Below are 57305 nucleotides of genomic sequence, written 5' to 3'. Positions count from 1 at the left end.
TGCGCGAAGTGATCTCGGGCGAACGCGGCGCCGTGATGAATGCGGTGAAGGAAAAGGTCGTGGCCGAAGCCAAGGAGATCGGCGTGGGCGTGGTGGACGTGCGGCTCAAGCGCGTCGACTACATCGAGCAGATCAACAACTCGGTGTACGAGCGCATGAAGGCCGAGCGCGTGCGCGTGGCCAACGAGCTGCGCTCCACCGGCGCCGCCGAATCCGAGCAGATCCGCGCCGACGCCGACCGCCAGCGCACCGTGATCATCGCCGAAGCCTTCCGCGAGGCCGAGAAGATCAAGGGCGACGGCGATGCCAAGGCATCGGTGATCTACGCCGACGCGTTCGGCAAGAATCCGGAGTTCGCCAAGTTCTACCGTTCGCTGGAAGCCTACCGCGCGACCTTCAAGAACCGCGGGGACGTGATGGTGGTGGATCCGAATTCGGAGTTCTTCAAGTACTTCAAGCAGCCTGGTTCGAAGTAGATCGTAGGGTGGGCTGGGAAAACAGTCCAGTGGACTGGTTTCCCGCCCACGCGGTCAATTGCGCTAATGTCACCCGCGCGGCAATTCAGATCGTCACCATCACCGCGTGGGCGGCAGAGCCGCCCACCCTACATTATCCGTCTATACAAGCGTTGCAACATGGCACCATGGCAATCCGCCAACGCTGTCAAACCAACATCCCCCGCCTACTGCTTACCATTTTCGGGTAAAATTGCCGATTCGGCGCTCGCACCGTGCGCCGGCACGCCTGTGCCTACCGCCGTGCCAAAAGCATTGCTCTTCAAAACAACCCGTTAGCTGTCTGCCCATGCCGAATTGGCTATTGCCTGAAAATATTGCCGATGTCCTGCCGTCCGAGGCGCGCAAGATCGAGGATCTGCGCCGCAAGATGCTCGACACCTTCCGCCTGTACGGCTACGAGCTGGTCATGCCGCCGCTGCTCGAGTACGTCGAGTCGCTGCTGGCCGGGGCAGGGCAGGACACCGAACTGCGCACCTTCAAGGTGGTCGACCAGCTGTCGGGCCGCCTGCTTGGCCTGCGCGCCGACATGACCACCCAGGTGGCGCGCATCGACGCCCATCTGCTCAATCGCGAATCGGTTACGCGCCTGTGCTACGCCGGCAGCGTCCTCCATACCCGCCCGTCGGGCCTGCACGCCACCCGCGAGCCGATCCAGATCGGCGCCGAGATCTACGGCCACGCCGGCCTGGAAGCCGATGCCGAGATCCAGGAGCTGGCACTGGGTTCGCTGGCGCTGGCCGGCTTCACGGACGTCCGCCTCGACCTGTGCCATGTCGGCATCCTGCGCGCCCTGCTGGCCGAAGACCCGGCCGCGCGCCGCGATGAAGCCCAGCTGACCTGCCTGCTGCGCGCCAAGGATGCGCCCGGCCTGGACGAGTTCACGCAACATTACGCCCCGAGCACCCGCAAGGCACTCCTGGCCTTGCCGAACCTGTACGGCGATGTCGAGGTGCTGGCGCGTGCAAAAGAAGTCTTGCCGGCCCTGCCGGGGATCACCCGTGCGCTGGCCGAGCTGGCTGCCCTGTCCGCGCACGCCATCGGCCGCGCGCGAGTGGCGATCGACCTGGCCGACCTGCGCGGCTACCAGTACGAAAGCGGCGCCATGTTCGCGCTCTACGTGCCGGGCCTGCCGAATGCGGTGGCGCGCGGCGGCCGCTACGACCATGTGGGCGAGGCTTTCGGGCGCGCGCGTCCGGCGACCGGCTTCTCGCTCGACCTGCGCGAACTGGCGCGGCTGCTGCCGACGGCCGAGCGCAAGCACTCGATCAGGGCGCCGTGGGGCAATGCTCCCGAGCTCAAGGAAAAAATCGCTGACCTGCGCAAGGCAGGCGAAGTCGTGATCCAGTCCATGCCGGGTCACGACAATGTTCAGGACGAGTTCGAGTGCGACCGCGTGCTCGTCCTCGAAAACGGAAATTGGATTCTCAAAAACTTAGGTTAAGTGATGTCAAATACTAACGTGGCAAAGAACGTCGTTGTCATCGGCACCCAGTGGGGCGATGAAGGCAAGGGTAAGATCGTCGACTGGCTGACCGACCATGCGGCCGGCGTCGTCCGTTTCCAGGGCGGCCATAACGCCGGTCACACCCTGGTCATCAAGGGCCAGAAGACCGCGCTGCAGCTGATCCCGTCGGGCATCATGCGCGAAGGCGTGGCCTGCTACATCGGCAACGGCGTCGTCGTCTCGGTCCCGGACGTCATGCGCGAGATCGACAAGCTGCAGGCCGCCGGCATCGAAGTGGTGTCGCGCCTGAAGATCTCGGAAGCCTGTCCGGTCATCCTGCCTTACCACGTCGCCATCGACAAGGCACGCGAAGCCAAGCGCGGCGAGAACAAGATCGGCACCACCGGCAAGGGCATCGGCCCGGCCTACGAAGACAAGGTCGCCCGCCGCGCGATCCGCATCGCCGACCTGCTCAACGAAGAGCGCTTCGCCGAGAAGCTGCGTGAAAACCTCGAGTACCACAACCACGTGCTGGTGAACTACCTTGGCGCCGAAGCGATCGACTTCCAGCAGACCTACGACGACGCGATGGCACAGGTAGAGCGCCTGCGTCCGATGGTGGGCGACGTCTCCTCGGCCCTGTACGCCGCGCACAAGGCCGGCGGCAGCCTGCTGTTCGAAGGCGCGCAAGGCTCGCTGCTCGACGTCGACCACGGCACCTATCCGTTCGTCACCTCGTCGAACTGCGTGGCGGGTAACGCCGCCGCCGGCGCCGGCGTGGGCCCGGGCATGCTGCACTACATCCTCGGCATCACCAAGGCCTACACGACCCGCGTGGGTTCGGGCCCGTTCCCGGCCGAATTGCCGACCGACGCCGGCGTCGGCGAGCACCTGTCGCGCGTGGGCCACGAGTTCGGCACCGTGACCGGCCGTGCGCGCCGCTGCGGCTGGTTCGACGCCGCGTTGCTGCGCCGCTCGGTGCAGATCAACGGCGTGTCGGGCATGTGCCTGACCAAGCTGGACGTGCTGGACGGTATCGAGTCGCTGAAACTGTGCACCGGCTACAAGATCGACGGCCGCAACGTCGACATCTTCCCGGTCGGCGCCGAAGAAGCCGCGCTGTGCGAACCTGTCTACGAAGAGATGCCTGGCTGGACCGAATCGACCGTCGGCGCCAAGTCGATGGAAGAGCTGCCGGCCAACGCCCGCGCCTACATCAAGCGCATCGAAGAACTGGTGGGCGTGCCGATCGACATGGTGTCGACCGGCCCGGACCGCGTGGAAACCATCGTGCTGCGCCATCCGTTCGCAGCATAAGCACCAACGTATAACAATAGGATTACCTGAAATGAACACCCCTGCATCGACCGACAAGGACCTTTGGGTTTCGTGGGACGAGTACAACCGCCTGGTCGAGCGCCTCGCGCTGCAAGTGTATGAATCGAACTGGAAGTTCGACATGGTCCTGTGCCTGGCGCGCGGCGGCGTGCGTCCCGGCGACGTGATCTCGCGCATCTTCGATGTGCCGCTGGCGATCCTGTCGACCAGCTCCTACCGCGAAGAAGCGGGCACCAAGCAGGGCAACCTGGACATCGCCAAGTACATGACGATGACCAAGGGCCCGCTGGCCGGCCGCATCCTGCTGGTCGATGACCTGGCCGATTCGGGCGTGACCCTGCAGAAGGTGCGCGAGCACCTGCAGAACAACTACCCGGACGTCACCGAAGTGCGCTCGGCCGTCATCTGGGTGAAGGGCACGTCAAGCTTCAAGCCGGACTACCACCTGGAAGACCTGCCGCACAACCCGTGGATCCACCAGCCGTTCGAAGACTACGACGGCCTGCGTCCGCACCAGCTGGCGGCGTGGATGAAGAAGTTCGAGAAGTAATCGCGGCTGCCGGAAGGCGCCGACTCTCAGAAAGCGGGGAAGCGTGGAAACACCTTCCCCGCTTTTGTATTTACCTGATGCATAAGTGATTTCCGCATAGATAGTCCTTGCATGCTGTTTCTCTGTTAAGATTGCAAAATCCTGGCAATCGGGTACGTCAACAATAAGAATCCCATGACCCAAAGCTTCTTCCAGACCTTCATTCTCCTGATCCTCGTCACCGACCCCTTCGGCAACGTTCCCCTGTTCGTCGCAGCCCTCAAGGAAGTCCCGATCGAACGCCGCGCCCGCATCGTGGTGCGCGAATGCGCCATTGCTTTCCTGCTGCTGCTGGTGTTCATGTTCTTCGGCCAGCACTTCCTGGCGGCCCTGCACCTGTCTCCGGTGGCGCTGCGCATCGGCGGGGCGGTCATCCTGCTCATCATCGCGATCCGCATGATCTTCCCGCATCCGGACGGCGTGCTCGGCCGGAATGAGGGCGGCGAACCCTTCATCGTGCCGCTGGCGATTCCCGCGCTGGCGGGGCCTTCGGCGCTGGCCACGGTGCTGCTGTTCAGTGCCGGCAGCATCTCCGAGACCATGGTGCACGTGGCTGCCCTGGCCGCCGTCGGCGTGGTCTGGCTGGCGGTTTTCCTCAGCGCGGAGAAACTGCAGCAGCGCCTCGGGCCGCAGGTCATGACCGCATTCGAGCGCCTGATGGGCCTGATCCTGACGGCCATGTCGGTCGAGATGCTGCTGGGCGGCATCCGTGAATTTGTACAGACACTATGAGGGCAGCCGTGCGGGGTCGAACGCCGCCTTTCTGGCACACTTTTGGCTCGATCACGCGCGCGGCCACATCCGTTTCTACTCAAGCATGAAACCCGAACACGAGACTCCTGCCGAATGGCTGCCCTTCCTCAGCGGGGGCGGGCAGATGGGGGCCATGATGCGGGCGCACGACTGGTCGCATTCTCCGCTCGGCCATCCGCGCACCTGGCCGCAGGCGCTGCGCACCACGGTCGGGCTGATGCTGAATTCGAAGTTCCCGATGTTCGTGGCCTGGGGGCCGGAGCTGGGCTTCCTGTACAACGACTCCTATGTGCCTGTACTGGGTGAAAAACATCCTGCGGCGCTGGGCAAGCGCTTCCATGACGTCTGGCGCGAAATCTGGGACGACTTGCACCCGCTGATCGTACGTGCGCTCAAGGGCGATTCCACCTACATGGACCGCATGCCCCTGCGCATGCACCGGCACGGCTACGACGAGGATACCTGGTTCCGCTTTTCGTATTCGCCGGTGCGCGACGAAGACGGCACGGTGGCGGGCATGTTCTGCGCCTGCGTCGAGACCACCGCCGAAGTGCTCGCCGAGCGCTACCGCAACGAAGAGAACCAGCGCCTGATGACCCTGTTCGAGCAGGCGCCCGGCATCCTGGCCGTGCTGCGCGGCCCGGACCACGTCTTCGAGATTACCAACCAGTCGTACATGCAGCTGATCGGCCAGCGGGGACTGATCGGCAAGCCCGCGCGCGAAGCCCTGCCCGAGGTTGCGAACCAGGGCTTCTTCGAACTGCTCGACCAGGTCTACCAGTCGGGCCAGCCTTTTGTCGGCCACGCGGTGCCGCTGCGCGTGCAGCGCGAGGCCAACGGGCCGCTGGAAGAACGCTTCGTCGACTTCGTCTACCAGCCGATCCGCGGACCCAGGGGCGACGTCGAAGGTATCTTCGTGGAGGGCAGCGACGTCACCATGCGCAAGCGGGTGGAGGACGAGCTGCGCGCCGCCAACCGCCAGAAGGACCAGTTCCTGGCGATGCTGGCCCATGAGCTGCGCAACCCGCTGGCGCCGATCACGACCGCGGCCCAGCTGCTCCAGCGCGGCACGCTCGATCCGCAGCGCGCGCGCCACGCCAGCGACATCATCGTGCGCCAGGCCGAGCATATGACGGACCTCGTGAACGACCTGCTGGACGTCTCGCGCGTGACACGCGGACTGGCCGAGATCGAGAAGGAAGACCTGGATGTCGTCGCGATCGTCCATGGCGCCGTCGAGCAGGTGCGCCCGCTGCTGGACATGAGGCGCCACGAGCTGAAACTGGCGCTGTCGGAGCAAGCGCTGCACGTGTCGGGCGACCGCGCGCGCCTGGTGCAGGTGGTCTCGAATATCCTCAACAATGCGGCCAAGTACACTCCCCCGGGCGGCAGGATCGTCTTGCGCGTGACCAGCGAGGGTGGCGAAGCCGTGGTCGCGGTCTGCGACAACGGGCAGGGGATCGAGCCGCAGATGCTGCCCTATATCTTTGACCTGTTCACCCAGGCTGAGCGCACGCCCGACCGCTCGCAGGGCGGCCTGGGCATCGGCCTGGCGCTGGTGAAGAGCCTCGTGGCCCTCCACGGCGGGCGGGTGGCGGCCCACAGCGCGGGCCCGAACAAAGGCAGCGAATTCGTGGTCCGTCTGCCGCTGCTGTCGGATGCGGCGGCGCACGAGCCGCAGCAACCGGACCATCACGTTGGAGAAGGCGCGGTGCGGGTGCTGGTGGTGGATGACAATGCCGACGCCGCGCAGATGCTGGCCACGCTGCTCGAGGCGCATGGCCATGTGGTGAGCGTCGAATACGACGGCACGGGCGGCCTGGCGCGCGCCCTGCGCGAACGGCCCGAGGTCATGCTGCTCGATATCGGCCTGCCCGACATGGACGGCCACGAGCTTGCGCGCCGCCTGCGCGCGTCGCCCGATACCGCCAATGCGATGCTGATCGCGCTGACCGGCTACGGCCAGAGCGACGACCGCGAACGGGCGCGCCAGGCCGGTTTCGACCGGCACCTGGTCAAGCCGGCAGACCTGTCGGAGCTGCTGCGCATTCTGGCCGAGGTGCGCGGCCAGGTCGACTGACTCTTGCATCCCCATCCGTGCGCAGGCTTCATTGCAAGCCGGTGTATGCTGGTCCCGGGACAATAGGGGGACAAAGGCTCGCATGAGAACCTGGAGAATCGCAGACGAAGACGTGGCCCTGGACCGGAGCTGCGAAGGTGCGCGCAAGAGCGGCGGACATTGGCATGCCGAGGGTTGCCCGGCCCTGTATTCGGCCATGACGGCGGAACTGGCGGTGCTCGAGAAGTTCGTCCACTCTGAAGGCGACGAGGAAGGGCTGGTGCTGGTCGCGGTAGACCTGCCCGACGATCCCGAACTAGGTATGGACGTGAGCCGCGAAGAGTTGCCGGAAGGCTGGGACGACCTCGATGACGGCGGCAGCGCGACCGAATTCGGCACCTCCTTCCTGCAGAAGTGCCACCATCTCTACATGCGCGTGCCCTCGGTCATCGTGGGCGAAGGCGTGAACCTGGTCATCAATCCGGAGCACCCGGCCTACGAGGATGTGACGCTGTCCATCGTACGCACTTTCAGCTTCGACCCGCGCATGATCAAACAGGCGGAATGACTCCAGGGCCGGCATCGTATCGGCGCGCTTCCTGAAGGCGCCAAGCCGGTGCTCGCCACCCGGATAGTCAGTTCCCATAAACTCAGCATTTTCCATTGTGAATCTCTTCGTCGGAAGACTTTACATTTAACAAGGCAGACTGGGATAAATTGCACAAACAATTGAATTGAAACAGCAATTTCCGATTGGCACGCTTAATGCTTTCTTATGGGAATCGCAGTGATCACCATGATCTTGTGAACCATAAAAAATCATAAGGACACAGAATGCCGAATCGGAAAAACTCGCTCAAGAATACGGTCAGCACATTCGTCGCAGCCGCCCTCATGCTGGGAACGGCTTCGTTCGCACATGCCGGCCTGGTCGTGCCAAGCAGTAGTATCTCGCCATTGATCGTTGCCGGCGATCCGAACGGCACGCCGCCGGACAGCCCGGACAAGCGTATCGACCCGAACGTGAGTTCGTCGCGATTTTCCGGCGTGGTCAGCCTGTTCATCCAGTATGACGGCGAGGGCTTCATCTGCTCCGGTGCGCTGGTCGGAAAGCGCCAGGTGGTATCGGCCGGCCACTGTGTCGATACCCAGGGCAATGGAACCTATGTCGACCTGAACAAACCGGGCAGCAGCGTCAGCGTGGTGTTCAACAGCAATGGCGCCTATTACGAGAACACGGGCGAAAAGAAGGTCATCCGGGCCTCGTCCTTCGCGGTCCACCAGGACTACCAGGGTTTCAACATCTGCCCGGACGGCAGCACGGGATGCGCCAATGACGATGTCGCCCTGGTCACGCTGTCCGAGGATGCGCCGGCTTCCGCCAGGATCTACGCGATCGCGAACACCCCGCTGAGCGCCGGCCAGCGCATTATCCTGGCAGGCTACGGCACCTCGGGCGACGGCGTGTCGGGCTATACCGTCGACCCCCTGTTCGATGTGAAGCGCGTCGGCGAGAACTATATCGACGTCTTCGATGGCGACGACGAGCAGGGCTTCCGCGGTCCGGCCGAAGTGTATTACGCCGACTTCGACGGCAACGGCAAGGACTCGAGCTGCCGCTTTTTCGGGGTCTGCACGCCGGTGCTGCCGAACGACGTCGAAACCAATATCGGCGGCGGAGACTCGGGCGGTCCGGCCTTTATCGAGATGTATGGTGAACTGATGCTGGTTGCGAACAATACCTTCGGCATCGACCTGCGCGGCCAGCCGGCAGGTTCGTTCGGTTCCCTCTTCGGCGGCATGGTGCTGAGCACCTACGGGGACTTCCTGCAGAATGCGGCCGGTGGCGTCATCCGCTTCGTGCCTGAGCCGGGCAGCATGGCCCTGCTGGGCCTGGGCAGCCTGCTGATGCTGGGCGCGCGCCGCCGCCGTGCAATGAAGTAATCGGCGTTGACAGAAAAAAGCCGTTCCCACATCCAGAGGGAACGGCTTTGCTTTTTACGGCCTCGCTTACTTGCCCAGCATCGACACCACATTGTCCGCCCCCGGCGCCCCGAAGGCCTGCTGCTTGAGCACATGCAGCTGGTCGCGCACCTGCGCCGCCTTCTCGAACTCGAGGTTCTTGGCGTGGTCGACCATGAGCTTCTCGAGGCGCTTGATCTCCTTGCTGATCTGCTTCTCGCTCATCGACTCGACCTTGGCCGTCGCCGCTTCGTCCTGCACGCCCTCGACCATGGCGCGCTGCGCGGCGTTGCTGTAGACGCCGTCGATCATGTCCTTGATCTTCTTGTTCAAGCCCTTCGGCGTGATGCCGTTGGCCTCGTTGAAGGCGATCTGCTTGGCGCGGCGGCGCTCGGTCTCGTCGATCGCGCGCTTCATGGAGTCGGTCATCTGGTCGGCGTAGAGGATCGCCACGCCGTTCAGGTTACGCGCCGCGCGGCCGATGGTCTGGATCAGCGAACGCTCGGAACGCAGGAAGCCTTCCTTGTCCGCATCCAGCACGGCCACCAGCGAGACCTCCGGCAAGTCCAGGCCCTCGCGCAGCAGGTTGATGCCGACCACCACGTCGAAGGTGCCCAGGCGCAGGTCGCGCAGGATCTCCACGCGTTCCACCGTCTCGATGTCGCTGTGCAGGTAGCGCACCTTGATGCCGTGGTCGCTCAGGTATTCGGTGAGCTGCTCGGCCATGCGCTTGGTCAGCGTGGTCACCAGCACGCGCTCGTCCTTGGCGATGCGGTCGGTGATCTCGCTCATCAGGTCTTCCACCTGCGAGCGCGCCGGCTTGACGATGACCTTCGGGTCGACCAGGCCGGTGGGGCGCACCACCTGCTCGACCACGTTGTCGGCCTTTTCCTTTTCGTACTCGGCCGGCGTCGCGGAGACGAAGACCGTCTGGCGCATCTTGCCTTCGAATTCCTGGAACTTCAGCGGCCGGTTGTCCAGCGCCGAGGGCAGGCGGAAGCCGTAGTCGACCAGGTTGACCTTGCGCGAACGGTCGCCGTTGTACATCGCGTTGAGCTGGCCGATCATCACGTGCGATTCGTCCATGAACATGATCGCGTCCTTCGGCAGGTAGTCGATCAGGGTCGGCGGCGGTTCGCCCGGCATCGAGCCGGACAGGTGGCGCGAGTAGTTCTCGATGCCCTTCGTGAAGCCGATCTCGGCCAGCATCTCGAGGTCGAAACGGGTGCGCTGCTCGAGGCGCTGTTCCTCGATCAGCTTGTTCTCGTTGCGGAAGTACTCGAGGCGGTCGCGCAGCTCGGCCTTGATCGATTCCACCGCGCGCAGCACCGTGCTGCGCGGCGTCACGTAGTGCGAGCCCGGGTAGACGGTAAAGCGCGGGATCTTCTGGCGCACGCGTCCGGTGAGCGGATCGAACAGCTGGAGCGATTCGATCTCGTCGTCGAACATCTCGACGCGGATCGCCAGCTCCGCGTGTTCCGCGGGGAAGATGTCGATGGTGTCGCCGCGTACGCGGAAGCTGCCGCGCGCGAAGTCCATCTCGTTGCGGGTGTACTGCATCTGGATCAGGCGCGCGATGATGTCGCGCTGCGCCACCTTGTCCTTGTGGCGCAGCGTCAGGATCATCTTGTGGTATTCGTTCGGGTTACCGATACCGTAGATGGCCGACACCGTGGCCACGATGACCACGTCGCGCCGTTCCATCAGCGACTTGGTGCACGACAGGCGCATCTGCTCGATGTGCTCGTTGATCGACGAGTCCTTTTCGATGAACAGGTCGCGTTGCGGCACGTAGGCTTCCGGCTGGTAGTAATCGTAGTACGACACGAAATACTCGACCGCGTTCTGCGGAAAGAATTCGCGGAACTCCGCATACAGCTGGGCCGCCAGCGTTTTATTGGGCGCGAAGACGATGGCCGGACGGCCCGCCTGCGCGATCACGTTCGCCATCGTGTAAGTTTTACCGGAGCCGGTCACCCCGAGCAGGGTCTGATACATCAGGCCGTCATTGATGCCTTCCACCAGCCCGGCAATCGCGGTCGGCTGGTCGCCGGCCGGCGGGAAGGGCTGGTGCAGCTTGAAGGGCGATCCGGGGTAGGTGATGACGGTCGGTTCCGGAGCATTTGCGATGGATAAATCTGCCATACTTTCAGACCTTTGCTAGAATGGGAATCCGCTTGCGGCACTGCAGCATGACTATACAAGCAGTGTCGTTCTCTACAACCGCTGCGAACCACCGGCAAACTTACTCAGTTTATTCAGTCTATCACGATGACTTCCACAGCCTCCTCCAGCCTCTTCGGCGCCATCGAAATGGCCCCCCGCGACCCGATCCTGGGCATTACCGAAGCATTCAACGCCGACACCAATCCGGCCAAGATCAACCTGGGGGTGGGCGTCTACTACGACGATAATGGCAAGGTTCCTTTGCTGCAGTGCGTGCAGAAGGCGGAAGCGAAACTGATGGAGCAGCCGGCGCCGCGTACCTACCTGCCGATCGAAGGGCTGGCGAGTTACGACAAGGCCGTGCAAGAGCTGGTATTTGGGGCCGACAGCGCCGTAATTCAAGAGAAGCGTGCGATCACCGTGCAGGCCCTGGGCGGCACCGGCGCGCTCAAGCTGGGCGCCGACTTCCTCAAGCGTTTCTCGCCAGACTCAAGCGTCTACATCAGCGACCCGAGCTGGGAAAACCACCGCGCGCTGTTCGAGAGCGCCGGTTTCGCCGTCAACAATTACGCCTATTATGATCCGGCCACCCACGGCGTGAATTTCGACGGCATGCTGGCCTCCTTGAACGCCATGCCGCGCGGCTCGATCGTCGTGCTGCACGCCTGCTGCCACAACCCGACCGGCGCCGACCTCACCCAGGAGCAGTGGGGCCAGGTGATCGAGGCCGTCGTCAATAACGGCCTGGTCCCGTTCCTCGACATGGCCTACCAGGGCTTCGGCGCCGGCATCGCGGAAGACGGCGCCGTGGTGCGCCGCTTCGCCGAGACCGGGATCCCGCTGCTGGTGTCGAACTCGTTCTCGAAGTCCTTCTCGCTGTACGGCGAGCGCGTCGGCGCGCTGTCGATCGTCGGCACCAGCGCGGAAGAAACCGCGCGGGTACTGTCGCAACTGAAGCGTGTCATCCGCACCAACTACTCGAACCCGCCGACCCATGGCGGCAAGGTGGTCGCCACCGTGCTGGCCACGCCGGAACTGCGCCAGCTGTGGGAAGACGAGCTGGCCGCGATGCGCGTGCGCATCAAGGAAATGCGCAATGTGATGGTCGAGAAGCTGAAAGAGAAAGCTCCTGGCCACGACTTCGAATTCGTGCGCGAGCAGGTCGGCATGTTCTCGTACTCGGGCTTGACGAAAGAGCAGGTGGCCAAGCTGCGCGAGCAGTCGATCTATGCGGTCGACACCGGCCGCATCTGCGTCGCCGCCCTGAACTCGACCAATCTCGACCGCGTCGTTGACGCCGTGGCGAAAGTTCTTTAAAATCTTGGCTCTTCGGACACAGCACATCGTTTCCGAAGAGCAGCAGAAGTGGCTGCGCGACACAAGTCGAATTTGACACGCTGTCACTGCAAACATATAATGCTGTCATCAATTCCCTGATAGCTCAGTCGGTAGAGCGACGGACTGTTAATCCGCAGGTCCCTGGTTCGAGTCCAGGTCGGGGAGCCAGAATTCCAGAAAGCCACATCGCAAGATGTGGCTTTTTTGTTTTTGCCTACGGATGTGTTTTGGTAGTTGCGGGTTCGCATGCAAACTAGGTAAGCTGGCAACACCATCTCATCAGGATCAGACAAGTGAAGCATCTACCATCGAGCAAACGGATTGCGGTCGCGGGACAGGTGCTGCGTTTCTCGCAGTCGGGGCAGGGTAGTCCGACCATCGTCATGCTTGGCGGCACCGGCAGCACGCTCGAAGGCTGGTTCAAGCTGTTTCCGGAGATTGAGCAACTGGGTGCGGTCGTGACCTACGACCGCCCCGGTGTCGGCGGCAGCGCCCGCCCGCGCGAGGCGCAGATGGGCACGACCGTCATCCTGCAGCTGCGCGCATTGTTGCGCGAGATCGGCGCCAGGCCGCCTTTCCTGCTGGTGGGGCATTCCTTCGGCGGGCTCCATGCGAACCTGTTTGCGCGCGTCTATCCAGAGGAGACATGCGGCGTGTTGTTCCTCGAGGCGACCGCGCCTGACGACGTGCTCAACATGAAGCGCTACCGCTCAAGGCTGCAGCGTGCCGTCACCGGACTGCTGGACCGTGTCTCGCCCCCGGATCCAAACGACGAAGTGAGCAACGAGGCGGAGACGGTGGCCGAGATTGCGGAGGCGCCGGAGTTCCCCTTGATTCCCGTCACCGTGCTATCGGGCGGCAAGCGGCTGCCGCGTTGGATGGTGCCCATGGAGGCGCAGCGCGAGCGTGAACGCAACCAGGAGGCGCTGGCGCGCCTGTCGCCGCTGGGCGAGCGTGTGATCGCGAAGAGGAGTGCGCATTTCCCGCAGATGTCGGAGCCGCAGGTGGTGCTGGAGGCGTTGTCGACACTGATCCGGCGGACGCAGCGCTAAGGAAGCTTGCTTTTCGTTAGCGCGGGACTTCGCGAAATCGAAAAGCGCTGCTATAATACGGCCTCTAATCCCTGATAGCTCAGTCGGTAGAGCGACGGACTGTTAATCCGCAGGTCCCTGGTTCGAGTCCAGGTCGGGGAGCCAGAATACGAAGGGCCGCATGCGAATGCGGCCCTTTTTGTTTCTACGGTGGCTGCTCAGGCGCCGCGTGGGTCGGCGCCGTCCAGGCGGCAATCAGCGGATCACAGGCTTCACCCGCGAAGCCGCCTCCAGCGCCCGCTGGCGCGCCGTCTCGACATCCTCCGCCGTCGCCAGCGCCACCCCCATGCGCCGGCGTGCGAACGACTCCGGCTTGCCGAACAGCCGCAGGTCCGCGCCCGGCACGCGCAGCGCCTCGGCCACGCCTTCGAACGCGATGCCCGCAGCCTCATGTTGGCCGTAGATGACGGCCGAGGCGCCCGGCGCCCGCAGCGACACGTCTACCGGCAGGCCCAGCACGGCCTTGGCGTGCAGCTCGAACTCGCTCTGCACCTGGCTGGCCATGGTCACCATGCCGGTGTCGTGCGGGCGCGGGCTCACTTCCGAGAACCACACCATGTCGCCTTTCACGAACAGCTCGACGCCGAACACGCCGCAGCCGCCCAGGTCGGCCGTCACTTTACCCGCGATGTCGCGTGCGCTCGCCAGGGCTGCTGGGCTCATCGGGTGCGGCTGCCAGGATTCGACGTAATCGCCCTGCACCTGCTTGTGTCCGATCGGCTCGCAGAAGCTGGTCTCGACCTGTCCATCGGCGCCCACCGAGCGCACCGTGAGCAGGGCAATCTCGTAGTCGAAGTCGATGAAGCCTTCCGCAATCACGCGGCCTGCGTCGACGCGCCCGCCGCTGGCGGCGACTTCCCAGGCCTTGGCCACGTCTGCGGCGCTGTCGAGCTTTGACTGGCCCTTGCCGGACGAGGACATCACCGGCTTGACCACGCAGGGGAAGCCGACCGCGGCGCAGGCCTGTTCCAGTTCTTCGAGGCTGCTGGCGAAACGGTAGGGCGAGGTCGGCAGGCCGAGTTCCTCGGCGGCCAGGCGGCGGATGCCTTCGCGGTTCATGGTCAGCATCGCGGCGCGCGCGGTCGGGATGCAGGTGATCCTGCCGGCTTCTTCCAGCGCCAGCAGGGTCTCGGTGGCGATGGCCTCGATTTCCGGCACCACCAGGTCGGGCTTTTCCAGCGCGATCAGGGCGGACAGGGCGGCGCCGTCAAGCATGTCGATGACGTGGGCGCGGTGCGCCACCTGGTGGCCGGGCGCGTTCGGGTAGCGGTCGACCGCGATGGTCTCCACGCCCAGGCGCTGCAGGGCGATGATGGTTTCCTTGCCCAGCTCTCCGGAGCCGAGCAGCATGACCTTGGTGGCGGAAGGGGAGAGGGGAGTACCGAATGTGCGTGGGATCGTCATGGGATGGCAAATCTGGAAAGCGAAGGAGCGTGGGACTATAGCAAACGCACGTCCAGCCTGCCGCCCATGACATGTTTTCGCGAAGCACTGGTCAAATCCAGATCGGGCCGCTATAATGCGGCCTCCTTTCCCTGATAGCTCAGTCGGTAGAGCGACGGACTGTTAATCCGCAGGTCCCTGGTTCGAGTCCAGGTCGGGGAGCCAGAATACGAAGGGCCGCATGTGAATGCGGCCCTTTTTGTTTTTTCGGTGGCGCTGCGCCAGGACCGTGAGCCGGTCTCGTCTACTCAGCCCTTGTCGGTCAAGACGCCTGCGCTTTCACGATCTGCTGCAATCAGTTGCGCAAGCCTCTGCTGCAATGCCTTTTGTTCCGCGTCGGCCTGCGGCAGAGGAAACCGGCTCTTGTCTTCGGTGGCGATCGACGTATAGACAGTCGAGAGCTGATCTCTGACGAAGGTGGTCAATTCACCCAGCTTGTCCGCGCATGCCTCCATGCCTTGCAAGAACGAGGCCTTCATTCCTTGTATGAGTTCCGGGCTGCTAAGCTCCTTGATGAGCTTGATGACATAAAAGGCGATTGAACGAACGAGTTCGGTGCCGACTTCGAGGCCCACGCTCAAGCGTGCGACGACGGCGTCCCGCTCCTCTTCGCTCAAGGCTGTCCAGCCATAATAAATGGCGCCGACAGCGGCACAGGTGATGGCAAACGGATTGACCGCCATTGCAGCAGCAGATGCGACCGCCTGCAGAGGATGCCCGAGGATCATTTGACCCAATGCAACAATCACGACCGGTGTCGTGTAACCGATGCCAAAGCCGAGCTTGGCGGATTCGATGACGTGGCCGGTTCGGGCTACGGCTGGGTTGTCGGCCTTCTTCATGTCTGAAACGACCGTATCCAGGTGTTTGCCAATCTGTTCGGTCGTTCCATAAATCGATTGCAATGCAGTGCTGATCGAGTTCACCCTTCCTCCGCGTATTGATTTTTGAAAGTTGTATGGTAGCGCCATGATACTGACGGCGCCGGAAAATCATGCAGCGCTGACCTCGGCTGTCCCGTGTACGGACGAGCCCTCCCGCGTCATTGCCGGCAAGCGACCGAACCACGGCTGCGTCCCCTCCAGCTGATGCGCCAGCTGCAGCAACCGATCCTCCCCCCCCGAACGGCGCCACGAACTGCACTCCCAGCGGCAAGCCATCCGCGGTGTAGTAGAGCGGCACCGACATCGACGGCGTCCCCGTCAGGTTCGACAGCTGTGTGAACGGCACATAACGCAGATTGTCCCGCGCGATTCTCTCCACCGTGCTGTCCAGCAGCCCGAGCCGCGCCAGCAGGCCGAGCATGCCGGTGCGCTGGAGCAAGTCCAGCAGGGCTTGCTGGGCCGCCGGCAGGTCGCCGGCGCCGTGCTTCACGGGCGGGTGCGCCAGCGTCGGCGTGAGCAGCATGTCATAGCGCTGGTGGAAGCGTCCCAGTGCCCGCGCGAAGGTATTCCACTGCGCCAGCTGGGTGCTCAAGGCCGGCGCCTTGATCGCGCTGCCCAGCGTCACCAGCAGGCGCGTCATCAGCTCCGGCTCGCCGCCGCTGGCGCCGAGCGCCTTCATGCGCGCCACCAGCGAAGGCACCTGCCCGAAGTAGATGTGCAGGTAGCTGCTTGCCAGCGCCGCGCCGTCGATCTCGGGCGCCGCTTCGTCCACCTCGTGCCCCAGCCCCCGCAGCAGTTGCGCCGCATGGCGCACCGCTGCCATCGCTTCCGGATGCACTTCGGTGCCGATCGGCGAAACGGCCGTGAAGCCGATGCGCAGCCGGCCGGGATCGCGCCGCATCAGTTCCGCGTAGGGCGCGGCGGGCGGGGCGATGACGAAGGGATCGCCCGGCTCGGCGCCCTGCAGCACGTCGAGCGCCAGCGCGGAATCGCGCACGCTGCGCGAGAGCACGCCTTCGCTCGAGGCGCCGAACCAGACTTCGCCCACATCCGGCCCGGCAGACACGCGCCCGCGCGAGGGCCGCAGGCCGAACAGGCCGCAGCATGCCGCCGGGATGCGGATCGAGCCGCCGCCGTCGTTCCCGGCCGCCATCGGCACGATGCCGCTCGCCACGGCCGCCGCGGCGCCACCGCTCGAGCCGCCCGGCGTGTGCGCCAGGTTCCACGGATTGCTGGTCCGGCCGAACAGTATGGGATCGGTCACGCCCTTGAGCGCGAATTCCGGCAGGTTGGTCTTGCCGAAGACGACCAGGCCGGCCTCCAGGTAGCGCCGCATCACGGCCGCATGTTCCCTCGGCACGTGCGCGCGCATGGCGCGGCTGGCATTGGTGGTGGGCAGGCCGGCATAGTCCTGCAGCGTGTCCTTGAGCAGGAAGGGCACGCCGGCGAACGGTCCGCGCAATGGACCTTGCAGCTGGCGGCGCGCCTCGTCTTCCATCAAGCGAACCACGGCGTTGACGCGGCCATGCACCTGGTGATGGCGTGCCAGCGCCAGGTCCAGCAGTTCGAGCGGACTGAGCTCGCCGCGCGCCACCAGCGAGGCAAGGGAAGTGGCATCGTGGCCGAGGTACTCATGGAATTTCATGGGCAAGCCTGTTGTTGAACCTGCATCGCATGAAATCCGCTGCGCCCGCGCTTGTCAAGCGCTTGTTAAGCAAAGGCGCGCTCAGCGCCGTTTTTCAAGCAGCTCGAATACGGCCATGCCCGCCACCATCGCTCCCACGAACAGCAAGGGTTCGAGGCCGCCCCAGGCCAGCGACACGAAGGCCGGGCCGGGGCAGTAGCCGGCCAGGCCCCAGCCGGCGCCGAACACCAGGCTGCCGAGCACCAGGCGGCGGTCGATGCGTCCCTTTGGCGGAAGGTGAAGCGGGGCACCGTCGAGCGTACGTCCGCGCCGCGCAATCCAGGCAAAGGCCGGCGCCGCCACCAGCAGGGCGCCGCCCATCACGAACAGCAGCGACGGATCCCAGTCGCCGGCCAGGTCGAGGAAGGCGAGCACCTTGGCCGGATTGGCCAGCCCCGACAGCAGCAGGCCGATGCCGAATACAAAGCCGGCGAGGAGGGCGTAGAGGATCGTCATGCCACCTCCAGCACGTGGCGCAGCAGCCAGACGGTGAGGAAACCGGCCGCCATGAAGGCGGCGGTGGCGGCAATCGAACGCGGCGAGCGGCGCGACAGGCCGCAGATGCCGTGGCCGCTGGTGCAGCCGGAACCGTAGCGAGTGCCGACACCGACCAGCAGCCCGGCCAGCAGGAGCAGCGGCACCCCCGCGTCGACGCGGATGTCGGGAAGCGGCATGAACAGCGCGAACGCGAACGGTGCGCCGACCAGGCCTGCCAGGAAGGCGACGCGCCAGCCGGTCTCGCCGCGCGCCGGGCGCAGCAGGCCGCCGACGATGCCGCTGATGCCGGCAATCCGGCCCGCCAGCAGGGCGAAGAGCGCGATGCCGGCACCGATCAGCAGGCCGCCCGCCAGCGACGTCCAGGGCGTGAAACTGGCCATGTCAATGTTCATCGCGGTGCTCCCCGTCGCCTGGACAGTAGAGGGAATAAAGGAGTTGCAGCACGGCGAGGGCCTTGGGGCTGGCAATGCGGTAGAACACCTGCTTGCCCGCCCGACGGGTGGCCACCAGGCCTTCCTCGCGCAGCACCGTCAGCTGCTGCGACAGGGTCGGCTGGCGGACGCCGGTCAGGGCTTCGAGCTGGCCGACCGAGCGCTCCTCCTGCGTCATCTGGCACAGCAGCAGGAGCCGGTCCCGGTTCGACAAGGCCTTCAGCAACTGGCTGGCTTCGCCTGCCGCTGCTTCCAGCCGGGCCAGGTCCGCGGATGCGGGACTGTTCACGGTATTCACCTCATGGAAGACATCAATATATAAAATTATATATTGATGTTGCCGTACCTGCACGGAGGTTCAGCGGAACTTCTTCTTGTTCGAGGTATAGGTGCGGGTATAGAAATCCGGCGGCTTCTTCGCCACCCAGTCGATGAAGGCGCGGATGTCCGCGTGCCCGCGCAGCGCTTCCCAGGTGTGATAGGTCTGCAGCAGTTCGCGCTCGGTGAAAGCCGAGTGGATCTTGCGGTGGCAGATCTTGTGGATCGGGAACTGCTCCTTGCCCTTGAAAGTCTTGGGGATCAGGTGGTGGCGGTCGATGTTGACCGCGCCGAGCACGCGGCCGCACAACGGGCAGTGCGCGTCTTCGACAGGGGCTGTATCGATCGGTTCTGGCCGGCGTTTAGGCATGCTGCATCAGATGGCGGCGCCTCGTTGACTTGCAAGATGCATTGGGTCGTCAATACGGTCATGCCGCGCAATCCGTCAATCGTGCGCCGGATCTCCAGAATGTAGTAGAATCAATGCTTACCTTTTTGCAAGATCGTGACACATCAACGAGCCTGCCGCAATGATTGACGATCGCCCCGAATGCTCCGTTCTCCTCATCGACGATGAGCCCTTTGCGCAGGACATCATTGCCCACGGTCTGAAAGGCTGTGCCGGCCACACCCTGTGCTACGAGTCGAGTCCGGCGCGCGCGGTGGAAGTGGCGCGCGAGGTGCGCGCCACGGTCGTGCTGGTCGACCTGCGCATGCCGGACCTGGACGGCTTCGACGTCACCGCGCGCCTGCGCGCCCATCCCGATACCGAAGACGTCCCCGTCATCGTCCTGTCTTCCGAAGACGACCCCGAGATCAAGGCAAGGGCCTTCGCCGTGGGCGCCAACGATTACCTGGTGAAATGGCCCGACCCGCGCGAGCTGGTGGCGCGCGTGCGCTACCACAGCGGCGCCTGCATCGCGCGGCGCCAGCGCGATGCCGCGTTTGCCTCGCTGCGCGTCAGCCAGGAGCAGCTCGCCGCCAGCCAGTCGGCCTTGCACCAGGCACAGAAAATGGAAGCGATCGGCCAGCTCACCGGCGGCGTCGCCCATGACTTCAACAACGTCCTGCAGATCATCGGCGGCAACCTGCAGTTGCTCAAGCTGGTCGGCAACCTGAACGACAGCGCCAAGGCGCGCGTCGAGATGGCGCTCTCCGGCGTCGAGCGCGGCGCCAAGCTGGCCGCGCACCTGCTGGCCTTCGCACGGCGCCAGCCGCTGCAGTCGGTGGTGGTCGATCCCGGCCACCTGCTGCGCGAGATGGACGACATGATGCGCCGCGTGCTCGGCCCGAGCGCGCGCGTCGTCACCGAGATCGAGCCCGGCCTGGGCAGCACCATGGTCGACCCGAACCAGCTCAACAATGTGCTGCTGAACCTGGCGATCAATGCGCGCGACGCCATGGCCGGCAGCGGCACCCTGACCATCCGCGCCTGCAATGTGGACCCGGACGAATTGCCGCACGAGGTCCAGCAGGGGAATTTCATCCTCATCGAGGTGCGTGATACCGGCAAGGGCATGCCGCAGGAAGTCTTGCAGCGCGCCTTCGAACCCTTCTTCACCACCAAGCCGACCGGTCAGGGCACCGGGCTGGGGCTGTCGATGGCCTATGGTTTCGTGAAGCAGTCGGGCGGCGAGATCGTGCTGCGCAGCGAAGTGGGGCAGGGCACCAGCGTGCGCATCTACCTGCCGCGCAGCGACGCCGCGCCGGCGGCGGTCGAGCCCATGCACAGCATGCCGCTGGCCGGCGGCCTGGAGACGATCCTGGTGGTCGAGGACGAGCTCGAGGTGCGCAGCTCGACCTGCGGCATCCTGTCGGCGCTGGGTTACCAGGTGCTGGAAGCGGAGGACGCGCAAAGCGCGCTGAGGATCGTCGACAGCGGCCGCCACATCGACCTGGTGTTCACCGACGTGATCATGCCGGGACCGGTCAGCAGCCTGCAGCTGGGCGACATCGTGCGCCGCCGCCTGCCGCACGTGCAGGTGCTGTACACCTCGGGCTATGCCGAAGGCGTGCTCGCGCACGAGGGCAAGCTGGACGCGTCGGTGCACCTGCTGCAGAAGCCCTACCATCCGGAGACGCTGAGCGCGCGCATCCGCCACCTGCTGCGCCGCGCGAAGCGCGAGCAGAAAGGCGGCATGTCAGCTCAGCAAGCAGCCCGGCAGGATCACTTGGGCTTGACGTAACGGCGCGAGCCCGGCGGCGGTTCGTTCAGGACCGCCCAGAAGATCCCCAGGTCGGCAATGGCGCGCACGAATTCGGCGAAGTCGACCGGCTTGACCACATAGGCGTTCACGCCCAGCTCGTAGCTGCGCAGCACGTCCTGCTCTTCCTTGGACGAGGTCAGCATCACCACCGGGATGCTCTTGAGGGCATCGGTGTCGCGGATTTCCTTCAGCACTTCGAGTCCGTCCACCTTGGGCAGCTTCAGGTCGAGCAGGATCACGGCCGGGTTGCCGGCCGGGCGTTCACTGAACTCGCCGCGGCGATGGAGGTAGTCGAGCGCCTCCGCGCCGTCGCGCACGACGACCACCTCGTTGGCCAGCTGGCTCTTTGCCAGCGCAATCAGCGTCAGTTCGAGGTCGTTCGGGTTATCTTCGACGAGAAGAATAGGCTTGAGCATCGTTGGCCTCGGTGGGATGGTGTTTCGGGATACTGAAGGAGAAGGTCGCGCCCTGGCCCTTGACGGACGTGGCCCAGACGCGGCCGTTGTGGCGCTCGACGATGCGGCGCACGTTGGCCAGGCCGATGCCGGTGCCCTGGAAGTCTTCCATGCGATGCAGGCGCTGGAACACGCCGAACAGCTTGTGGACGTAGTCCATGTTGAAGCCGGCGCCGTTGTCGGCCACGTGGAAGCTCGTGAAGTCGGCGTCTTCCTCGGAGGTGATGGTGATGACCGCAGGGTCGCGCTGGCCGGTGAACTTCACCGCGTTCGACAGCAGGTTGAACACCGCCAGGTACAGGAAGGCCGGATCGGCCCAGACCGGGGGCAGCGACTCGATATGCCACTCGACGTTCCGGCCCTGCATCTCCATGCCGAGCTTGTCGATGCAGGCGGACACCAGGTCGTTCATGTCCACGGTGGTCGGACGCAGTGCGGCGCGCCCCATCTGGGAGAAAGACAACAGGTCGTCCACCAGCTTGCCGGCCAGGCGCGCCGACTCCTTGATGTTCTTCAGGAAGCGCTGGCGCCGCTCCGGGTCTTCCGCGCCCCCCGACTCGATCAGGAGGTCGGAGAACCCGACGATATGGCGCAGGGGCGCGCGCAGGTCATGCGAGACCGAATACGAGAAGGCTTCGAGTTCCTTGTTCGCGCGGCCCAGTTCCTCGGCCAGTTCGGCCATCTGCTCGGCGCGCTCGAGCGCGATGCCCAGCAGGGCGCTACGGAACTCGACCGTCAGCTCGATCTCGGCCGTGTGCCAGGGCAGGCTGCGGCCGTGGATGGTCTCGCGCCAGGCCTGGAAGCTCAGGCGCGGCGTCAGCTGGCGCGGGTCGTTCGGCGAAGCCAGCTTGCCGTGCGGGTTGCCGGCCCATTCGATGGTCTGCACCACCTCCGGACGGAACCACAGCAGGTAATGCTGGTGGATGCGCGAGATCGGCAGGGCTAGCAGGCCGCTGGCATTGCGCACCATGTCGGCGCCGGCAGGATAGACGCTCTTGAGGTGGTCGGTGTGGAACACTTCGGTATGGCCATGCACCGACAGCCAGTCGGCGAGCGCGCGGATCTGCGGCTCGTCCGGCGTGTCGCCGTAGGTCAGCACGCGGTCGTCGACCACGATGGCGACCCCGCCCGCGCGCCCGAAGCGCAGCAGTTCGGGGAACACGCCGCTCATGTTTTCCAGGAGGTCGGCGCCCTTGGTCAGGTGGCCCAGCATTTCGACCATGATGCGGCGCACGTCCAGGCGGAACTGCAGTTCATGGGCGTCTTCGCGCGACTCGATGCACAGCGCCAGGATCTGGCCCAGCTGCTCGCAGGCGGTGCGCTTTTCCACCGACACCGGGCAAGGCTCGGCGTTGTGGCAGGAGATCAGGCCCCACAGCTTGCCCTTGACGATGATCGATACCGACATCGAGGCCAGGGTGCCCATGTTGCGCATGTACTGCAGGTGCACCGGCGAAACGCTGCGCAGCGCTGCAAAGGAGAGGTCGTTGCGCGCTCCGGTCATCGGGTTCAGCTCGGGCAGCAGCGGGGCCGGTACGTAGTTGGCATCCTGGATCACGCGGATCGGCGAGAGCGTATACAGCGCGCGCGCCTGGGCCGGTACGTCGCTGGCCGGGAAGTGCTGCCCCAGGTAGGACTCGTAGCCGTCTGCCTTCGATTCGGCGATCACGCGGCCGTGGCCGTCGGTGTCGAACTGGTAGACCATCACCCGGCCATAGCCCGTCACTTCGCGCACGCGGCGCGCAGCCAGTTCGGACATCTCGGCGATCGAGGCCGGCTGGTTGACCTTGACGAGGAAGTCGCCGATCAGTGGATACAGGTTGCGAAAGTCGGCGGCGCGGCGGCGGTCGACCGCTTCGAATTCGAGGATCAGCAGGCTGTCCCAGACGTGGACGAGGACGTCGAAGTGGGCGCCATTGCCGGTGGTGACCGTGCCGATATAGGCAGGACGCGACACCACCGGGTTGGCGTCGATTTCGGCGGCGATGCGCGCCGCGGCCGTTTCGCCTACCACCTGCACGAGCGCTTGGCCGATGGCTTCCTGTGCCGGCATGCCGGTCCAGGTTCCGAGGTTGGCGCTGGCCTGCTGCACCACGAGCGCCGCCGGCGACAGCGTCAGCATGAAGCCGTGCGGCTGGATGCTGCCAGGCGTGCGGATCGGTTCGTCCGCACAGCGGCTGAGGTCGATGGTGTCGGAGGGTGCCTGGGTCATGTCAAACGGAAGGCCTGCTGAAGATACAATTCGGTATTGTAACGTCAAATCCGGCAGATCGAACGGAGGGTGGGTAATTTCCAAGCTTGCATATGTATATACAAGTCAATAGCGAGTCAAACGCGCGGCCGGTATTGCTGAGTATCGCTATGATAGGATATTTGCCGCTCCAGACATAGCAAGCCCGGGTCATGAATACGCACTTCCCCGCCAAGCCGCCCCTGACCGACGAACAACGGTTCCAGTACCTGATCGCCGGCATCAGCGACTATGCCATCTACATGCTGGACCCATCCGGCCACATCGCCAGCTGGAACGCCGGCGCCCAGCGCTTCAAGGGTTACCAGCCGCACGAGATCCTGCGCGAGCACTTCTCGCGCTTCTACACCCCGGAAGACCGCGAGGACGGCCTGCCGGCGCGCGCGCTGGCGCACGCCCTGGAGCAAGGTAAATACGAGGCCGAGGGCTGGCGCGTGCGCAAGGACGGCACCCGCTTCTGGGCCCACGTGGTCATCGACCCGATCTACGATGAAGATCGCAACCTGCTGGGCTACGCCAAGATCACGCGCGACGTCACCCAGCGCAAGCTGGCCGAGGACGCGCTGCGCGAGAGCGAGCAGCGCTTCCGCCTGCTGGTGCAGGGCGTCACCGATTATGCGATCTACATGCTCTCGCCCGAAGGCCTGGTGACCAACTGGAACGTCGGCGCCGAGCGCATCAAGGGCTATTCGTATGACGAGATCGTCGGCAGCCACTTCTCGCGCTTCTATACCGACGAAGACCGCGAGGCCGGCATGCCGGTGCGTGCACTCGGCACCGCTGCCCGCGAAGGCCGCTACGAGGCCGAAGGCTGGCGCCAGCGCAAGGACGGCACCCGTTTCTGGGCCCACGTGATCATCGACGCGGTCCACGACGACGAGGGCAAGATCCTGGGCTTTGCCAAGATCACGCGCGACCTCACCGAGAAAAAGCGCACCGAGGAAGCGCTGGAGCAGGCCCAGTTGGCCCTGTTCCAGTCGCAGAAGATGGAATCGATCGGCCAGCTCACCGGCGGCGTGGCGCACGACTTCAACAACCTGCTGTCGGTGCTGGCCAGCGGCCTCGAGGTGCTGAGCATGACGCGCCAGGCCAGCGGCGACGCCAAGACCCTCGACAGCATGCGCCGCGCGATCGACCGCGGCGCCACGCTCACCCAGCAGTTGCTCGCCTTTGCGCGCCAGCAGCCGCTGCAGCCGGAGACGCGCAGCATCAACCGCCTGATCTCCGGCTTCGAGTCGGTGCTGCGCCGCGCAGGACACTCCGGCATCGAGTTCGAATTCAGCCTCGATCCGCAGGCCGGCAGCGCCGTGGTGGATGCTGCGCGCTTCGAATCGGCCCTGCTCAACCTGGTCGTGAATGCGCGCGACGCCATGCCCGACGGCGGCAGGCTGACGCTGGATACCGCGCAGGTGGCGCTGCAGGAGGGCGAGGTGGCGGGCCTGGCGCCGGGACCCTATGTCTGCATCTCGGTGACCGACACCGGCACCGGCATGTCTCCGGAGACGGTGCGGCGCGCCTTCGAACCCTTCTACACGACCAAGGAAACCGGCAAGGGCACGGGCCTGGGCCTGTCGCAGGTGTACGGCTTCATCAAGCAGTCGGGCGGCGAGGTGGTCATCCAGAGCACGCTGGGGGAAGGCACGACCATCGCGATCTACCTGCCGGCCGTCACGACCCAGGATCGAGAGGTGACGCACGGCGACAACGAGACGGTGCTGATCGTCGAGGACGAGCCGGACCTGCTGGACGTGGCCTCGGCGCTGTTCATGAGCATGGGCTACGAGGTCACCACGGCGGCCAGCGGCCAGGAAGCCATGAACGTGCTGGCCAGCCGCGACGTGGACATCCTGTTCACCGACATCGTCATGCCGAACGGCGTCAACGGTATCGAGCTGGCCGAGTACACGCGCGAGAACTACCCGAGCATCAAGGTGATGCTGGCCTCGGGCTACCCGCAGCCGGCGCTCAAGCTGGACCAGTACCGGCTGGGGGATTTTACGTTCGTGAGCAAGCCGTATCGCTTGTCGGACCTGGCAAGGGGGCTGCGCAGCGTGCATTGAGCGCAGCGGCTCTTCTACGAAATCAGGGCCGTGTCGCTACCCGAGTAGATTTTCCGGTAGCGCAGGTAGCCGGCTTTCGACATCAGGCCATACGAGCGCTCCCACGGTTCGCGCCCTCCGACCTGGAAGCGGGGAATCGTGTTCGTTCCAAGGTATTCGTCGGCAATGCGTTGCTCCTCTTGCGTCAGCGTCGACCGGTGGTCGGACTTGCCGACGACAACAGCCAGTGACTCCTTGCGCTGCCGTACGCAGCGACGCAGATAGAGGTGCATTTCGTCCTCATTGGCCGGCCCGTTCAGTTTGAAGGAGGCCCGTGAGTCATGGACGTAGTTGTCGAACATGTCGAGAGTCGCTTCGCAGGGATGCGCAAGCGCGTGCCAGAATGTGGCGATTTCTTCCCATTCCGCATGATGCAAATCGCCGAAACCTGCGCGCTGGATGGCAGGTTTGAAATGCGCTCCTTTGGATTGCATCCATGCGACGAAGGCCTTGATCTCTTCATCGAATTCCTGCGCTGCGCTGTGCAAGTCGTTCTGGTGAAACGTGGAAGCCCGTAGAAAGCTCCCGCTGTTCTGCAACGGCGCCTTCCCGGTCACCCTGCGGTGCAGCCGCCACTCGATCTGCTTGCGCATGTGCTCGCGCACGATCCGGTGCAGGGGGCCCTGCTTTTCCTTGCATGTGTCGAGATAGGCGTTGAAAGCCCGGATCGTTTCCTTGCCGACCGCGAATTTCGCTTTGGTGGCCTCCGTCGCCAGTTCGAGCTTCAGCGGTACACCGCTTAGCCTGGCTTCCTTGTACATCATGATGAGGGGTATCCGCGACAGCATGTCGTCGCCATTCCGATCGGTGCCCCGTCCCTGCTCACGCGGGCAATAGCCGCCGCCGATATCGGAATGTACACCTGGCACCACCACTTCCTTGCAGCCGGCGGGAACGGCACCCCCCACCGAAATCGAGTCCAGTGGAAAGCTGCGCCTGAGTTCGTGCGCGGCAACCAGGTGCAGGCATTTCAGCCCCGGGGGAATGCGCAGGCTGTCTTCCACATCCGCCCAGGCGCCGTGGCCGTTTCGGCCGGCCACCGTGTTGCCCACGCCGACGGAAGCGACCGTATCGAAGATGCCGAGGAAATCGAACTCGACCGGAAAGCCGCCGAGTGACATCCGCTTCGCGCCGCAGAGTTGCGCGTCGAGCCGGCATAGCGTCTGGAGCCAGTTCGCGAAGGCCCGAGCCATGGTCGCGCCACGGGAGAAGCCGAAGATGGAAATGTAGATCGTCTTGACGATGCCCGGGTCTTTCTTTGCTGGCTTGCCGGTTCGCTTGTCGATCCAATGCAATTTGACTGCCTGGTGCAGGCGGGACAGCATTCCGCTCAACAGGAACCGCGCCAGTATCCCCGCTGCGGAGTCGACTATGTCGGCATCGTCGTCCTGTCGTCCTTCCACTGCCCGTCGGGTATTTTTCGTGAGTGACAGGGTAGCGAACAGATTTTCTATTTCAGGCTGCAGGATCAGTGGGGAACCGAGAAAGAAGCGATGGACGTTGTTGATGGCCTGCGCCAGCGCCCAGATGAGGCGACGCTCACCCCAGCGTCCGGAAGCGCCACCGGCGACCTTGTCCGTTCCGGCCCCGCTGTCCTTAACCTGCGGGAATTCCGTGCCGACGCCGGGTATGTAGACCTTGAAGAAGTGCTTGTTCTCCGACGGCTTGTATTCCCAGTCGGTGGACCTGGGAAGCACCCCGGGAACGCTCATTCCGGGGAAGCAGTCGTACAGGCGCGCGATGTTCGAGTGGTCTTTTGTTTTCTCGGCGGCGATGTAGTTGTTTCCTGTGCCGTCAAAAAAGAAGCCGAAGAAGATATTGGTGTCGCAGGATCTTGTGGGGGAGCAGATGGGTGGTGACTCTCGTTTTTGAAAAACGTCCAGCGCATTTATCTGACTTTGGCTAAATAGCTTCTCATTCTCTTTGGCGAATCCAAATCCTGAATCTATCGGATCTATAAGAAATGCACTCACGGTTTACTCCTCAGAAGATCAGCAAACTCAGTTTTGAGTTCTTCTAGTCTGACCGAGTACGTTTTTCTCAAATGTGATTTGTAATCAGGGTCGTTCGGTCCACTGAATCCTTTTAGTTCAGAAGGATTGTATTCTGCAGCATGGTTCCAAGCTTCCTTCGCCTGCTCGTCTGGTTCAGACTCCAGTTCCTTGAGTGAGTCCGCATAGGCCTTCATATATGTTCTCTTCTGATGAATATACAATTCCCAACGCTGTCTCTGGTATTCAAGAGATGGAATAGGCCAGCCCTTAATTTTGCCGGGCCAGGCAGGATGATCCGGCTGCACATTGCTGGAGACGACGCCGATCTTTCCTTTGCCATCTCTGATGACCCACAATTCTCCGGCTTCGGCATACTCCGGCACTTCCACCTCATGTTCTTCCGTCACCTCCGGCAGGCTCCCGTCGGGGCGCTTCTTCAGCCAGTGAATCGTCGTAAGACGAACTTTGGTCCCGGGTTTCCACTTCCAAGGAAGCACGGCGCAGCAGGTCGTGCCGCCGGCGGCGAACGGCGCGATATGTTCGCCGCCGATGGTCTTTTTCGGGTTCTCAGGGGCGGCAATGAAATAGCTGAATTCACGGTCGCTGTAGTTCACGCCGTGCAGGCTGACGCTCGCATGTGTGCCCCGGTACTGCGACATGGCCAGCCCGACCACACCTAGAAGGCCGACAACGCCGGTCAAGATCTTATATTTCAGTAGCATGAGCAGCCTCCATCGAAAGTGCGTCTGCCTTCCACGCCGTGAACGATCGGGCGATATCCGCTAGCTCGTTTCGCCTGCAGTGCCCCAGCAGCCAGCCACACCAGTCGACGAGCTCCACGTCGCCCATGCCGGCTTTCAGGGCCGGCGCCAGCGCGGAGGAAATCAATGCATGGGCTTGCGACGGGCGATACGTACCGAGTTCGGGGTGGTCGGCGAGCCGGGCCAGCACTTCATCGGCCCGGCTGTCTTCCACCAGCGCCGCGAATCGCGCATCGTCGAGTTGCGGTTCGGTGGCGATGGCCTCGCCCGATGCGTCGAGCGCAATCGTCCGCCAGCTGCCATCGCGTCCGATATGGCTCCAGCTAACGGCAGGACCGGTGAGCTGCCCGCGCTGCGCCGGAGCGAGCGTATTCAGGATGGCGGGAAGGCGCCGCGTGTCGGCGAAACGGAAATTGAAGCGCTGGCCGTCGGCTTCGATGATGCACCATGCCGCCAGCCGGGCCGCCAGGTCCCGCCATGGTTCCGGCGTTTCGATCACGCTCACCATGGACCAGCCCCGACATCTGTCCAGTACCGTCAAGAGCGCACGGTCCCCCGGATCGAAGGGCAGGATGAAGGGCGATACATCCAGCGTACCCGGACCGCTCGCAGGCAGCCCTTCGAACAGCAGCGCCTTGCGCCCGGCTGCGATACGGCGGTGCAGGCCCGGAACGAAGGCGCCGTCGACCAGCACATGCAGTGCGTGGGCATCCGGACGTTTCCGAAAGCGCTGGTGCAGCGCATCTAGCCAGTCGTCGGCGAACGGATCGGTCAGCATCTCACTCCACCATGGAAAAAGCTGCCCCCACTGCGAGGGCGCGCTTGAGGCATTCGACGCACACGCTGCGGGGCAGGGCAGGCATCGGATAGCCCAGCTGCTGCGGGTCCGTCAGGCTCTTCTTGTTCGCGTGGACGGTGAGCTTGCCGGGGCATTGCACGTTGATGTTCCCGCTATCGATCGTCAGACTGGCGCCGCCGGCGGTCGACAGGACGATCCGCTGTGCCGCAGCCCAGTCGATGTGTGCGCAGGCGCTAACGAACGCCACTTCGTCGCGTGCCTGTACGGCAAGCGCGTCCGCCTGCGCCTGCAGGCCGATCTCGTCCCTGACGGCGATCAGTTGCAAGCTGTCGCTGCCGGCGCCGGCGCCGGTGTCGATGGCGCCTGCCAGCGAGCCGATGGCCTGGCCGGTATGCAGACGCAGTCCGGCGCCGCCGGCCAGCCGGGTGTCCTGCATGCTCACCAGAGTGGCGGTCTCGCCGTTCGCCAGCTGCAGGCTTTGCCCGGCGCTGGAGGCGAAGATGTCCTTGGCGGATACCGTGACCAGGCCAGCGCCGTTCTCCGTCTGGGGCGCCGATACGGCGCTCGCTATTGCCCCGAGCGGAGCGGACCCGCCGTCCAGAAAGCTGGCGTTGGCTTTGACGGCTCCAGCATGGCTTGCCAGCCCCACCGTCCGATGGACAGACGCCGCGGCGTGCAGCGTGGCAGCCGTGGCAGTTGCCTGGCGGATCAGGCTGGCGCCAGCCGCATTCTCCCCTGCAGCATCGCGCGAGGCTGCGCCGTGCCCGATTTGCCAGCTGGATACCAGCAGCCCCGCTCCGCCGCGCGCCGCGCCATACGCGTCGGAGCGCAGCTCGGCGCCGCGCCCGCGGAAACTGCCGCGATAATTGTCGGCGGCATGGAGTAGATGTCCCAAATTCAGCTCGGTCGCCGACTGGGTACTCCTGAGCTGGGCGCGGCCCTGCCCGTCGCTGTCGTCGATCAGCAATTGGTTATAGCCGGTTCCGCCGATCCCGGCCGTGCGCAGGCCCCATTGGGCCGCCGCGTTGCGGTGGCCATTGGCGTCGCTTGACTCCCCATGCCAGGCCGGACTGCTGCCACCGGCGAGGTTGGCCTGTGCCGAGTAGGCATGATCATGCGCCTGCGCGAAGCATTCCTGATCGCTCGCCGCGTCCCGCCGACCTCCCGGCGAGGGCGGGATGCCGCCTTCACCCCGGCCGTTGTACAGTGCGCCGACCACGACCGGCCGGTCAATGTCATTTTCAAGAAACTGCACCAGCACTTCCTGCCCGACCCGGGGGAGAAATTGACTACCCATGCCGCAGCCGGCCAGGCGCTGCGCTACCCGCACCCAGCAGCTCGCATCCCCATTGTCCTGCCAGTGAAAACGAATGCGAATGCGCCCTAAACGGTCGCAGTAAGGTGCATCGACGCCCTTTGATTGCGTGTCCCCGTCAGCGCCGATGACGATCGCAGTTTGCGCGCCGTGCGCGGTCGGCCTGGCCTTGATGCGGCCGTCGCCATTGCTCAACTGCGGGCGCCATGGAACGCCTGCCGGGATCGCTTCGAAGCGGTTGGCATGGCCGGTTCGTTGGGCATGTTCGATAACCTGGGCCACGTCGTCCTGCCTGGCACGAACAATCTGTTCCAGCAGTTCGGGAAGGGGGCCGAACAGTTCGGCCAGGGCAAGCTGCGCTGGCGGCGGCATATTGTTCACGCCCGCGCTCATGGTCTGACAGACAGTGAACTGGGTCGCATCTCCAAGCCGCTGCAGCGGAATGCCGGTGACCGTCAGCCGCGTTCCCGCCCGCAGGGTTCGAACGGTGGAAAGGCCTTGCCATAGCTGCCCGCGTGCTTCGACGCCTTGCATCTGCAGATCGGCATGGCGTTGCGCCAGCGCGATATCGGTGAAAGCGTACTGCCCAGGTACATCGTACGATTCCAGCTCCGGCAGCCTGCGAACCCGCGTGAGGGAAGGCGAAACCGCGCCGACAAGCCGCTTGGCCTGGTAGTCGGTACTTTGCAAGGTGGTCAGCGAGGCGTGCAAGCGCTTGTGTTCCACCAGCGCCTGCACGGTATCGTGGTGCTCCACCGAACTCGCACCATGATAGCGGACGCCTGCGTCGTTCTGGCAACTGCGGTCGTCCGGCACTGCATGGAGCGAGGTGCTATCGGCGAACAACACCAGGCATGGACCTGCCTCCGTGTGCTCGATTCGCCAGCCGAGACCTTCTTCGGCCAGGATCCGGCGCACGAAGTCCAGGTCAGTCTCGCGGTATTGGCAGCAATAGCTGCGCGCCGCTACGGTAGCGAGGTACGATGCCGTGTCAGGGCTCCAGCGCCAGCGCGCGGCGGGCCGGTAGTGTGCGAATACCTCGTCGACGATGTCCACGATCGTCCGGTCTTGCCAAATACGGCTGTTACGTACGTGCTCCAGCCGCCATATCCAGGGCGAGAGTCGGAGTCGGTAGCGTGCTAGCCCGCCATCGCTGCCGAGAACGGATACGGCGCAGATCTCGCCGCCAATGCTTTCCTGCCCTCCGTCGGCGAGGGTAATCTGCAGCGATGCTGCCTGGCCCAACAGCGGCTCCGCTTCCAGGTAGGCGCTGGTGGACAGTGCAATCACATCGCAGACAGGAATGTCGAGCAGAGTGTCGTCGGCAGCGTAAGCCTCCACCAGCAGGGCAGAAGATGGGGCATCGCCGATTCTGAACTCGAACAGCCTGGTCGCGCTCGAGAATTCCGCGAGCGTGGCAGCGATTTGTTCTGCCAAGTCGGTACCCATGGTGGACGCTCCATTTTCAAATGAAACGTCAGCCACGATACGTCTGAGTTACTCGGATACTATTGCGTCAAGTCATCTTACAGGTCAAAGATGATATCGCTGATCCGCTCATACACCGGATTGGCCGACGGCCCCGGATTCGGCCAGTTCAGAATATCGAAGTGGTCGTATCTCTTGTAGGTCCCGAGGAAGTTCCACGTCCCCTTGACCGACTTGCCATCGTAGTTGCGCACCGGGTGCCCGTTCGGCGCCCGCATGCTGGCCGTATTCACCACCCCGTCGTTCGCGAACCATTCGCTGTCGATGCGCACCCGCCCCGCGCCTCCCTGGGTATAGCCGCCCAACCCGTTCTGCAGCACCGAGGGCACGATCCATTCCCCCGCCATGCCCTTGAAGGCGGGGATCATGTCGAGCCGCGGATACTGGTAGAGGGTGGCCTGGATCGGCGCGATCACGCGGTCGGTCTCGTTGCAGCACCAGGCACCGGCTTCGGTCGCCTGCGTGCCCACCGAGTAGTAATAGATGTGCGGCGAGGTGCGCGCCCATAGATTGAACTCGCGCGCGCCGTCCGGTGACAGCTCCCAGTTCGCCCAGCGGTGCTTGAGCAGGTCGCCCAGCGGCGACTGCAGGGGCGGCAGCACGTTCAGCACGGCGTCGGCGAAGGTGGTGCCGTTGTGGGGCGTCGAGATGGTGGTCACGCTGCGCACCCAGCCCACCTTGCCGCCCTTGAACAGCTCGTGGCCGCCCTCGTCGTCGGGCGAGCCGTGTTCCAGCAGCTCGATGAGGGCGCGGATGGTCGTGCCGCCCTGGCTGTGGCCGATCAAGTGGATCGGGTGCTCGGCGTCCCAGGCCGGGTAGAGCGCCAGCGGGTGGTTTTCCGGATTGTTCTTCGGGTCGGCGGCCCAGCACTTGCCGCCTGGCTTCCGCTGCTGGCCCGGCAGGCCGTACTTGCGGACGTGGGCCGCGCCGTAGTCGACGCAGCCGCCCTTGATCTGGGCATAGAGGTCGGCCGCGCGGTCCCAGTTGGAGCTGATCGGGCCGACCACGGCCGCGAACACCGTGCGCGGGCCGCGGTAGACCTGCATGTGCGAAGCGATGTCGCCGTAGCCGCCCCAGTAGTTGAAGCCGCTGTGCTCGAAGGTGTCCGGGCCGAAGCCGAGGAAGCCGTGGACCAGGATCACGGGATGGTTATTTCCAGCGCCGGCGGGCACGCAGGTGCACAGCGCAGCCAGCGCGAGCAGGGCGTGGGTAATGCGAAACATGCAATTCTCCGAAATGGCGTCAGGGCCATTGTCGGAGCTGCCGGCCGGGCGCGGTTTGCGCTGGGTCGGAATCTTGGCGGGTGTCAGATTTTACGTACAGAAACAGTGCGTAAGTAGCTTGACAGTAGGCGTGGTCCGGGCCTGTGGAGCAGACCACGCTTCGCCGGCCACGCGTTCAACCAAGCACGAATGTCGACAACCTTGTTGGTCCGGGAACGGAAGTTGAACGCGTGATCGGCGACACCGACCACCCTGCTAGTGCGTGGCTTTGTTGGAACCGATCGACGTGGTCGGCGCCGCGGCAGTCGGATCCACCGCCGGCTTCGGCACCGGCGTCACCGAGGCCGTCACCGAGGTCTTCTCGGCCTGGTCGAGGTTGCCGTTCCACACCACGTAGTCGTCCACCGAGTACAGGCGGCACGGCTCCTTGCTCTTGGCGGTGCAGGTGGCCAGTGCGCGGCCGTCCGGGTCTTCGCCTTCCTCGGCCCAGGTCCAGGCGCCGCTCGGCGACAGCGCGAAGGCGCGCGGGGTCATCTTGGTCAGGTATTCCTGGTAGGCGCGGCGGCCGTTCTCCGACAGGAAAGGCACGGCCTCGACGTCATCCACCTGCGCGTAGTCGGTACGCACCGGGCTCGGTGGCGGCGGCACGTCGTGGATCACGGCCGTCGGCATGCCGATCTGGTCCAGGAAGCGCAGGGTGTCGTCCAGCCACACCTTTTCGCCGTCGCGGCTGGCCAGCATGCCGTGCGAATCACGCTTGAAGGTCGGGAGCATGACCAGACGGCCGCGGCCGCCAGCCCCTTCGAAAGCCGCATGCATGCGGTGCGCCAGTTCCGGGCCGAACAGGGAGTCGTTCTCGCCGTACATCCACAGGGTGGGCAGCCTGGTCTTGGCGCCGTACTCCGCGAAGGCCGTCACCAGCGCCGAACGCCAGGCGCAGCGGTCGCTGTCGTCGCGCAGGCCACCGGCGAAGTTGATCAGGCCGCGCACGCCGGGCAAATCCTTGGTGCCGATGGCCATGGTCGCCAGGCCGCCGTAGGACTGGCCGGCGATGACGATGCGCTTGGGGTCGACCCACTTCTGCCGACGTGCATAAGCAAGCGTCGCAGCGATGTCTTCCGCCTGGGCATAGCCGTTGGCGGTCATGTTGCAGCCATACTCGCGGTAGCGGCCGGTCGAGCTGGCAAAGCCCTGGCGCATCGGCACCATCACGGCATAACCGCGCTTCACGAAGGCCGAGGCCATGTAGTAGAAGCGGTCGCGCGGCTGCAGGTTCGGGCGGCCCGGATCCTTGCCGTGGTTGATGATGATGAGCGGGAAGGGGCCCGGGCCGTTCGGCTGGAACACCGTCGTCTCGAGCATGGCGAGGCCTTGCGGGCCGGCAGGCACCTGCTCGATGTGCTCATTCATGCGATGATCAAGTTGCAACTCCTGCTGCACCGCGATCCCAGGGGTCAATGCGGCAGCCGCCAGCGCGGCGGCGAACAGGTTGCGAAGCGTGAAGCGTGGAACCATGGTGACTCTGTCTCGACTACGTACCGGGTGAAACAAACACGGAAGAATTTCCGCATGGCATAAGTTGATTCTAGGTACGTAGAAAAGGCAGAGCAATACTCAATCTGGCAATTCCGAAGGTAAATTTTAGCGGCGTGCCAAAGTGTCCACGCGATCGCGGTCGATGATTGTTTTTACCGAGCCGGTCGAACCGCCAACCCCCACCCGACGGGGTTTTTTGTGAACGGTTATCATGCAAACCAGGCAAGGGAGACGAGGCATGATCGGATGAGCAAGTACGTGCTGCGCGAGTGGGCGCCGGAGGAGAGACCGCAACGCGCGCGCTGCGCGGCCTGCCTGCGGGCGCAGTCGGCCTGCATCTGCCGCTGGATCACGCCTGTGCAGGCACGTGCGGCCTTGCTGGTCCTGCAGCATCCGCTCGAAGTGGCCAATGCCAAGAACAGTGCGCGCCTGCTGCACCTCAGTGTGGCCGGCAGCGTGCTGGCGGTAGGAGAAGCGTTCGACGGCGCCGAACTGGATGCGCTGCTGCATGCGGACGGCCGCGTGCCGGTGCTGCTGTACCCGGACACGCCGGGCGCCGCCAGCCTGCCGGCGGCGCCGCCATGCGATGCAATCGCAGCGGAACGCCTGCGCCTGGTCGTGCTGGACGCGACCTGGCGCAAGAGCCGCAAGATGCTGTACCTGAACCCGTCCCTGCAAAGGCTGCCGCGGCTGGCGCTGCGCGATGTCGCGCCGTCGAATTACCGGATCCGCAAGGCACATGCGCCGCACCAGCTGTCCTCGCTGGAAGCGGCCGCGCAGGCGCTGGCCCAGCTGGAAGGGGGCGACGCGGCACTCCGGCCCTTGCTGGAAGCCTTCGACGGCTTTGTGCAGCAACAAGCCGCCTATGTGCCGTCCGGCGTGGCGGACTTGAAATCCGGCTGAGAGAGGCGTACCATACTGTATAAACATACAGTATGGAGCCGACGTGCCCGAACGCCCGCAACCCGGCCAGCGCCATCCCGTGGACGAGCAGCCCATGCTCGGCCCGCATCCGCTCGCCGCGAGAAAGGGGCGAGGCGCGGTATCGAACCTGCAGGGGCGCTACGAGCTCACTGGCCGCGAAGAATTCGACGACGGCTGGGAGCGTGACGAAGACGAAACGGCCGCCATGAAGACGGTCGTCACCGACGAGCACGCCAAAACCATCCTGACGCGCAACGCCTCGCCCGACATCCCCTTCAATGTCTCGCTCAACCCCTACCGGGGCTGCGAGCACGGCTGCATCTACTGCTTCGCGCGGCCGACCCACAGCTACCTCGGCCTGTCGCCGGGCCTGGACTTCGAGAGCCGCCTGTTTGCCAAGGTCAACGCGGCCGAGCTGCTGCGGCGCGAGCTGGCCAAGCCGGGCTACGTGCCCGAGCACATCGCGCTCGGCGTCAACACCGATGCCTACCAGCCCTGCGAGCGCGAGCTGCGCCTGACGCGCCAGGTGCTTGAAGTGCTGAGCGAATGCCGGCACCCGGTCGGGCTCATCACCAAGTCCTCGCTGATCGAGCGCGATATCGACCTGATCGCGCCGATGGCGGAAACGAACCAGGCCTGCGCCGCCATCACCCTGACCACGCTCGACCCGGAAATCGCGCGCACGCTGGAGCCGCGCGCGGCGGCGCCGGCACGTCGCCTGCGCACCATCCGGACCCTGGCCGAGGCGGGGATTCCGGTCAGCGTGAGCGTGGCGCCCATCATTCCCTTCGTCACCGAGCCGGAGATCGAACGCATCCTGGAAGCGGCGCGCGACGCCGGCGCCATCGGCGCGCACTACGTGGTGCTGCGGCTGCCGCACGAGGTCAATCCGCTGTTCCAGGAATGGCTGCAGGCCCATTTCCCCGACCGGGCGCAGCGGGTGATGAACCGCGTGCGCGACCTGCGCGGCGGCAAGGACTACGACAGCGACTTCGGCAAGCGCATGCATGGCGAGGGCGTCTGGGCAGACCTGATCCGGCAGCGCTTCTCGAAAGCCGTGGACCGGCTGGGAATGGGGGAGTTCCGCGGGCGCTTCGGCAGGCTGGATGGCTCGCAATTCCGCAAGCCGCTGGTGGTGCCGCCGGCGCCATCGTCCCGCAAGCAGGAAGGGAAGGCGAGCGGGCAGCTGGACCTGTTCTAGCAGGCCAGCCGCTCCGGCCGATACCCCGGATGGGATGACTGCTTGTTCCGGATCTTGTCGTGAACGTCGTTTGCCACCTCATCAGCGCCACGGACCCGTGGAGCTTGTGATACCCGCGCGCGTCATCGGAGCGCGTGGCCGGTATGTTGTTGTTCAGTGAGTCGAGCGGAGTTCACACCGGGCGGACCGCTCTTCAGACCCACAGCCGGTAGATCCAGAACGACTCGTCCTCGATGTAGCGGTCGGCAAATTCCGTAGGCGGAAACCCGCAGATCTGCCGCGTGGCGCGGCTCAGGTGGGCCTGGTCCGAGAAGCCCTCGTCCAGCGCGAGCGTGGCCCAGTCGAAGGGCCGGCCGGTCTCGTAGCGTTCACGGGCGGCGAAGAACAGGCCTTCGGTGCGCACCAGCGACTGCCACTCGCGCAGCGAGCGCCCGCTGAAGGACTTGATGCGGCGTTCGACCTGGCGCGCGCTGTGCGTGTTGCGCCACTGGTGCGCCTGCCAGGCGAGTTGCTGCACCCAGTGGCGCCCTATCTGCCGGAGCGACGGCCGGTCCCGGCTGCGGCCCTCCGCGGCGTGCCAGCGCCTGCCGAGGTGGCTTTCCAGCACCCGCATGGCGGCCGTGTCGTCGGGCGCGCCCAGCAGTGCATCGAAGAAGGGCTGCCAGCCGGCGCCAAGGACGGTGTGCGCCGGCAGGAACCGGTCCTGGATGGCCGCGAGCTCGATGCCGAACAGGCGGGGCACGGCATCCGGCACGAAACATGCCATGTAGCCTCGGCCGCTCGTGGGCGACCATGTCGTCACCGGATGAGAGTGGCTGCCCGAGATCATCACGCGCGCACTGAACGGGACGAAGTCCCTGTGCGGATCCACCAGTCCGGGGACGAGGCCGTCGAACCAGGACAGCACCACGATCGGCGAGGCGGGGAAGTGCGACAGCCGCTGGGCGTCGCTCAGTTCGAGGTGGGACGTGTCGCGGCTGACCAGCGCCAGCATCGCGCCCTGCAGCGCGGGCGGCGCCAGGTGGATGCGGTCATGCGGCGACTTACCCTCCGTGCATGCCCGCGGGCCGCGTGCCAGGCGGTCGGGGCAGGGGCGGAGGAATTCGTGACTGTCGGGGGCCATGAGCCAGCAGTATAGGCATGCCTTCCTGGCATGTCGATGTCGTTTTCGTTCAAGACGCAGGAGGCAAAGCCGCAAAGAATGCGCGGCATGAACACGCCGAACGCTTCCCAATGTCCATTCCATGCGGGTGGCATGCCACCCGCTTCCGATACCCACGCGCCAGTGCTGCATCCGCCCGGCACCTGGCCGCCCGGACCCTCGTCGGGCATCACGGGCTGGGGCCTGCTGCGGCAGATGGCGCGCGACCTGCCCGGCGCCCTGGCAAGCTGGCGCCAGGCCTACGGCGACGTGGTCCACCTGCGCATGTGGCCGGAGCACGAGATCATCGTGAGCGATCCGGTCCTGGTGCGTGAACTGCTGGTCGGCCAGCACGACGCCGTCATCCGTTGGGAACGCGCGGTCGATGTATTCGCCTACCTGCAGGGCAACAGCGTCCTGGTCGCGGAAGGCAGCGCCTGGACGGCGAAGCGCCAGGCACTGCAGCCGGCCTTTGCGCCGAAGTCGGTCAAGGCCTTCGTCCCGACCGTCGCGGCGGCGGCAGACGCGGCGATGGCGCTCTGGCAGCCGGGAGAGGCAATGCCGGTCGAGAGCGCGCTGACCTCGCTGGCGATGGACGTCATCATGCGCATGATGTTTTCTAGCGAGATCGGCAGCGAAGCACGCGCCATGGAGACGGCTATGCACGAGGCACTGGTGGCCGCCAATGCCGAGATGTTCTGGCCCGCCAGCGCGCCCGACTGGCTGCCGTGGAAGCGCCGCAAGCGGCAGGTGCGGACCATGCTGACGGCGCTGGTCGAGCGCCACATCCAGGCCCGCCTGGCCTTGGCCCCCGAGGCTTGTCCGCAGGATCTGCTGAGCCGCCTCCTGGCGCTGCATCGGCAGGACCCGGCGGCCTGGCCGCTGGTGGCGGTGCGTGACGAATGCATGACGGCTTTCATCGCAGGACACGAGACGACAGCCGCCAGCCTGAGTTGGTGGGCCTGGTGCATGGCGGCCAATCCGGAGGCGCAGGAACAGGCGCGGCAGGAAGTGGATGCGGTGCTGCAGGGTGGCACCCCGAGCGAGGATGCCTTGTCCCGGCTCGCTTACCTGGCGCAGACCCTGGACGAGACCATGCGCCTGTACCCGGCCGCCCCGATCCTGATGAGCCGGCGTTCGACGCGGGCCTTTACCCTGGGCGGCTGGACGATGCCGGCACGGACGATGTTCATGATTCCGGTGTTCCTGATGCACCGGGACGCGCGCTGGTTTCCGGAGCCGGAGGCCTTCCGGCCCGAGCGCTTCGGCTTGGGCGCGCCGGCGATCCCGCGCGGGGCCTTCATGCCTTTCGGGACCGGGCCGCGGGTGTGCCTGGGGCAGCACCTGGCGCTGGCCGAGATGACGGTGGTGGCGGCGATGATGCTGCAGCGCTTCGTGCTGGGGAAGGCCGAGGGGCAGGGGGAGCCGGAGGCGGTGCTGAATATTTCCTTGCGGCCGAAAACACCTCTGCTGCTCAAGCTCGGGCGGAGGTAGTTCGTAGGGTGGGCGGCTTGCCCGCCCACGCGGTAGCAGATGAAATCACGCACGGGCAGATCTCGCCCTGTTTGAACGCCCACCCTACGAAAAACCGCTGCTTCAGCCGGCCGAAGCGGCAGTCCGCGACGGCAGCAGATCCCGCACGATCGCCCCCAGTCGCTCGACCGACACCGGCTTGCCCAGGTGGGCCGAGAAGCCCGCCGCCCTTGCATTGGCGATGTCGGTATCGCGCCGCATGCTGGTGATGGCGATGGCGGGCAGCTTCGCGTACTTCGGCATGGCGTGCACGCGGCGCAGGAATTCGTAGCCGTCGATGTCGGGCATCGCGATGTCCGAGATCAGGATGTCCACGTCTTCGCGGGCGAGGATTTCCAGCCCCTGTGCGGCGCTGAAGGCCGCGAAGACGACGGCGCCGCTCACCTCCAGCAGCGACTGGAACACCTGCAGCATGTCCTCCGCGTCGTCCACCAGCAGGATGCGCAGTCCGACCATGCTTGCCTCGGCATCGATGGCCTCGCCCGGCAGCGCACCGGCAACACGGTCCAGCACCGGCAGCCAGATACTGAAGCGCGCGCCCTTTCCGACGCCCTCGTAGGCCGCCTCGATCCGTCCGCCATGCAGCGTGACGATCTCGCGCACCAGGGCCAGGCCGATGCCCAGCCCGCACTTGGAGCGGGTGGTGGCCGAGGCGCTCTGGCGGTACATGTCGAACACGTGCGACAGGAACTCGGGCGCGATGCCCTGGCCGCTGTCGCTCACGTCGAGGCGGACGAAACCTTCCTCGCGGTCCAGGTGCACCTCGATGCGCCCGCCGGGCGGCGTGAACTTGACCGCATTGCTCAGCAGGTTCATCACCGCCTGCTCGATGCGCACCAGGTCGGCCAGCACCGGCATGCCGCCACTGTTGCCGGTCAGGTCGATCTGCAGCTCGCGCGTGGCCGGGTCGTTGCGCATGACGTCCACGATGCCCTGCAGTACGGCGTCGAGCACCACCGGCGACATCGTCAGCGACAGCTTGCCGGTGCGGATGCGCGACATGTCCATCAGGTCGTCGATGATCTTGGCCTGCGCCATCACCGAGTTGCGGATGATCGCCGCCGCACGCATGAAGGTAGGCGACTGGCGCAGCTCCGGCATGCGCGACAGCAGCTCGACGTTAATGTGGATCATGTTCAGCGGATGGCGCAGCTCGTGCGACATCACGGACAGGAATTCTTCCTTGATCGCGGATGCGTGCTCGGCATCGCTGCGCCCCTCGGTCTCGCGACTGAGGGCCTGCTGGCGTTCGTTGTCCTGGTGTGCGCGTGTCGTGGTGTCGCGCGCGATCTTGGCGTAGCCGTAGAATTCGCCATCGCCCAGCGGGGTGGTAACGCCGCTGCAGAAGAAGCGGGTGCCATCCTTGCGCAGGTGCCAGCGCTCGTCCTCGGCACGGCCGTCCTCGCGCGCGCGCCGCAGCTCGTCCTGGGGGATGCCGCGCTCGACGTCTTCGGGCACGAACAGGGGCTCCGTTGTCCGGCCCATCATCTCGTCGGCGCTCCAGCCGAATACCGTCTGCGCACCCTTGTTCCAGCTGGTGATCCGACCGTCCTGATCGAGCGTGATGATGGCGTAGTCCTGGGCGCTGTCGGCCACCATCTGCATGCGCGCTTCGCTCAGGCGTGCCTGTTCCTCGGCCTGGCGCCGCAGCGTGATGTCGAAGAAGGTCATCACCGCGCCTTCGATGCGGTCTTCGTTGGTGCGGTAGGGCAGCAGGCGCACGATGTAATAGCGGCCATCGGTGCTGCGCACTTCGCGCTCGACCAGGCGCAGGGTGTCGAAGGTGGCGCTGACGTCCTCGGCCAGCTGGTCGTAGTCCAGCCTGTGGGTCAGGTCGAGCAGCGAACGGCCGACGTCCGAGGCGATGATCGAGAACAGGTCGGCCGCGCGCGGCGTGAAGCGCTTGATGCGCAGGCCGCTGTCCACGAAGATGGTGGCGATGTCGGTCGAGGCGATCAGGTTGTTCAGGTCGTCGTTGGCCTTGCCGGTTTCCTCGACCTTGACCTTGAGTTCGTAGTTGACGGTGATGAGTTCCTCGTTCACCGACTGCAGCTCTTCCTTGCTGGTTTCCAGTTCTTCGGTGGCCGAGCGCAGCTCTTCGTTGATGGCCTGCAGCTCCTCGTTGGAGGCGCGCAGCTCCTCGGTCGAGATCTCGGAATTCTCGATGGTTTCCTGCAGCTGCTCGCGCTTGCGCTGCAGCTCCGCCTCGAGTTGGACAAGCACCACGTCGTGGCTGCCGTCGGGCCGCATCGGCACCGCCTTCTCGAGTGCGGACGGTTCGATGCGCTTGAACAGCACCAGCAGGTAGTCGGTCTCGGATTCCTCGTCGCGGCAGGGGCGTACCGTCATCGCCACCGTGCCCAGCTCCTCTTGCTGCAGCTCGACGGGGCGGCACTCGATCGCTGCATCGTTCTGCATCGCCTGGTACATGGCCGAGCGCAGTTCCAGGCGCAATTCCGGCAGGACCAGCGCGAGCAGGCTGCGCGAGGGCTCGCCGGCATTCATGCGCAGGAAGCGGCCGGCCTGTTCCGACATGTGCACGAGGTTGCCCTCGCGGTCGATCACCACCGAAGGCGGCGCGACCATGGACAGCGCGCGCTGGTGCAGTTCGGCGAACGAGGCCTGGCGCTTGCCGGTATTCCGCGGTCGTGCGACCTCGGGCATGCGGGCGCCGAAGGTGGTCGAGGACGGGCTCTGGTAGTTCATCGAACGGCCGCCGCCGCGGGCGCGGTAGATGCGGTTCTTCTTGTCCACCGGGATGAAGAAGTCCGACACCGACTCGGCCGACTCGGAGCTGCCCAGGAACAGGTAGCCGCCCGGCTTGAGCGCGAAGTGGAAGATCTGCAGCAGCCGCATCTGCACGTCGCGGTTCAGGTAGATCAGCAGGTTGCGGCACGAGATGAAATCGAGCCGCGAGAAGGGCGGGTCGCGCAGCAGGTTGTGCGAGGCGAACAGGATGCGGTCGCGCAGCGACTTGCGGGTGCGGTAACGGTCGTCGTCCTTGTTGAAATACTGGCGCAGGCGGCTCGGCGCCACGTCGGTGATGATCGAGGCCGGGTAGCTGCCTGAGCGCGCGGTGTCGATCGCCCTGTCATCGATGTCGGACGCGAATACCTGGAAGCTGGGTGGATGCTCCATTGTGGCCGCCTGGTCGGCCAGCAGCATCGCCAGCGAATAGGCTTCCTCGCCGGTGGCGCAGGCGGCGACCCAGGCGCGGATCTCGTCCGAGGGCGGCTTGTCCTTGAACAGCTCCGGGATCACGTCGCGTTCGAGCGCCTCGAAGGCTTCGCGGTCGCGGAAGAAATTGGTCACGCCGATCAGCATGTCGTCGAGCAGCGCCTTGTACTCGTTGCCGTCGGCCTCCAGAACCCCGAGGTATTCCGGCAGGGTGTGCACCTGGCGCACCTGCATGCGCCGTTCGATGCGGCGCAGGACAGTGGCGCGTTTGTAGTGGCGGAAATCGTGGCCGGTGTCCGCCAGCAGGCCGCCGATGACGCCCTGCAAAGCCGCTTCCGCCTGGGCCAGTTCGTCGGGTGTGGCCGGGGCTTCGACGCTCGGGGCGGAATCAGCCGGCATCGGCAGCCGGATGATCCTGGCGTTGCTCCACAGGTCGACCAGCTTCTGCGGGATATCGCCCACCGGCAGGATGAAGTCGACGGCACCGGTGCGGATCGCCGCCGCCGGCATGCCGTCGTGTTCGGCGTCGCCCGGCGCCTGCACGATGGTCACGCCCCCCTGTTCCTTGACGCGCGTGATGCCGACGGCGCCGTCCGAGCCGGTGCCCGAGAGCACGATCGCGATGGCGCGCTCGCGGTGCACGTGGGCCAGGGTGCGGAAGAACAGGTCGATTGCCACGTGCTGGCCGCGTGGACGCTCGAGTTCCTCGACGACCAGCATGCCGTCCAGCATCTGCAAATGCAGGTTGGGGGCGATGACGTAGATGTGGCCAGACTCGATCTTGACCCGCGAGGTGACCTGGATGACCGGCATCCGGGTGGCGCGCTGCAGGATCTCCGCGGCCGAACTCGGGTGCTTCGGCGACAGGTGCAGGATGACGACGAAGGCCATTTCGTTCAGCGAAGGCAGGCCTTCGAACAGGCGCAGCAGGGCAGGCAGCCCGCCGGCCGAGGCGCCGATGCCGACGACGGGAAAGTGCACGGTGCTGGGAACCGTTCCCGGCGGAGTCGGTTGCGTGTCTGAGACTGCGGCAGGTTCTAGCATCGTATTGACCGTGGATAAGTGAACTGCGAGTCTAGACGATCCGTAAACACCTGTAAGGCTTACAGATGAAAATAAAAAAAATATACTTCTTTCAAATCAAGGGACGTTTGCCTGCACTAACTCGGCCAGGTGGCGTTCGATCGCATGCACGTGCTCGTCATCCCTGCCGAGCTCGCGCAAGGCCTGTGCCAGCTGCAGCAGGTATTCGCTGTTCGGGCCGCTCGGACCGCGGGCGGTGGCGATTTGGCGCGCGATGTCCTGTTCGCTCGCCGGGCCGAGGTAGGCGGCATTCTCGTGCGTGGCGATGTAGACGATGCCCTCGTGCACGCTGCCGTCCTCGAAGCGGATGTCCGTGGCCAGGCGCAGGTAGCCGTTCTTTTCGCGGTGGTCGAGGTGGGCGAATTCTTCCGGCGTGACCAGATAGGCCATGCCGTGGCAGGTAGCGCCTTCGTCGGGCACCAGGGTGACCACGCGGCCTGGGGCGTTTTCGGTGCCGCGGTGGTCGTGCGAACCCTGCCAGAAGCGGCGGCTCCAACCCTGGATGGAGGCCGGGCGGCGCTCGATGAAGGGGAAGTCGGCCTTGAAGATCAGGGAACCGTAGCCGAACAGCCAGACGCTGTCGTGGCTGTCGAAACGGTCCATCAGGCGGTTGATCTCGGTGGTGTTGAGGGGCATCGTTCATGCTCGTGTATTGGCAGGCTCCACATTGTAGCGCGCAGTGAAGTGCCGCCGCATCGGCCGGCCATGGCCACCGAAGTAATGCGCGTGCGGCATGTGCAAGCAAGCCAAGGATTACGGTCGCTGTCGGGACGCCTGCCGTGCTACCGACCCGGCAGGAAGGAAGTGCCGCGCGGCGGTACGTCCGCCAGCAGTCGGGCCAATGCATCCAGATCGGCGGGTTTGACGAGGTAGTGATCAAACCCCGCTTCCGTGGCCTTGTCCCGGTCCTGGGACATGCCGAAGCCAGTAAGAGCAATGAGAACCGGCTGCGCAGACGACCGCTTCCGGATGTTCATGGCAAGCTCGTGGCCGCTACTGTCGGGTAGGCCGATATCCAGGATGCACACATCCGGTGTCGACCGGTCGATTGCTTCGAGGGCGGCGCCGGCGGTATGGGCAAGCGCTACCTCGTGCCCTATCGTGGACAGGAAAAACTGCAGCATGTCCGAAGCGTCGACATTGTCGTCTACCAGCAGGATCGACAACCTGGTATGGGCATGAGGCAGGTCGGCCAGGCGATCGGCGATGCGCCGGTCCGGGACTGGTGCTTCCGGCGCAAGCCGGGGTATGCAGACCATGAAACGGCTGCCGTGGCCGAGGCCTTCGCTGTGGCAGCTTACCGTGCCTTCATGCATGCGAACAAGGCTGCGCACGAGGGCCAGGCCGATACCCAGGCCGCCGTCAGCCCTGTCGGATGTTCGCTGCACCTGCTCGAACAGTTCGAACACCGTTGGCTGTGCCTCCGGCGCGATGCCGATGCCGTTGTCGCTGACTGCAATGCACACCTGATTGTCCGCGGTGTACAACTCGACATCGATGTGGCCGCCAGGTAGGGTGTATTTCGCGGCGTTGTTAAGAAGATTGGCCACGATCTGTATCAGCCGTTTTTCGTCGCCCGAGACGTAAGCGGTGGCCGGAGCGAGCTTGACGGCCAGCGTGTGTCCACGGCTCTCGATCAGGGGGCGTACCTGCTCGATCGCACTGCCGATCACGATCTTCATGTCGAGCGAGGCCATGCGCAAGGTGATCTCGCCGCGCGACACGCGCGACACGTCCAGCAGGTCATCGACCAGTGCGGTCATGTGCTTGACCTGGCGTATGATGACCTGGCTCGCTTTCCTCGCAGGGCCGGCCCCGAGTTTGCCCATGGCCAGCAGCTCGGCCGCCGCGCTCACCGGCGCAAGGGGATTGCGCAGTTCATGCGCCAGCATCGCCAGGAACTCATCCTTGCGCCGAGCGGCATCGTGCAATGCTGATTCCATGCGCTGCCGTTCGCTGACGTCGTGGAACACGATGACGGTGCCGCATGGCCGCCCATCCTCGCATGGGATCGGCGATTGGCACATGTCGATCACATGCCGGCTACCGTCGCGGGCACGAAGAACCGATGTCCTGCGGGGGGACATGTTGCCGGAGACGGTCGGCCCGGGTGCTTCATCCTCACTGTCGGCCGCGTCGGGCTGGATGATGTTGAACACCTGTTCGATGCCCAGTCCTTTCACCTCTTCTCCTGACCAGCCTGTCAGCGTCCGTGCCTGGTCATTCATATACTCGACCATGCCGGCGGTATCGACGGAGATGACCCCGTCTGCAATTGCACGGAGCGTCAACTCGGCACGCACCTTCTCTGCGGCCAGTCTGTCCTGCAACTCCTTCAGGTTGGTCAGGTCGCGTGTCAGCTTGCAATAGCCTTCAAGCTCGCCGCTGTCGTTCCGAATCGCGATAATCTCGACCAGGGCCCAGAACAGCGAACCATCCTTGCGTTGCCGCCACGCGGACTCCTGGAAAGTATCGTGCCTTGCCGCGTGCTCCAGGTTATGGTCAGGATGGTTCCGACGCTGGTCTTCATCGGTATACAACATACTGAAGTGACGGCCCAGCGCCTCGCTCCCGGGATAGCCCTTCATGGCTTCCGCCGCCGGGTTCCACGTCAGGATGAGTCCTGAGGTGTCGAGAAGGAAAATCGCATAGTCCGAGACTTTCTCGACCATGTAGGCAAAGCTGCGCTCGATAAACCGATCGGACATTGGACCCTCAACGACATTCTGGTGTCGATACCGGCAGCGGCGCCGGCAATGTACCTCGACTATACGTCGTTTGCATCGCTTTCGACGGACGATTGACACCGGCATGGCGCGCCACTGACATGCAGGTTGGCTCCCGTTTCTATCCGCGCAGCCGGTTGCAGGAAACTGATTTCCTGGAAATGCCGGAAATACGTGCCGTGACACAGTTTTACGTTGACGCGGATAACAATCGGGCGCAACTTGAAGTACACATGGTAGTGATGCTGCGCAGGCGGGCGTCGCCTTCCGACAGTCCCCTAACCCTGCATGACATCGGCCAAAGGTACAACATGAACGTCGTCGTTGAGTTTCCGAAAAAGATTTTCGTCCAGTGGGGGGCGCTTGCCCAGGAGCTCGCCTCGTCCCTGAGTCGGCTGGGAGCGACCAAGGCTGAGGTCAAAGAAATTACTGCCCGGCTGCAGGTCAAGTGGGAACAACCCGACACACCCCCGACGCCGAAGGGCTTGTGCGTTATCCCCAGCCTCGAGGCCGGTAAGCAGGCTGCCGAAGCCGGTCCAGCGGACAAGAAGCGGCCGCTGCGGACTTGCGCTTACTGGGAATCGCAGGATGCGCGAACCTTGATCGAGCTTGCCCGATACGAGTACCGGCAGGCTCCTGCGCTCTAGTGCCGCCGGTTCACCTGCCGGACCCGACATGGCTGGCGGCGCACACGATCAGCCGGCGCGTGCCTGGCTTGCGAGCGTGTCGACCCGGTCAGGCGCTCCAGCGGTTTCATGCGTCACGAAATGATCGAGGAACCCGATGAAGCTTTCAGCGGCTGGCGAGAGCGATCGTCCGGGGCGTGTGTAGACGAAGAAGCGGCGGCTCAGTACCGGCTCTTCCAGCGGACGCATCACGAGGCCATAGAGCGCTACCAGCGGCGCCGCGTAGGGCATGCACACCGTCACGCCCAGCCCGGCGGCGGCCATCGCCAGGGCGGTGGTCATGAAGGTGACTTCGTTGGCGGGCTTGACGGGCACTTCACGCAGCGACGCATGCACGTCTTCGAGCAGGCGCTCGGTGAACTGTCCCTGCAGCGAGATCAGCGGATGGTGTGCGACGTCCTGCCAGGTGACCCGCTCCTGCTTTTCCAGTTTGTGCCCTTTCGGGAACACCACGGCAAAGGGCATCTCGAACAGCAACTTCGCGTCGAGCGGGGGAGCCGGTTCGCGCTGGGGGCCGATGCCCACATCGGCCTCGCCCGACAGCACCCGGTTGATCACGCTTTCCACGCCGGTGTCGCCCAGGCGCACCTCGATGTCGGGATAGCGGGCGCGGTAGGCCGCGATCGCCTGCGGCATCAGGGTGCAGGACAGCAGCTGGGGCGCGGCGATGCGCACGATGCCCTTCTTCAGGCGCGTGTGGTCGGCGACGTTCGCCAGGGCGCCGTCGAGGTCGTCGATCATCTGGCTGAACAGGGGGTAGAGCTCCTTGCCGATGTCGGTGAGCAGGGCCTTGCGGGTGCTGCGGTCGACCACCTTGGCGCCCAGTGTCTGCTCGAGCTCCTTGATCAGGCCCGACAGCGCCGACTGCGTGACGTGCATCGCCTGTGCGGCGAGCGTAAAGTTACCCGTCTTGGCAAGGGCCACGAAGGCGCGCATCTGGCGCAAAGTAGGGTTCATGATGCGTGATTCATAAGCTTATCTAATAAATCGGGCGAAAAATACTGTTTGAATGATAGTACGATTTGCCCTCTAATGGCGGCAGTCATTCTCTTGCAAAGGAAACAGCATGAAACTCGCCACCCTGAAGACCGGCGGCCGCGACGGCACCCTGGTCGTCGTCAGCCGCGACCTGGTCACCTGCCAGGCCGTCCCGAAGATCGCTCCTACCTTGCAGTGCGCGCTGGACCACTGGGATGAAGTGGCGCCGCAGCTCAGGGCCGTGTACGAGCGCCTGAACCGTGGGACCGCCGACAAGGCCGAATCCTTCCTCGAGGAAGAATGCCATTCGCCGCTGCCGCGCGCCTACCAATGGTGCGACGGCTCGGCCTACATCAACCACGTCGAGCTGGTGCGCAAGGCGCGCGGCGCCGAGGTGCCGGAATCCTTCTACAGCGATCCGCTGATGTACCAGGGCGGCTCGGACTCCTTCGTCGGTCCCTGCGACCCGATCGCGGTGCTGTCGGAAGAATGGGGCGTGGACCTGGAAGCCGAGGTGGCGGTGGTGACGGGCGACGTGCCGATGGGCGCAACGGTGGAAGAAGCGGCGAGCGCGATCCGCCTGGTGATGCTGGTGAACGACGTCTCGCTGCGCAACCTGATCCCGAACGAGCTGGCCAAGGGCTTCGGCTTCTACCAGTCGAAGCCGGCCAGCGCCTTTTCGCCGGTGGCGGTGACGCCGGACGAGCTGGGCGATGCCTGGGTCGACAGCAAGCTGCACCTGCCGCTGCTGGTGACGCTCAACGACAGCCCCTTCGGCCGTCCCAACGCGGGCGAGGACATGACCTTCAGCTTCGCCCAGCTGATCGCCCACGCCGCCAGGACCCGCGAGCTCGGCGCGGGCAGCATCGTCGGCTCGGGCACGGTGTCGAACAAGCAGGGCAGCCTGCACGGTTCGAGCATCGAGAACGGCGGCGTCGGCTACTGCTGCCTGGCCGAAGTGCGCATGTACGAGACGATTGAACAGGGCAAGCCGGCCACGCCATTCCTGCGCTATGGTGACACCGTGCGCATCGAGATGGTGGACAAGGAAGGCGCCAGCATCTTTGGCGCGATCGACCAGGAAGTGATGCACTACCACCGGAAAGTGGAAAGGAAGCCGGCATGAAGCTCTATACCTATTTTCGCAGCTCGGCCGCATACCGGGTGCGCATCGCGCTCAATCTGAAGGGGCTCGACTACGAGGCGGTGCCGGTGCACCTGCTCGCCGACGGCGGGAGGCACCTGGCGGACGAGTACCTGGCGGTGAATCCGAGCGGCCTGGTGCCGGCCTTGCAGGATGAGGAGGTCACCCTGACGCAGTCGATGGCGATCATCGAGTACCTGGAAGAGGTGTATCCGATGGTGCCGCTGCTGCCCAGGGACGCGATCGGCCGCGCCCGCGTGCGCGAGCTGGCGCAGATCGTGGCCTGCGACATCCACCCCATCAACAACCTGCGCGTGCTGAAGTATCTGGTAAAGCACCTGGGGCAGCCGGAACAGGCGAAGACCGACTGGTACCGCCACTGGGCGATCGAAGGCCTGCGTTCGCTGGAGGCGCACCTGGCGCGCAATCCGGGTACCGGCAGTTTCTGCCACGGCGACATGCCGACCATGGCGGACTGCTTCCTGGTGCCGCAGGTGTTCAACGCGAAGCGCTTCGATATCGATGTCGATGCCTATCCGACGATTGCGCGCATCAATGCGCTGTGCGTGGATTTGCCGGCGTTCAAGGCGGCGCATCCGAGTCAGCAGCCGGATGCGGAGTGATCGGTAGGGTGGGCGGGTCTCCGGCCCACGCGGTCAACGCGCGATAATGCTGCCCGTGCGGCTATTTCAACTACCACCGCGTGGGCGGGGAACCCGCCCACCCTACGGTAACCCCCTCAATGCCGCGTCTCCGTCCGATCCGGCTCCGACGGCGACGAGATCTCATCCAGGGCCTCTTCCGCCGCCCCGTGCGTCTTGGTCGCGATATCCCCCAGCGACACGATGCCGACCAGCTGCTGCGACTGCTCGTCGATCACCGGCACGCGCCGGATCTGCACGTCGCCCATCGTGTTCAGCACCTCGTCGATATCCTGGTTGCTGTAGCAGGTCCGCACGTCGGTGCTCATCACGTCGCCCACGAAGGTCTGGTCAGGCGTCTGCCCGGCCGCCACCGAGCGCACGGTGATGTCGCGGTCGGTGATCATGCCCACCAGCTTGTCGCCGTCGCAGACGGGAATCGCACCGACGTTGAGGTCGTCCATCATCTGCGCGGCGCGCTGGATGGTTTCCTGCGGGGAGATGGTTTGCACATCGGGTGTCATCACTTCACGAATCGTTTGCATGGTGTCCTCCTGCATGGTTGGTGGAAAGCCCGGTCCGGAAAACCGGGCAACGGAAAAATCATGCCTTGAAATGCCAAAGGCGGACGCTAGATTGACCGTGGGAATGCGCCGAGCCCTGGGCTACAATCCGCCTCTTTGCTTCTTGCTATCTCGCCATGTCTAGCCACCAAATCCCTACACCAATCCTCGCTGCCCTCGACCGTGCCGACGCCTCCTGGCGTCCGGTGCTCGAAGCAGGCCTGCAGGCCGTCGCGGCCGCCGATCCGGCCTATCTGCCGGCGCTGGCCGTGGACGACTACCTGCCCACCGAGGGCCGCATCTTTGCCGCCTTCGCCCAGCCGCTGGATAAAGTGAAGCACGTATTGGTGGGCGAGGGCCCCTATCCGCGCGCCGAGAGCGCGACCGGGGTCTGCTTCATGGATGGCGCCGTGGGCGAACTGTGGTCGGAGACGGGCTTGTCGAAACCGGTGAACCGCGCCACTTCCCTGCGCAACTTCATGAAGATGCTGCTGGTGGCGAATGGGCAGCTGGACGCGGGCGATACCGGCGGCAGCGCGATGGTGCCGGTGGCGCAGGCTGCCCGGTCGAACGGTGCGATCCAGACCCTGGCCCAGCTGCAGGACAACCTGCTCGGGCACGGCTTCCTGTTGCTGAATGCTGCACTGGTATTCCGCAAGCATGTAGCGCCTGCGATCGATGCGCGCGCCTGGCAGCCTTTCCTGCAGACCGTGCTTGCCGCCCTGGGGAGTCAGTCCCAGCCGCCGACGCTGGTCCTGTGGGGAAAGATTGCCGAAGCTTTGAAGAAACTGCCGGAAGCGGGGCGCCTGCCGCAGATCCACGCCGAGCATCCGTACAACCTGTCTTTCATCCAGCACAAGGGGATGCAGGAACTGTTCGGACCGATGGAATTGCTGCGCTTGCAATAAGCGAAAGGGGGGGCGAGCAGGTCTGGCGGTTTTTGGGGGCGCCAAGACAAGACAGTCAGGATTTGCTATACTTGACTAAATCAATCAACTAATCAGCGTATTTCGCAGGCTCACTCAAGAGATTTGATTGTTGCGCTGCACTGATTGGTTGAAAACAGGCAATATTTTACACTAACCGGGGTTGTGATGCGTCTGACCACCAAAGGCCGTTTTGCTGTTACCGCGATGATCGACCTCGCCCTGCGCCAGGGCAATGGTCCGGTCACGCTGTCGGGCATCAGCCAGCGCCAGGCCATTTCGCTGTCTTACCTGGAACAGCTGTTCGGCAAGCTGCGCCGCCACCAGATCGTCGAATCGATCCGCGGTCCCGGCGGCGGCTACAGCCTGGCTAGACCTGCCGACAAGGTAACGGTGGCCGACATCATCATCGCGGTCGACGAGCCGCTCGATGCCACCCAGTGTGGCGGCAAAGAAAATTGTCACGGCGCCGACGCTGCTTCCGGCACCCGTTGCATGACCCATGAACTGTGGACCACGCTGAACGCCAGGATGGTCGACTACCTCGATTCGGTCTCGCTGCAAGACCTGGTCGACCAGCAGAAGCAGAAAGAACAGAACGTCGTGGTGGTGCACCGCACTGCCGCCGCTGCCGCACAAAACTGAGCCAAAATTGAAACCGGAGTGAACTGATGAACGCGCCCTTGGACAAACAAATCGAGCAGAGCTTCGTGACTGCGCCGCATTTCCCGATCTACATGGATTACTCGGCAACCACCCCGATCGATCCGCGCGTGGCCGACAAGATGATTCCCTACCTGCGCGAGCAGTTCGGCAATCCGGCATCGCGCAGCCACATGTACGGCTGGAGCGCCGAAGCGGCGGTCGAGGAAGCACGCGGCCACGTGGCTAGCCTGGTCGGCGCCGATCCGCGCGAGATCATCTGGACCTCGGGCGCGACCGAGTCGAACAACCTGGCCTTGAAGGGTGCCGCCCACTTCTACAAGACCAAGGGCAAGCACATCATCACGGTCAAGACCGAGCACAAGGCGGTGCTGGACACCGTGCGCGAGCTGGAGCGCCAGGGTTTCGAAGCGACCTACCTCGAGCCGCAAGATAATGGCCTGATCACCATCGCCCAGCTGGAAGCCGCGATCCGTCCGGACACCATCCTGGTCTCGGTCATGCTGGTCAATAACGAGATCGGCGTGATCCAGCCGATCGACGAGATCGGCGAGCTGTGCCGCTCGAAGGGCATCATCTTCCACTGCGACGCCGCGCAGGCGACGGGCAAGGTCGAGATCAACCTGGAAAAGACCAAGTGCGACCTGATGACCTTTACCGCGCACAAGACCTACGGTCCGAAGGGCGTCGGTGCCCTGTACGTGCGCCGCAAGCCGCGCGTGCGCCTGGAAGCGCAGATGCACGGCGGCGGCCACGAGCGCGGCCTGCGTTCGGGCACGCTGCCGACCCACCAGATCGTCGGCATGGGCGAAGCCTTCCGCATCGCCAAGGAAGAGATGCACAGCGAGCTGGAGCGCGTGAAGGCGCTGCGCGACCGCCTGGCCAGGGGCCTGCTGGAGATCGAAGAGGTCTACATCAACGGCGACATGGAACACCGCGTGCCGCACAACCTGAACGTCTCGTTCAACTACGTCGAGGGCGAGTCGCTGATCATGGCGATCAAGGACATCGCCGTGTCCTCGGGCTCGGCCTGCACCTCGGCCTCGCTGGAGCCGTCCTATGTGTTGCGCGCACTGGGCCGCAGCGACGAACTGGCGCACAGCTCGATCCGCTTCACCATCGGCCGCTTCACGACCGAGGAAGACATCGACTTCGCCGTCAACTTGCTGAAAGCAAAGGTCGGTAAGCTGCGCGAACTGTCGCCGCTGTGGGATATGTTCAAGGAAGGGATCGATCTGAACTCGATCCAATGGGCAGCACATTAATTGGGCATTGAGCGCGTTGAGCGCTTTTAAGAATTTCTAGGAGCACTACCATGGCATATTCGGACAAAGTACTGGACCACTACGAAAACCCGCGTAACGTCGGCGCCTTCGACAAGGGCGACGATGCGATCGGCACCGGCATGGTCGGCGCGCCGGCCTGCGGCGACGTGATGAAGCTGCAGATCAAGGTCAACGAGCAGGGCCTGATCGAGGACGCGAAGTTCAAGACCTACGGCTGCGGTTCGGCCATCGCATCGAGCTCGCTCGTGACCGAATGGGTCAAGGGCAAGTCGCTGGACGAGGCGCTGTCGATCAAGAACACCCAGATCGCCGAAGAGCTGGCGCTGCCGCCGGTGAAGATCCACTGCTCGATCCTGGCGGAAGACGCGATCAAGGCCGCGGTGGCCGACTACAAAGCAAAGCACGCCGAGAAGGCGTAACACGTAAGTACAGAGACTGGAGCAAGCGTTATGGCAATCACCCTGACTGAAAAAGCCGCGAAGCACGTCAACCGTTACCTCGAACGCCGGGGCAAGGGCATCGGCTTGCGCTTTGGTGTGCGCACGACCGGCTGCTCCGGCCTGGCCTACAAGCTGGAGTACGTCGACGAAGCCTCGAACGAAGACAATGTCTTCGAATCGCATGGCGTGAAGGTCTTCGTCGACCCGAAGAGCCTGCCCTACATCGACGGCACCGAACTGGACTTCGCCCGCGAAGGCCTGAACGAAGGCTTCCGCTTCAACAACCCGAACGTCAAGGACAACTGCGGCTGCGGCGAAAGCTTCCGTATCTAAGATGAAGCAGACCCACTTCGAGCTGTTCCAGCTCCCCGCCACGTTCGCGGTCGACGGGGATGCGCTGGACGCGGCCTACCGCGAAGTCCAGGGGCGCGTGCACCCGGACCGCTTCGTGAACGCCACCGACGCCGAGAAGCGCGTGGCGATGCAGTGGGCGACCCGCGCCAACGAGGCCTACCAGACCCTGCGCAATCCGCAGAAGCGCGCGCAGTACCTCTGCGAGATCAACGGCGTCGACCTGCAGACCGAGTCGAACACGGCGATGCCGGCCGCCTTCCTGATGCAGCAGATGGAATGGCGCGAAGCGCTCGACGATGCGCGTTCGTCGAAAGATGCCGCTGCGCTGGACGAACTGGATGCCCAGCTGCGGCGCGAGCGCAAGGGCATGCTGGAGCAGGTCGGCAGGCAGCTCGACGCGGGCGACTATCATGGCGCGGCGCAGACCGTGCGCGCGATGATGTTCCTCGATAAATTCGGGGAAGAGGTACAGTACGCGTTCGAAGCGCTCGACGCGTAATCGATTTTCGTAGGGTGGGCGGGTTCCCCGCCCACGCGTTCAACCATCATTTGCGTCGCCGCGATGCATGCTCGGTTTGGACGCGTGGGCGGGAGACCCGCCCACCCTACATGAAGCGGTACAGAAAAATAAACAGGTAATACGACCATGGCACTACTCCAAATCGCCGAACCCGGCATGTCCACCGCCCCGCACCAGCACCGCCTGGCGGTCGGCATCGACCTGGGCACCACCAACTCGCTGGTTGCCACCGTGCGCAGCGGCAGCCCGGAAGTGCTGAGCGACGAGGACGGCCGTCCGCTGCTGCCATCGGTCGTCCGTTACCTGCCCAACGGCCATGCCAACATCGGCTACAAGGCCCAGGCCTGCCAGACCCAGGATCCGAAGAACACCATCGTCTCGGTCAAGCGCTTCATGGGCCGCGGCCTGAAGGACATCGCCCACGCAGAGAACATGCCGTACGACTTCGTCGACGCTCCCGGCATGGTCCAGATCAACACGGTCGCCGGCGTAAAGAGCCCGGTCGAGACCTCGGCCCAGATCCTGGCCACGCTGCGCCAGCGCGCCGAGGATTCGCTCGGCGACGAGCTGGTCGGCGCCGTCATCACCGTGCCGGCCTATTTCGACGACGCCCAGCGCCAGGCCACCAAGGACGCGGCCCAGCTGGCCGGCCTGAACGTACTGCGCCTGCTGTCGGAACCGACCGCGGCCGCGATCGCCTATGGCCTGGACCACGGCAAGGAAGGCATCTATGCCGTCTACGACCTCGGCGGCGGCACCTTCGACATCTCGATCCTCAAGCTTTCCAAGGGCGTGTTCGAAGTGCTGTCCACCGGCGGCGACTCGGCCCTGGGCGGCGACGACTTCGACCACCGCCTGTTTTGCTGGATCGTCGAGCAGGCCCGGCTGGCGCCGCTGTCCGACCAGGACACCGCCACCCTGATGGTCAAGGCGCGCCAGGCCAAGGAACTGCTGTCGACCAACGAGGAAACCACGGTCGAGGCGATCCTGAAGTCCGGCGAGATCGTGCAGGTGACCATCTCGGCCCACACCTTCGCCGACATCACCAGGCACCTGGTCGCCAAGACCATGAACGCGATCCGCAAGGCGATGCGCGATGCCGACGTGAGCGTCGAGGACGTCGACGGCGTCGTGATGGTCGGCGGCGCCACCCGCATGCCGCACGTGCGCCGCGCGGTGGGCGACTTCTTCCACACCATTCCGCACGCGAACATCGACCCGGACAAGGTGGTGGCGCTGGGCGCCGCCATCCAGGCCAACCTGCTGGCCGGTAACCGCGCCGAAGGCGACGACTGGCTGCTGCTGGACGTCACCCCGCTGTCGCTCGGCATCGAGACCATGGGCGGCCTGGTCGAGAAGATCATCCCGCGCAACTCGACCATCCCGTGCGCCCGCGCGCAGGAGTTCACCACCTTCAAGGATGGTCAAACCGCCCTGGCGGTGCACGTGGTGCAGGGGGAGCGCGAGCTGGTGTCCGACTGCCGTTCGCTGGCGCGCTTCGAGCTGCGCGGCATCCCGCCGATGGCGGCCGGCGCGGCGCGCATCCGCGTGACTTACCAGGTCGATGCGGACGGCCTGCTGTCGGTGTCGGCGCGCGAAACGCGCTCGGGCGTGGAAGCGTCCATCACCGTGAAGCCGTCCTACGGCCTCGGCGACGACGAAGTGGCGCGCATGCTGCAGGATTCCTACACCTCGGCCCAGGGCGACATGCAGATGCGCGCGCTGCGCGAAGAGCAGGTCGAAGCCGAGCGCATCCTGCTGGCGACACAGTCGGCGCTCGATGCCGATGCCGAGCTCTTGAACGATGCCGAGCAGGACGAGGTAGCCAAGCTGGTGCATGGCGTGCGCGATGCGATTCATCGCTCGAACGACACGTCGATCGAGCCGGGACAGCGCCAGGATGGGCTGCACGCGGCGGTGCAGGCGCTGGCCAAGGGCACAGAAGAATTCGCGGCACGCCGGATGGACAAGAGCGTGCGCAAGGTCCTGGCGGGCAAGTCGCTGGACGAGGTCTAAGCATCATCTAGACGTAGGGTGGGCGGGTTCCCCGCCCACGCGGTGATACGTAAACGTTGATCCGGCGCGGCTGTGCTGGCGATCGTCGACCGCGTGGGCGGGAGACCCGCCCACCCTACGAAAAACAAAATATATCGAGGTAACCCAAGTGCCACAAATCGTCATCCTCCCCCATCCAGTGTTCTGCCCCGACGGCGCCGTGCTGGAATCGCCCGCCGGCAAGTCGATCTGCGACGTCCTGCTGGAAAACGACATCGAGATCGAACACGCCTGCGACCGCGTCTGCGCCTGCACCACCTGCCACGTGATCGTGCGCGAAGGCTTCGACTCGCTGAACGAGCAGGAAGAAAAAGAAGAAGACATGTTGGACAAGGCTTGGGGCCTGGAGCCGAATTCGCGCCTGTCGTGCCAGGCGATCGTCGCCGACGAGGACCTCGTCGTCGAGATCCCGAAGTACACCATCAACCACGCAGCAGAGAAAAACCACTGAGCTAGGGAAGCCTGCCATGAAGTGGACTGACGTCTCGGCCATCGCCGAGGCCCTGTACGAGAAGTACCCCGACGTCGACCCCGCCGCCGTGCGCTTCGTCGACCTGCACAACTGGGTCGTCGGCCTCGAAGGCTTCAACGACGACCGTTCGCGCGGCGGCGAACGGGTA

The 57305-nt window shown here is 64.7% G+C and carries 49 protein-coding genes and 3 tRNA genes (2 of these 52 only partly in view); 30 read left to right on the top strand and 22 right to left on the bottom strand.

Annotation, left to right across the window (positions count from 1 at the left end):
- The 8 genes from hflC to MA09_RS13420 all read left to right on the top strand — a co-directional run.
- Window positions 1–476: the 3' portion of a protease modulator HflC gene (gene hflC / locus MA09_RS13455; protein WP_036249252.1), read on the top strand. The gene continues 397 nt to the left of window position 1, outside the view; the window shows 476 of its 873 coding nt (coding positions 398–873); the start codon falls outside the window, past its left edge; it ends in the stop codon at window positions 474–476.
- A gap of 328 nt (window positions 477–804) precedes the next feature.
- Entirely contained in the window at window positions 805–1959 is a 1155-nt protein-coding gene (locus tag MA09_RS13450; RefSeq protein WP_036249250.1) for an ATP phosphoribosyltransferase regulatory subunit, read from the top strand.
- A gap of 3 nt (window positions 1960–1962) precedes the next feature.
- Window positions 1963–3279 carry an adenylosuccinate synthase gene (locus tag MA09_RS13445; protein WP_036249248.1) on the top strand — a complete coding sequence of 439 codons (1317 nt, stop codon included), beginning with the start codon at window positions 1963–1965 and terminating at the stop codon, window positions 3277–3279.
- A 31-nt stretch (window positions 3280–3310) separates the two neighbouring features.
- Window positions 3311–3850 (top strand): phosphoribosyltransferase, encoded by a 540-nt coding sequence (locus MA09_RS13440; RefSeq protein ID WP_036249246.1) that lies wholly within the window; start codon window positions 3311–3313, stop codon window positions 3848–3850.
- A 174-nt stretch (window positions 3851–4024) separates the two neighbouring features.
- The gene (locus tag MA09_RS13435; protein WP_036249244.1) at window positions 4025–4621 is read left to right on the top strand and encodes a MarC family protein; all 597 of its coding nucleotides are present in this window, start codon (window positions 4025–4027) and stop codon (window positions 4619–4621) included.
- An 85-nt stretch (window positions 4622–4706) separates the two neighbouring features.
- Window positions 4707–6722, top strand: coding sequence for an ATP-binding protein (locus MA09_RS13430; RefSeq protein ID WP_036249241.1), 2016 nt, complete (start codon window positions 4707–4709; stop codon window positions 6720–6722).
- Window positions 6723–6804: 82 nt separating this feature from the next.
- Window positions 6805–7269, top strand: coding sequence for an RES family NAD+ phosphorylase (locus MA09_RS13425; RefSeq protein WP_036249239.1), 465 nt, complete (start codon window positions 6805–6807; stop codon window positions 7267–7269).
- Window positions 7270–7535: 266 nt separating this feature from the next.
- The gene (locus MA09_RS13420; protein WP_036249236.1) at window positions 7536–8645 is read left to right on the top strand and encodes a trypsin-like serine protease; all 1110 of its coding nucleotides are present in this window, start codon (window positions 7536–7538) and stop codon (window positions 8643–8645) included.
- Between the two features lie 66 nt (window positions 8646–8711).
- Here the strand turns inward: MA09_RS13420 and uvrB are convergent, their stop codons facing one another.
- Window positions 8712–10808 (bottom strand): excinuclease ABC subunit UvrB, encoded by a 2097-nt coding sequence (gene uvrB, locus MA09_RS13415; protein WP_036249233.1) that lies wholly within the window; start codon window positions 10806–10808, stop codon window positions 8712–8714.
- 126 nt (window positions 10809–10934) lie between these two features.
- On the opposite strand from uvrB, the gene MA09_RS13410 reads away from it, so the two are divergent.
- From MA09_RS13410 to MA09_RS13395, 4 genes are all read left to right on the top strand, one after another.
- Window positions 10935–12146, top strand: a complete 1212-nt coding sequence (locus tag MA09_RS13410) for an amino acid aminotransferase (protein ID WP_036249231.1) — start codon at window positions 10935–10937, stop codon at window positions 12144–12146.
- A gap of 113 nt (window positions 12147–12259) precedes the next feature.
- Window positions 12260–12335: transfer RNA gene (locus tag MA09_RS13405), tRNA-Asn, on the top strand.
- A 125-nt stretch (window positions 12336–12460) separates the two neighbouring features.
- On the top strand, window positions 12461–13219 hold the full coding sequence (locus tag MA09_RS13400; RefSeq protein ID WP_036249229.1) for an alpha/beta fold hydrolase: 759 nt from the start codon (window positions 12461–12463) through the stop codon (window positions 13217–13219).
- Window positions 13220–13287: 68 nt separating this feature from the next.
- Window positions 13288–13363, top strand: a tRNA-Asn gene (locus tag MA09_RS13395).
- 90 nt (window positions 13364–13453) lie between these two features.
- On the opposite strand, the gene purT is transcribed toward MA09_RS13395, so the two are convergent.
- The gene (gene purT, locus MA09_RS13390; protein ID WP_036249227.1) at window positions 13454–14662 is read right to left on the bottom strand and encodes a formate-dependent phosphoribosylglycinamide formyltransferase; all 1209 of its coding nucleotides are present in this window, start codon (window positions 14660–14662) and stop codon (window positions 13454–13456) included.
- 128 nt (window positions 14663–14790) lie between these two features.
- Here purT and MA09_RS13385 point away from each other — a divergent pair.
- Window positions 14791–14866: transfer RNA gene (locus tag MA09_RS13385), tRNA-Asn, on the top strand.
- Between the two features lie 83 nt (window positions 14867–14949).
- Here MA09_RS13385 and MA09_RS25310 read toward each other — a convergent pair.
- From MA09_RS25310 to MA09_RS13355, 6 genes are all read right to left on the bottom strand, one after another.
- Window positions 14950–15180 carry a hypothetical protein gene (locus tag MA09_RS25310; protein ID WP_229440702.1) on the bottom strand — a complete coding sequence of 77 codons (231 nt, stop codon included), beginning with the start codon at window positions 15178–15180 and terminating at the stop codon, window positions 14950–14952.
- 22 nt (window positions 15181–15202) lie between these two features.
- On the bottom strand, window positions 15203–17230 hold the full coding sequence (locus MA09_RS24135) for an amidase (RefSeq protein WP_229440701.1): 2028 nt from the start codon (window positions 17228–17230) through the stop codon (window positions 15203–15205).
- 81 nt (window positions 17231–17311) lie between these two features.
- Window positions 17312–17725 carry a YeeE/YedE family protein gene (locus tag MA09_RS13370; RefSeq protein WP_036249218.1) on the bottom strand — a complete coding sequence of 138 codons (414 nt, stop codon included), beginning with the start codon at window positions 17723–17725 and terminating at the stop codon, window positions 17312–17314.
- Window positions 17722–18159 carry a YeeE/YedE family protein gene (locus MA09_RS13365; RefSeq protein ID WP_036249216.1) on the bottom strand — a complete coding sequence of 146 codons (438 nt, stop codon included), beginning with the start codon at window positions 18157–18159 and terminating at the stop codon, window positions 17722–17724. Before MA09_RS13365 ends, MA09_RS13370 begins: the two co-directional genes overlap by 4 nt.
- Window positions 18149–18487, bottom strand: coding sequence for a metalloregulator ArsR/SmtB family transcription factor (locus tag MA09_RS13360; RefSeq protein WP_036250039.1), 339 nt, complete (start codon window positions 18485–18487; stop codon window positions 18149–18151). The genes MA09_RS13365 and MA09_RS13360 overlap by 11 nt, the downstream gene beginning before the upstream one ends.
- Before the next feature lie 69 nt (window positions 18488–18556).
- Window positions 18557–18886 (bottom strand): hypothetical protein, encoded by a 330-nt coding sequence (locus tag MA09_RS13355; RefSeq protein WP_036249209.1) that lies wholly within the window; start codon window positions 18884–18886, stop codon window positions 18557–18559.
- 160 nt (window positions 18887–19046) lie between these two features.
- Between MA09_RS13355 and MA09_RS13350 the strand changes: the two genes are divergently transcribed.
- Complete coding sequence (locus tag MA09_RS13350; protein ID WP_036249207.1) at window positions 19047–20702, top strand: response regulator; 1656 nt, start codon at window positions 19047–19049, stop codon at window positions 20700–20702.
- Here MA09_RS13350 and MA09_RS13345 read toward each other — a convergent pair.
- Window positions 20684–21139 (bottom strand): response regulator, encoded by a 456-nt coding sequence (locus MA09_RS13345; protein ID WP_036249205.1) that lies wholly within the window; start codon window positions 21137–21139, stop codon window positions 20684–20686. The genes MA09_RS13350 and MA09_RS13345 overlap by 19 nt on opposite strands.
- Window positions 21108–23390 carry an ATP-binding protein gene (locus MA09_RS13340; RefSeq protein WP_051933423.1) on the bottom strand — a complete coding sequence of 761 codons (2283 nt, stop codon included), beginning with the start codon at window positions 23388–23390 and terminating at the stop codon, window positions 21108–21110. Before MA09_RS13340 ends, MA09_RS13345 begins: the two co-directional genes overlap by 32 nt.
- A gap of 191 nt (window positions 23391–23581) precedes the next feature.
- Between MA09_RS13340 and MA09_RS13335 the strand changes: the two genes are divergently transcribed.
- Window positions 23582–25489, top strand: coding sequence for a PAS domain-containing sensor histidine kinase (locus MA09_RS13335; protein WP_036249202.1), 1908 nt, complete (start codon window positions 23582–23584; stop codon window positions 25487–25489).
- 14 nt (window positions 25490–25503) lie between these two features.
- On the opposite strand, the gene MA09_RS13330 is transcribed toward MA09_RS13335, so the two are convergent.
- The 6 genes from MA09_RS13330 to MA09_RS13305 form a co-directional block, all read right to left on the bottom strand.
- Window positions 25504–27501, bottom strand: coding sequence for a DUF2235 domain-containing protein (locus tag MA09_RS13330; RefSeq protein ID WP_051933422.1), 1998 nt, complete (start codon window positions 27499–27501; stop codon window positions 25504–25506).
- The gene (locus MA09_RS23720) at window positions 27498–28244 is read right to left on the bottom strand and encodes a DUF3304 domain-containing protein (RefSeq protein WP_081897610.1); all 747 of its coding nucleotides are present in this window, start codon (window positions 28242–28244) and stop codon (window positions 27498–27500) included. The genes MA09_RS13330 and MA09_RS23720 overlap by 4 nt, the downstream gene beginning before the upstream one ends.
- On the bottom strand, window positions 28228–29061 hold the full coding sequence (locus MA09_RS13320; protein WP_036249199.1) for a DUF4123 domain-containing protein: 834 nt from the start codon (window positions 29059–29061) through the stop codon (window positions 28228–28230). The genes MA09_RS23720 and MA09_RS13320 overlap by 17 nt, the downstream gene beginning before the upstream one ends.
- Before the next feature lies 1 nt (window position 29062).
- Complete coding sequence (locus MA09_RS13315; protein ID WP_036249196.1) at window positions 29063–31846, bottom strand: type VI secretion system Vgr family protein; 2784 nt, start codon at window positions 31844–31846, stop codon at window positions 29063–29065.
- Window positions 31847–31923: 77 nt separating this feature from the next.
- Window positions 31924–33108 (bottom strand): triacylglycerol lipase, encoded by a 1185-nt coding sequence (locus MA09_RS13310; RefSeq protein ID WP_036249194.1) that lies wholly within the window; start codon window positions 33106–33108, stop codon window positions 31924–31926.
- 255 nt (window positions 33109–33363) lie between these two features.
- Entirely contained in the window at window positions 33364–34623 is a 1260-nt protein-coding gene (locus MA09_RS13305) for a dienelactone hydrolase family protein (RefSeq protein ID WP_051933420.1), read from the bottom strand.
- A gap of 267 nt (window positions 34624–34890) precedes the next feature.
- Here MA09_RS13305 and MA09_RS13300 point away from each other — a divergent pair, with 267 nt between their 5' ends.
- Together MA09_RS13300 and MA09_RS13295 are read left to right on the top strand one after the other, a co-directional pair.
- Complete coding sequence (locus tag MA09_RS13300) at window positions 34891–35547, top strand: tRNA-uridine aminocarboxypropyltransferase (RefSeq protein WP_051933419.1); 657 nt, start codon at window positions 34891–34893, stop codon at window positions 35545–35547.
- 94 nt (window positions 35548–35641) lie between these two features.
- Window positions 35642–36769 (top strand): PA0069 family radical SAM protein, encoded by a 1128-nt coding sequence (locus MA09_RS13295; protein WP_036250026.1) that lies wholly within the window; start codon window positions 35642–35644, stop codon window positions 36767–36769.
- Window positions 36770–36962: 193 nt separating this feature from the next.
- Here MA09_RS13295 and MA09_RS13290 read toward each other — a convergent pair whose 3' ends face one another.
- Entirely contained in the window at window positions 36963–37892 is a 930-nt protein-coding gene (locus MA09_RS13290) for an AraC family transcriptional regulator (protein ID WP_036249192.1), read from the bottom strand.
- Between the two features lie 132 nt (window positions 37893–38024).
- Between MA09_RS13290 and MA09_RS13285 the strand changes: the two genes are divergently transcribed.
- On the top strand, window positions 38025–39404 hold the full coding sequence (locus MA09_RS13285; RefSeq protein ID WP_267872580.1) for a cytochrome P450: 1380 nt from the start codon (window positions 38025–38027) through the stop codon (window positions 39402–39404).
- A 102-nt stretch (window positions 39405–39506) separates the two neighbouring features.
- Here MA09_RS13285 and MA09_RS13280 read toward each other — a convergent pair whose 3' ends face one another.
- The 3 genes from MA09_RS13280 to MA09_RS13270 all read right to left on the bottom strand — a co-directional run bounded on the left by MA09_RS13280 (window position 39507) and on the right by MA09_RS13270 (window position 46411).
- A complete protein-coding gene (locus MA09_RS13280) occupies window positions 39507–43664 on the bottom strand; it encodes a CheR family methyltransferase (RefSeq protein WP_036249190.1) in 4158 nt (1385 codons plus the stop codon).
- Window positions 43665–43760: 96 nt separating this feature from the next.
- Window positions 43761–44339, bottom strand: a complete 579-nt coding sequence (locus tag MA09_RS13275; RefSeq protein ID WP_036249187.1) for a gamma-glutamylcyclotransferase — start codon at window positions 44337–44339, stop codon at window positions 43761–43763.
- A 146-nt stretch (window positions 44340–44485) separates the two neighbouring features.
- Complete coding sequence (locus MA09_RS13270) at window positions 44486–46411, bottom strand: PAS domain S-box protein (RefSeq protein WP_036249184.1); 1926 nt, start codon at window positions 46409–46411, stop codon at window positions 44486–44488.
- On the opposite strand from MA09_RS13270, the gene MA09_RS13265 reads away from it, so the two are divergent.
- Window positions 46411–47076 carry a hypothetical protein gene (locus MA09_RS13265; protein WP_161783221.1) on the top strand — a complete coding sequence of 222 codons (666 nt, stop codon included), beginning with the start codon at window positions 46411–46413 and terminating at the stop codon, window positions 47074–47076. The two genes, MA09_RS13270 and MA09_RS13265, sit on opposite strands and share 1 nt — an antisense overlap.
- Window positions 47077–47124: 48 nt before the next feature.
- On the opposite strand, the gene MA09_RS13260 is transcribed toward MA09_RS13265, so the two are convergent.
- The gene (locus MA09_RS13260; RefSeq protein ID WP_051933418.1) at window positions 47125–48072 is read right to left on the bottom strand and encodes a LysR family transcriptional regulator; all 948 of its coding nucleotides are present in this window, start codon (window positions 48070–48072) and stop codon (window positions 47125–47127) included.
- 109 nt (window positions 48073–48181) lie between these two features.
- Here MA09_RS13260 and MA09_RS13255 point away from each other — a divergent pair, with 109 nt between their 5' ends.
- Both MA09_RS13255 and maiA read left to right on the top strand, forming a co-directional pair.
- Complete coding sequence (locus MA09_RS13255; protein WP_036249180.1) at window positions 48182–49219, top strand: fumarylacetoacetate hydrolase family protein; 1038 nt, start codon at window positions 48182–48184, stop codon at window positions 49217–49219.
- Entirely contained in the window at window positions 49216–49860 is a 645-nt protein-coding gene (gene maiA, locus MA09_RS13250) for a maleylacetoacetate isomerase (RefSeq protein WP_036249177.1), read from the top strand. Before MA09_RS13255 ends, maiA begins: the two co-directional genes overlap by 4 nt.
- A 116-nt stretch (window positions 49861–49976) precedes the next feature.
- On the opposite strand, the gene MA09_RS13245 is transcribed toward maiA, so the two are convergent.
- Window positions 49977–50423, bottom strand: coding sequence for a CBS domain-containing protein (locus MA09_RS13245; protein ID WP_036249174.1), 447 nt, complete (start codon window positions 50421–50423; stop codon window positions 49977–49979).
- A gap of 155 nt (window positions 50424–50578) precedes the next feature.
- Between MA09_RS13245 and MA09_RS13240 the strand changes: the two genes are divergently transcribed.
- The 9 genes from MA09_RS13240 to iscX form a co-directional block, all read left to right on the top strand.
- Window positions 50579–51349 carry a hypothetical protein gene (locus MA09_RS13240; protein ID WP_036249172.1) on the top strand — a complete coding sequence of 257 codons (771 nt, stop codon included), beginning with the start codon at window positions 50579–50581 and terminating at the stop codon, window positions 51347–51349.
- A 186-nt stretch (window positions 51350–51535) separates the two neighbouring features.
- Window positions 51536–52012 carry a Fe-S cluster assembly transcriptional regulator IscR gene (iscR, locus tag MA09_RS13235; RefSeq protein WP_036249170.1) on the top strand — a complete coding sequence of 159 codons (477 nt, stop codon included), beginning with the start codon at window positions 51536–51538 and terminating at the stop codon, window positions 52010–52012.
- Window positions 52013–52038: 26 nt separating this feature from the next.
- Window positions 52039–53295, top strand: coding sequence for an IscS subfamily cysteine desulfurase (locus MA09_RS13230; protein ID WP_036249168.1), 1257 nt, complete (start codon window positions 52039–52041; stop codon window positions 53293–53295).
- A gap of 50 nt (window positions 53296–53345) precedes the next feature.
- The gene (gene iscU, locus MA09_RS13225; RefSeq protein ID WP_036249165.1) at window positions 53346–53735 is read left to right on the top strand and encodes a Fe-S cluster assembly scaffold IscU; all 390 of its coding nucleotides are present in this window, start codon (window positions 53346–53348) and stop codon (window positions 53733–53735) included.
- Window positions 53736–53765: 30 nt separating this feature from the next.
- Window positions 53766–54089: an iron-sulfur cluster assembly protein IscA gene (gene iscA / locus MA09_RS13220; protein ID WP_036249162.1), complete on the top strand. Its 324-nt coding sequence runs from the start codon at window positions 53766–53768 to the stop codon at window positions 54087–54089.
- Window position 54090: 1 nt separating this feature from the next.
- A complete protein-coding gene (hscB, locus tag MA09_RS13215) occupies window positions 54091–54609 on the top strand; it encodes a Fe-S protein assembly co-chaperone HscB (RefSeq protein WP_036249160.1) in 519 nt (172 codons plus the stop codon).
- 147 nt (window positions 54610–54756) lie between these two features.
- The gene (gene hscA, locus MA09_RS13210; protein ID WP_036249158.1) at window positions 54757–56646 is read left to right on the top strand and encodes a Fe-S protein assembly chaperone HscA; all 1890 of its coding nucleotides are present in this window, start codon (window positions 54757–54759) and stop codon (window positions 56644–56646) included.
- A gap of 148 nt (window positions 56647–56794) precedes the next feature.
- Complete coding sequence (gene fdx, locus MA09_RS13205) at window positions 56795–57136, top strand: ISC system 2Fe-2S type ferredoxin (RefSeq protein ID WP_036249155.1); 342 nt, start codon at window positions 56795–56797, stop codon at window positions 57134–57136.
- 16 nt (window positions 57137–57152) lie between these two features.
- Window positions 57153–57305, top strand: partial view of a Fe-S cluster assembly protein IscX gene (gene iscX / locus MA09_RS13200; RefSeq protein WP_036249152.1) — the 5' portion only. 42 nt of this gene lie beyond the right edge of the window; only the first 153 of its 195 coding nucleotides appear in the window; its start codon is at window positions 57153–57155; its stop codon lies off the right edge, out of view.

This window comes from Massilia sp. BSC265, from assembly GCF_000740675.1.
GTDB lineage: Bacteria > Pseudomonadota > Gammaproteobacteria > Burkholderiales > Burkholderiaceae_D > Telluria.
The sequence above is the reverse complement of the archived record's forward strand: the minus strand, read 5'-3'. Positions and strand labels throughout refer to the sequence as shown.

Bases quoted from the DNA above. Each gene is read 5' to 3' on its own strand.
- MA09_RS13450 (WP_036249250.1), top strand. From the start codon at position 805: ATGCCGAATTGGCTATTGCCTGAAAATATTGCCGATGTCCTGCCGTCC.
- MA09_RS13445 (WP_036249248.1), top strand. From the start codon at position 1,963: ATGTCAAATACTAACGTGGCAAAGAACGTCGTTGTCATCGGCACCCAG.
- MA09_RS13440 (WP_036249246.1), top strand. From the start codon at position 3,311: ATGAACACCCCTGCATCGACCGACAAGGACCTTTGGGTTTCGTGGGAC.
- MA09_RS13435 (WP_036249244.1), top strand. From the start codon at position 4,025: ATGACCCAAAGCTTCTTCCAGACCTTCATTCTCCTGATCCTCGTCACC.
- MA09_RS13430 (WP_036249241.1), top strand. From the start codon at position 4,707: ATGAAACCCGAACACGAGACTCCTGCCGAATGGCTGCCCTTCCTCAGC.
- MA09_RS13425 (WP_036249239.1), top strand. From the start codon at position 6,805: ATGAGAACCTGGAGAATCGCAGACGAAGACGTGGCCCTGGACCGGAGC.
- MA09_RS13420 (WP_036249236.1), top strand. From the start codon at position 7,536: ATGCCGAATCGGAAAAACTCGCTCAAGAATACGGTCAGCACATTCGTC.
- uvrB (WP_036249233.1), bottom strand. From the start codon at position 10,808: ATGGCAGATTTATCCATCGCAAATGCTCCGGAACCGACCGTCATCACC.
- MA09_RS13410 (WP_036249231.1), top strand. From the start codon at position 10,935: ATGACTTCCACAGCCTCCTCCAGCCTCTTCGGCGCCATCGAAATGGCC.
- purT (WP_036249227.1), bottom strand. From the start codon at position 14,662: ATGACGATCCCACGCACATTCGGTACTCCCCTCTCCCCTTCCGCCACC.
- MA09_RS25310 (WP_229440702.1), bottom strand. From the start codon at position 15,180: ATGAAGGCCTCGTTCTTGCAAGGCATGGAGGCATGCGCGGACAAGCTG.
- MA09_RS24135 (WP_229440701.1), bottom strand. From the start codon at position 17,230: ATGAAATTCCATGAGTACCTCGGCCACGATGCCACTTCCCTTGCCTCG.
- MA09_RS13370 (WP_036249218.1), bottom strand. From the start codon at position 17,725: ATGACGATCCTCTACGCCCTCCTCGCCGGCTTTGTATTCGGCATCGGC.
- MA09_RS13365 (WP_036249216.1), bottom strand. From the start codon at position 18,159: ATGAACATTGACATGGCCAGTTTCACGCCCTGGACGTCGCTGGCGGGC.
- MA09_RS13355 (WP_036249209.1), bottom strand. From the start codon at position 18,886: ATGCCTAAACGCCGGCCAGAACCGATCGATACAGCCCCTGTCGAAGAC.
- MA09_RS13350 (WP_036249207.1), top strand. From the start codon at position 19,047: ATGATTGACGATCGCCCCGAATGCTCCGTTCTCCTCATCGACGATGAG.
- MA09_RS13345 (WP_036249205.1), bottom strand. From the start codon at position 21,139: ATGCTCAAGCCTATTCTTCTCGTCGAAGATAACCCGAACGACCTCGAA.
- MA09_RS13340 (WP_051933423.1), bottom strand. From the start codon at position 23,390: ATGACCCAGGCACCCTCCGACACCATCGACCTCAGCCGCTGTGCGGAC.
- MA09_RS13335 (WP_036249202.1), top strand. From the start codon at position 23,582: ATGAATACGCACTTCCCCGCCAAGCCGCCCCTGACCGACGAACAACGG.
- MA09_RS23720 (WP_081897610.1), bottom strand. From the start codon at position 28,244: ATGCTACTGAAATATAAGATCTTGACCGGCGTTGTCGGCCTTCTAGGT.
- MA09_RS13320 (WP_036249199.1), bottom strand. From the start codon at position 29,061: ATGCTGACCGATCCGTTCGCCGACGACTGGCTAGATGCGCTGCACCAG.
- MA09_RS13315 (WP_036249196.1), bottom strand. From the start codon at position 31,846: ATGGGTACCGACTTGGCAGAACAAATCGCTGCCACGCTCGCGGAATTC.
- MA09_RS13310 (WP_036249194.1), bottom strand. From the start codon at position 33,108: ATGTTTCGCATTACCCACGCCCTGCTCGCGCTGGCTGCGCTGTGCACC.
- MA09_RS13305 (WP_051933420.1), bottom strand. From the start codon at position 34,623: ATGGTTCCACGCTTCACGCTTCGCAACCTGTTCGCCGCCGCGCTGGCG.
- MA09_RS13300 (WP_051933419.1), top strand. From the start codon at position 34,891: ATGAGCAAGTACGTGCTGCGCGAGTGGGCGCCGGAGGAGAGACCGCAA.
- MA09_RS13295 (WP_036250026.1), top strand. From the start codon at position 35,642: ATGCTCGGCCCGCATCCGCTCGCCGCGAGAAAGGGGCGAGGCGCGGTA.
- MA09_RS13290 (WP_036249192.1), bottom strand. From the start codon at position 37,892: ATGGCCCCCGACAGTCACGAATTCCTCCGCCCCTGCCCCGACCGCCTG.
- MA09_RS13285 (WP_267872580.1), top strand. From the start codon at position 38,025: ATGCCACCCGCTTCCGATACCCACGCGCCAGTGCTGCATCCGCCCGGC.
- MA09_RS13280 (WP_036249190.1), bottom strand. From the start codon at position 43,664: ATGCTAGAACCTGCCGCAGTCTCAGACACGCAACCGACTCCGCCGGGA.
- MA09_RS13275 (WP_036249187.1), bottom strand. From the start codon at position 44,339: ATGCCCCTCAACACCACCGAGATCAACCGCCTGATGGACCGTTTCGAC.
- MA09_RS13270 (WP_036249184.1), bottom strand. From the start codon at position 46,411: ATGTCCGATCGGTTTATCGAGCGCAGCTTTGCCTACATGGTCGAGAAA.
- MA09_RS13260 (WP_051933418.1), bottom strand. From the start codon at position 48,072: ATGAACCCTACTTTGCGCCAGATGCGCGCCTTCGTGGCCCTTGCCAAG.
- MA09_RS13255 (WP_036249180.1), top strand. From the start codon at position 48,182: ATGAAACTCGCCACCCTGAAGACCGGCGGCCGCGACGGCACCCTGGTC.
- maiA (WP_036249177.1), top strand. From the start codon at position 49,216: ATGAAGCTCTATACCTATTTTCGCAGCTCGGCCGCATACCGGGTGCGC.
- MA09_RS13245 (WP_036249174.1), bottom strand. From the start codon at position 50,423: ATGCAAACGATTCGTGAAGTGATGACACCCGATGTGCAAACCATCTCC.
- MA09_RS13240 (WP_036249172.1), top strand. From the start codon at position 50,579: ATGTCTAGCCACCAAATCCCTACACCAATCCTCGCTGCCCTCGACCGT.
- iscR (WP_036249170.1), top strand. From the start codon at position 51,536: ATGCGTCTGACCACCAAAGGCCGTTTTGCTGTTACCGCGATGATCGAC.
- MA09_RS13230 (WP_036249168.1), top strand. From the start codon at position 52,039: ATGAACGCGCCCTTGGACAAACAAATCGAGCAGAGCTTCGTGACTGCG.
- iscU (WP_036249165.1), top strand. From the start codon at position 53,346: ATGGCATATTCGGACAAAGTACTGGACCACTACGAAAACCCGCGTAAC.
- iscA (WP_036249162.1), top strand. From the start codon at position 53,766: ATGGCAATCACCCTGACTGAAAAAGCCGCGAAGCACGTCAACCGTTAC.
- hscB (WP_036249160.1), top strand. From the start codon at position 54,091: ATGAAGCAGACCCACTTCGAGCTGTTCCAGCTCCCCGCCACGTTCGCG.
- hscA (WP_036249158.1), top strand. From the start codon at position 54,757: ATGGCACTACTCCAAATCGCCGAACCCGGCATGTCCACCGCCCCGCAC.